Source organism: Barnesiella sp. ET7 (assembly GCF_024733785.1).
GTDB classification, from domain to species: Bacteria; Bacteroidota; Bacteroidia; order Bacteroidales; family Barnesiellaceae; genus Barnesiella; species Barnesiella merdigallinarum.
Genome location: NZ_JANRHM010000003.1, coordinates 1 through 55,857, shown reverse-complemented (window position 1 = coordinate 55,857; position 55,857 = coordinate 1). Strand labels below are relative to the sequence as shown.

General features: G+C 52.8%; 62 protein-coding genes. 50 read left to right on the top strand and 12 right to left on the bottom strand.

Features of this window, described 5'->3' with window-relative positions; genetic code table 11:
- The first annotated feature begins 149 nt into the window (after positions 1–149).
- From dut to NW211_RS02710, 7 genes are all read left to right on the top strand, one after another.
- Positions 150–590: a dUTP diphosphatase gene (dut, locus tag NW211_RS02740; protein ID WP_087407997.1), complete on the top strand. Its 441-nt coding sequence runs from the start codon at positions 150–152 to the stop codon at positions 588–590.
- A gap of 19 nt (positions 591–609) precedes the next feature.
- The gene (locus NW211_RS02735; RefSeq protein WP_258326830.1) at positions 610–2,364 is read left to right on the top strand and encodes a tetratricopeptide repeat protein; all 1,755 of its coding nucleotides are present in this window, start codon (positions 610–612) and stop codon (positions 2,362–2,364) included.
- Positions 2,361–3,191 (top strand): DUF4292 domain-containing protein, encoded by an 831-nt coding sequence (locus tag NW211_RS02730; protein ID WP_258326829.1) that lies wholly within the window; start codon positions 2,361–2,363, stop codon positions 3,189–3,191. The genes NW211_RS02735 and NW211_RS02730 overlap by 4 nt, the downstream gene beginning before the upstream one ends.
- Positions 3,188–4,429, top strand: a complete 1,242-nt coding sequence (locus NW211_RS02725; protein WP_087408000.1) for a murein hydrolase activator EnvC — start codon at positions 3,188–3,190, stop codon at positions 4,427–4,429. Before NW211_RS02730 ends, NW211_RS02725 begins: the two co-directional genes overlap by 4 nt.
- A 19-nt stretch (positions 4,430–4,448) precedes the next feature.
- Positions 4,449–5,381, top strand: a complete 933-nt coding sequence (locus tag NW211_RS02720) for a GNAT family N-acetyltransferase (protein WP_258326828.1) — start codon at positions 4,449–4,451, stop codon at positions 5,379–5,381.
- Between the two features lie 6 nt (positions 5,382–5,387).
- On the top strand, positions 5,388–6,827 hold the full coding sequence (locus tag NW211_RS02715; protein ID WP_258326827.1) for an oligosaccharide flippase family protein: 1,440 nt from the start codon (positions 5,388–5,390) through the stop codon (positions 6,825–6,827).
- Between the two features lie 74 nt (positions 6,828–6,901).
- Positions 6,902–8,011: a glycosyltransferase family 1 protein gene (locus tag NW211_RS02710; RefSeq protein WP_258326826.1), complete on the top strand. Its 1,110-nt coding sequence runs from the start codon at positions 6,902–6,904 to the stop codon at positions 8,009–8,011.
- A 34-nt stretch (positions 8,012–8,045) separates the two neighbouring features.
- On the opposite strand, the gene NW211_RS02705 is transcribed toward NW211_RS02710, so the two are convergent.
- Together NW211_RS02705 and NW211_RS02700 are read right to left on the bottom strand one after the other, a co-directional pair.
- Positions 8,046–9,071: a glycosyltransferase gene (locus NW211_RS02705; protein WP_258326825.1), complete on the bottom strand. Its 1,026-nt coding sequence runs from the start codon at positions 9,069–9,071 to the stop codon at positions 8,046–8,048.
- Positions 9,072–9,226: 155 nt separating this feature from the next.
- Entirely contained in the window at positions 9,227–10,111 is an 885-nt protein-coding gene (locus tag NW211_RS02700; protein ID WP_258326824.1) for an AraC family transcriptional regulator, read from the bottom strand.
- A 207-nt stretch (positions 10,112–10,318) separates the two neighbouring features.
- On the opposite strand from NW211_RS02700, the gene NW211_RS02695 reads away from it, so the two are divergent.
- Together NW211_RS02695 and NW211_RS02690 are read left to right on the top strand one after the other, a co-directional pair.
- Entirely contained in the window at positions 10,319–11,449 is a 1,131-nt protein-coding gene (locus NW211_RS02695; RefSeq protein WP_258326823.1) for an efflux RND transporter periplasmic adaptor subunit, read from the top strand.
- Between the two features lie 2 nt (positions 11,450–11,451).
- Positions 11,452–14,004 (top strand): efflux RND transporter permease subunit, encoded by a 2,553-nt coding sequence (locus NW211_RS02690; protein WP_375379566.1) that lies wholly within the window; start codon positions 11,452–11,454, stop codon positions 14,002–14,004.
- Between the two features lie 172 nt (positions 14,005–14,176).
- Here NW211_RS02690 and NW211_RS02685 read toward each other — a convergent pair whose 3' ends face one another.
- From NW211_RS02685 to NW211_RS02670, 4 genes are all read right to left on the bottom strand, one after another.
- Complete coding sequence (locus tag NW211_RS02685; RefSeq protein WP_258326924.1) at positions 14,177–14,944, bottom strand: TIGR03915 family putative DNA repair protein; 768 nt, start codon at positions 14,942–14,944, stop codon at positions 14,177–14,179.
- A gap of 18 nt (positions 14,945–14,962) precedes the next feature.
- On the bottom strand, positions 14,963–16,228 hold the full coding sequence (locus NW211_RS02680) for a putative DNA modification/repair radical SAM protein (protein ID WP_087408049.1): 1,266 nt from the start codon (positions 16,226–16,228) through the stop codon (positions 14,963–14,965).
- A gap of 337 nt (positions 16,229–16,565) precedes the next feature.
- Complete coding sequence (locus NW211_RS02675) at positions 16,566–16,976, bottom strand: type II toxin-antitoxin system HicB family antitoxin (RefSeq protein WP_258326822.1); 411 nt, start codon at positions 16,974–16,976, stop codon at positions 16,566–16,568.
- 85 nt (positions 16,977–17,061) lie between these two features.
- Complete coding sequence (locus NW211_RS02670; RefSeq protein ID WP_258326821.1) at positions 17,062–17,247, bottom strand: type II toxin-antitoxin system HicA family toxin; 186 nt, start codon at positions 17,245–17,247, stop codon at positions 17,062–17,064.
- Positions 17,248–17,527: 280 nt separating this feature from the next.
- Between NW211_RS02670 and NW211_RS02665 the strand changes: the two genes are divergently transcribed.
- On the top strand, positions 17,528–18,472 hold the full coding sequence (locus NW211_RS02665) for a glycosyltransferase family A protein (RefSeq protein WP_258326820.1): 945 nt from the start codon (positions 17,528–17,530) through the stop codon (positions 18,470–18,472).
- On the opposite strand, the gene NW211_RS02660 is transcribed toward NW211_RS02665, so the two are convergent.
- Complete coding sequence (locus tag NW211_RS02660; protein ID WP_258326819.1) at positions 18,415–19,545, bottom strand: M20 family metallo-hydrolase; 1,131 nt, start codon at positions 19,543–19,545, stop codon at positions 18,415–18,417. The two genes, NW211_RS02665 and NW211_RS02660, sit on opposite strands and share 58 nt — an antisense overlap.
- A 286-nt stretch (positions 19,546–19,831) precedes the next feature.
- Between NW211_RS02660 and NW211_RS02655 the strand changes: the two genes are divergently transcribed.
- The 3 genes from NW211_RS02655 (at position 19,832) to argB (ending at position 23,630) form a co-directional block, all read left to right on the top strand.
- Positions 19,832–21,640: a long-chain fatty acid--CoA ligase gene (locus NW211_RS02655; protein ID WP_087408008.1), complete on the top strand. Its 1,809-nt coding sequence runs from the start codon at positions 19,832–19,834 to the stop codon at positions 21,638–21,640.
- Positions 21,641–21,727: 87 nt separating this feature from the next.
- A protein-coding gene (prfB, locus tag NW211_RS02650) for a peptide chain release factor 2 (protein ID WP_143240896.1) occupies positions 21,728–22,850 on the top strand; the annotation gives its coding sequence in 2 pieces (ribosomal slippage) (positions 21,728–21,790 and positions 21,792–22,850; 1,122 coding nt in all).
- Positions 22,851–22,856: 6 nt separating this feature from the next.
- Positions 22,857–23,630 carry an acetylglutamate kinase gene (gene argB / locus NW211_RS02645; protein WP_258326817.1) on the top strand — a complete coding sequence of 258 codons (774 nt, stop codon included), beginning with the start codon at positions 22,857–22,859 and terminating at the stop codon, positions 23,628–23,630.
- 105 nt (positions 23,631–23,735) lie between these two features.
- Here the strand turns inward: argB and NW211_RS02640 are convergent, their stop codons facing one another.
- The 4 genes from NW211_RS02640 to NW211_RS02625 form a co-directional block, all read right to left on the bottom strand.
- Entirely contained in the window at positions 23,736–24,194 is a 459-nt protein-coding gene (locus NW211_RS02640; RefSeq protein WP_258326816.1) for a hypothetical protein, read from the bottom strand.
- Positions 24,195–24,732: 538 nt separating this feature from the next.
- Positions 24,733–27,051, bottom strand: coding sequence for a T9SS-dependent choice-of-anchor J family protein (locus tag NW211_RS02635; RefSeq protein ID WP_143240898.1), 2,319 nt, complete (start codon positions 27,049–27,051; stop codon positions 24,733–24,735).
- Positions 27,052–27,061: 10 nt separating this feature from the next.
- Complete coding sequence (locus tag NW211_RS02630; RefSeq protein ID WP_258326815.1) at positions 27,062–29,590, bottom strand: M6 family metalloprotease domain-containing protein; 2,529 nt, start codon at positions 29,588–29,590, stop codon at positions 27,062–27,064.
- A 97-nt stretch (positions 29,591–29,687) separates the two neighbouring features.
- Positions 29,688–30,881 (bottom strand): putative sugar nucleotidyl transferase, encoded by a 1,194-nt coding sequence (locus NW211_RS02625; RefSeq protein WP_258326814.1) that lies wholly within the window; start codon positions 30,879–30,881, stop codon positions 29,688–29,690.
- A 137-nt stretch (positions 30,882–31,018) separates the two neighbouring features.
- Here NW211_RS02625 and NW211_RS02620 point away from each other — a divergent pair, with 137 nt between their 5' ends.
- The 36 genes from NW211_RS02620 (at position 31,019) to rplQ (ending at position 51,891) form a co-directional block, all read left to right on the top strand.
- Positions 31,019–31,264 (top strand): hypothetical protein, encoded by a 246-nt coding sequence (locus tag NW211_RS02620; protein WP_087408014.1) that lies wholly within the window; start codon positions 31,019–31,021, stop codon positions 31,262–31,264.
- 25 nt (positions 31,265–31,289) lie between these two features.
- Complete coding sequence (locus NW211_RS02615; protein WP_258326813.1) at positions 31,290–32,978, top strand: asparagine synthetase B; 1,689 nt, start codon at positions 31,290–31,292, stop codon at positions 32,976–32,978.
- Between the two features lie 118 nt (positions 32,979–33,096).
- Positions 33,097–33,645 (top strand): dTDP-4-dehydrorhamnose 3,5-epimerase, encoded by a 549-nt coding sequence (rfbC, locus tag NW211_RS02610; protein ID WP_087408016.1) that lies wholly within the window; start codon positions 33,097–33,099, stop codon positions 33,643–33,645.
- A 250-nt stretch (positions 33,646–33,895) separates the two neighbouring features.
- A complete protein-coding gene (gene rpsL, locus NW211_RS02605) occupies positions 33,896–34,300 on the top strand; it encodes a 30S ribosomal protein S12 (RefSeq protein WP_008862863.1) in 405 nt (134 codons plus the stop codon).
- Between the two features lie 168 nt (positions 34,301–34,468).
- The gene (gene rpsG, locus NW211_RS02600; RefSeq protein ID WP_087408017.1) at positions 34,469–34,945 is read left to right on the top strand and encodes a 30S ribosomal protein S7; all 477 of its coding nucleotides are present in this window, start codon (positions 34,469–34,471) and stop codon (positions 34,943–34,945) included.
- A 25-nt stretch (positions 34,946–34,970) separates the two neighbouring features.
- A complete protein-coding gene (gene fusA, locus NW211_RS02595) occupies positions 34,971–37,091 on the top strand; it encodes an elongation factor G (RefSeq protein WP_087408018.1) in 2,121 nt (706 codons plus the stop codon).
- Between the two features lie 20 nt (positions 37,092–37,111).
- Entirely contained in the window at positions 37,112–37,417 is a 306-nt protein-coding gene (rpsJ, locus tag NW211_RS02590) for a 30S ribosomal protein S10 (RefSeq protein ID WP_008862860.1), read from the top strand.
- 21 nt (positions 37,418–37,438) lie between these two features.
- Positions 37,439–38,053 (top strand): 50S ribosomal protein L3, encoded by a 615-nt coding sequence (gene rplC / locus NW211_RS02585; protein WP_025278737.1) that lies wholly within the window; start codon positions 37,439–37,441, stop codon positions 38,051–38,053.
- A complete protein-coding gene (gene rplD / locus NW211_RS02580; RefSeq protein ID WP_258326812.1) occupies positions 38,053–38,673 on the top strand; it encodes a 50S ribosomal protein L4 in 621 nt (206 codons plus the stop codon). The genes rplC and rplD overlap by 1 nt, the downstream gene beginning before the upstream one ends.
- Before the next feature lie 17 nt (positions 38,674–38,690).
- A complete protein-coding gene (gene rplW, locus NW211_RS02575; RefSeq protein WP_087408020.1) occupies positions 38,691–38,981 on the top strand; it encodes a 50S ribosomal protein L23 in 291 nt (96 codons plus the stop codon).
- Positions 38,982–38,988: 7 nt separating this feature from the next.
- Positions 38,989–39,813: a 50S ribosomal protein L2 gene (gene rplB, locus NW211_RS02570; RefSeq protein WP_087408021.1), complete on the top strand. Its 825-nt coding sequence runs from the start codon at positions 38,989–38,991 to the stop codon at positions 39,811–39,813.
- 20 nt (positions 39,814–39,833) lie between these two features.
- Positions 39,834–40,103: a 30S ribosomal protein S19 gene (gene rpsS / locus NW211_RS02565; RefSeq protein WP_025278741.1), complete on the top strand. Its 270-nt coding sequence runs from the start codon at positions 39,834–39,836 to the stop codon at positions 40,101–40,103.
- Positions 40,104–40,147: 44 nt separating this feature from the next.
- Positions 40,148–40,558 carry a 50S ribosomal protein L22 gene (gene rplV / locus NW211_RS02560; RefSeq protein WP_087408022.1) on the top strand — a complete coding sequence of 137 codons (411 nt, stop codon included), beginning with the start codon at positions 40,148–40,150 and terminating at the stop codon, positions 40,556–40,558.
- Positions 40,559–40,565: 7 nt separating this feature from the next.
- Positions 40,566–41,291 (top strand): 30S ribosomal protein S3, encoded by a 726-nt coding sequence (rpsC, locus tag NW211_RS02555; RefSeq protein WP_087408023.1) that lies wholly within the window; start codon positions 40,566–40,568, stop codon positions 41,289–41,291.
- Between the two features lie 14 nt (positions 41,292–41,305).
- Positions 41,306–41,737 carry a 50S ribosomal protein L16 gene (gene rplP, locus NW211_RS02550; protein WP_087408024.1) on the top strand — a complete coding sequence of 144 codons (432 nt, stop codon included), beginning with the start codon at positions 41,306–41,308 and terminating at the stop codon, positions 41,735–41,737.
- Between the two features lie 3 nt (positions 41,738–41,740).
- Positions 41,741–41,938, top strand: a complete 198-nt coding sequence (rpmC, locus tag NW211_RS02545; RefSeq protein WP_087408025.1) for a 50S ribosomal protein L29 — start codon at positions 41,741–41,743, stop codon at positions 41,936–41,938.
- A 17-nt stretch (positions 41,939–41,955) separates the two neighbouring features.
- Positions 41,956–42,213, top strand: coding sequence for a 30S ribosomal protein S17 (gene rpsQ, locus NW211_RS02540; RefSeq protein WP_087408026.1), 258 nt, complete (start codon positions 41,956–41,958; stop codon positions 42,211–42,213).
- Between the two features lie 2 nt (positions 42,214–42,215).
- On the top strand, positions 42,216–42,581 hold the full coding sequence (gene rplN, locus NW211_RS02535) for a 50S ribosomal protein L14 (RefSeq protein ID WP_008862849.1): 366 nt from the start codon (positions 42,216–42,218) through the stop codon (positions 42,579–42,581).
- A 21-nt stretch (positions 42,582–42,602) separates the two neighbouring features.
- A complete protein-coding gene (rplX, locus tag NW211_RS02530; protein ID WP_025278746.1) occupies positions 42,603–42,923 on the top strand; it encodes a 50S ribosomal protein L24 in 321 nt (106 codons plus the stop codon).
- A complete protein-coding gene (gene rplE / locus NW211_RS02525) occupies positions 42,923–43,480 on the top strand; it encodes a 50S ribosomal protein L5 (protein WP_025278747.1) in 558 nt (185 codons plus the stop codon). Before rplX ends, rplE begins: the two co-directional genes overlap by 1 nt.
- Positions 43,481–43,483: 3 nt before the next feature.
- On the top strand, positions 43,484–43,753 hold the full coding sequence (gene rpsN, locus NW211_RS02520) for a 30S ribosomal protein S14 (RefSeq protein WP_008862846.1): 270 nt from the start codon (positions 43,484–43,486) through the stop codon (positions 43,751–43,753).
- Positions 43,754–43,811: 58 nt separating this feature from the next.
- On the top strand, positions 43,812–44,207 hold the full coding sequence (gene rpsH / locus NW211_RS02515) for a 30S ribosomal protein S8 (protein ID WP_087408027.1): 396 nt from the start codon (positions 43,812–43,814) through the stop codon (positions 44,205–44,207).
- A 19-nt stretch (positions 44,208–44,226) separates the two neighbouring features.
- Positions 44,227–44,781, top strand: a complete 555-nt coding sequence (rplF, locus tag NW211_RS02510) for a 50S ribosomal protein L6 (RefSeq protein ID WP_025278749.1) — start codon at positions 44,227–44,229, stop codon at positions 44,779–44,781.
- A 19-nt stretch (positions 44,782–44,800) separates the two neighbouring features.
- Positions 44,801–45,142: a 50S ribosomal protein L18 gene (rplR, locus tag NW211_RS02505; RefSeq protein WP_087408028.1), complete on the top strand. Its 342-nt coding sequence runs from the start codon at positions 44,801–44,803 to the stop codon at positions 45,140–45,142.
- A gap of 5 nt (positions 45,143–45,147) precedes the next feature.
- Entirely contained in the window at positions 45,148–45,666 is a 519-nt protein-coding gene (rpsE, locus tag NW211_RS02500; protein WP_025278751.1) for a 30S ribosomal protein S5, read from the top strand.
- Between the two features lie 15 nt (positions 45,667–45,681).
- Positions 45,682–45,858, top strand: coding sequence for a 50S ribosomal protein L30 (rpmD, locus tag NW211_RS02495; RefSeq protein WP_025278752.1), 177 nt, complete (start codon positions 45,682–45,684; stop codon positions 45,856–45,858).
- A gap of 31 nt (positions 45,859–45,889) precedes the next feature.
- On the top strand, positions 45,890–46,336 hold the full coding sequence (gene rplO, locus NW211_RS02490) for a 50S ribosomal protein L15 (protein ID WP_087408029.1): 447 nt from the start codon (positions 45,890–45,892) through the stop codon (positions 46,334–46,336).
- Positions 46,337–46,340: 4 nt separating this feature from the next.
- On the top strand, positions 46,341–47,663 hold the full coding sequence (gene secY, locus NW211_RS02485) for a preprotein translocase subunit SecY (RefSeq protein WP_087408030.1): 1,323 nt from the start codon (positions 46,341–46,343) through the stop codon (positions 47,661–47,663).
- A gap of 17 nt (positions 47,664–47,680) precedes the next feature.
- Positions 47,681–48,463 carry a type I methionyl aminopeptidase gene (gene map, locus NW211_RS02480; RefSeq protein ID WP_258326810.1) on the top strand — a complete coding sequence of 261 codons (783 nt, stop codon included), beginning with the start codon at positions 47,681–47,683 and terminating at the stop codon, positions 48,461–48,463.
- A gap of 9 nt (positions 48,464–48,472) precedes the next feature.
- Positions 48,473–48,691, top strand: coding sequence for a translation initiation factor IF-1 (gene infA / locus NW211_RS02475; protein WP_025278756.1), 219 nt, complete (start codon positions 48,473–48,475; stop codon positions 48,689–48,691).
- Between the two features lie 11 nt (positions 48,692–48,702).
- Positions 48,703–48,819, top strand: coding sequence for a type B 50S ribosomal protein L36 (ykgO, locus tag NW211_RS02470; protein ID WP_008862836.1), 117 nt, complete (start codon positions 48,703–48,705; stop codon positions 48,817–48,819).
- 38 nt (positions 48,820–48,857) lie between these two features.
- Positions 48,858–49,238 (top strand): 30S ribosomal protein S13, encoded by a 381-nt coding sequence (rpsM, locus tag NW211_RS02465; protein WP_087408032.1) that lies wholly within the window; start codon positions 48,858–48,860, stop codon positions 49,236–49,238.
- Positions 49,239–49,247: 9 nt separating this feature from the next.
- A complete protein-coding gene (rpsK, locus tag NW211_RS02460; RefSeq protein WP_087408033.1) occupies positions 49,248–49,637 on the top strand; it encodes a 30S ribosomal protein S11 in 390 nt (129 codons plus the stop codon).
- A 121-nt stretch (positions 49,638–49,758) separates the two neighbouring features.
- Positions 49,759–50,367, top strand: a complete 609-nt coding sequence (gene rpsD / locus NW211_RS02455; protein WP_087408034.1) for a 30S ribosomal protein S4 — start codon at positions 49,759–49,761, stop codon at positions 50,365–50,367.
- Between the two features lie 8 nt (positions 50,368–50,375).
- The gene (locus NW211_RS02450; protein ID WP_087408035.1) at positions 50,376–51,368 is read left to right on the top strand and encodes a DNA-directed RNA polymerase subunit alpha; all 993 of its coding nucleotides are present in this window, start codon (positions 50,376–50,378) and stop codon (positions 51,366–51,368) included.
- 4 nt (positions 51,369–51,372) lie between these two features.
- A complete protein-coding gene (gene rplQ, locus NW211_RS02445; protein ID WP_087408036.1) occupies positions 51,373–51,891 on the top strand; it encodes a 50S ribosomal protein L17 in 519 nt (172 codons plus the stop codon).
- Between the two features lie 336 nt (positions 51,892–52,227).
- On the opposite strand, the gene NW211_RS02440 is transcribed toward rplQ, so the two are convergent.
- Positions 52,228–54,093 carry a T9SS type A sorting domain-containing protein gene (locus NW211_RS02440; protein WP_258326809.1) on the bottom strand — a complete coding sequence of 622 codons (1,866 nt, stop codon included), beginning with the start codon at positions 54,091–54,093 and terminating at the stop codon, positions 52,228–52,230.
- Between the two features lie 211 nt (positions 54,094–54,304).
- Here NW211_RS02440 and eno point away from each other — a divergent pair, with 211 nt between their 5' ends.
- On the top strand, positions 54,305–55,588 hold the full coding sequence (gene eno / locus NW211_RS02435; protein WP_258326808.1) for a phosphopyruvate hydratase: 1,284 nt from the start codon (positions 54,305–54,307) through the stop codon (positions 55,586–55,588).
- Positions 55,589–55,857 lie beyond the last annotated feature (269 nt).

Here is a 55,857-nt window from a genome sequence, read left to right as displayed (position 1 = left end):
TAAAATATTGCGAAGCGGCAAAAAACTCGGCCCCCTTTGGACGGGTATCGCATTAAAATATAAAAAATAGGGTGCTTTATTGATAGGATTTCGTTATTTTCGCAGATTAAAAGAGTGAAAATAAGTATTCTTTATAAACGTATATTCCGATGAAGGTCTCTGTCAAGATAGTCAACAAGTCGCATCACGCGCTACCCTCGTACAGCACGCTGTTTTCGGCCGGTATGGATATTCGCGCCAACCTGTCCGAGCCGGTCACCCTGGCTCCCCTCGAGCGCAAGCTCATCCCCACCGGTCTCTATATCGCCCTGCCCGAGGGGTATGAGGCGCAGATACGGCCGCGCAGCGGGCTGGCGCTGAAGCATGGCATCACCATACCCAACACGCCGGGCACCATCGACGCCGACTATCGGGGCGAGGTGGGCATCATTGTGCTCAACGTATCGGACAAGCCCTTTACCATTGAGGATGGCGAGCGCATCTGCCAGATGGTGGTGAAGGAGTATTGCCGGGTCGAGTGGGACGAGGTCGAGTCGCTCGACGAGACCGAGCGCGGAGCCGGTGGATTCGGTCATACGGGTGTGAAATAAAAAGCCTCTGGACGAAGTTATGATGAGGATGATGAGCATGCGAAAATATGGAACGATAGCGCTGCTGTGCGTAGCGTGGTGTGTTGCCCTGACCGGTTGTGCCCTGCACAGAAGCGGAGCCGGCGAGGGTGAACTCTCGGCCGAAGAGCGCCAGAAGTTCGAATACTTTTACCTCGAGGCCGAGCGGCAGAAGGCTCTCGACCACGACGATGCGGCTTTCGACCTGATGAGCCGGGCCGCCGAAATCGATACCGCCAGTGCGGCTGCCCGTTTCTTTCTGGCTCCCTACTACCTGCGTCTGGGTCTCTACGACCAGGCTCGCGGCGACCTGCGCTATGCCGCCGAGCAACACCCCGAAAACTATTGGTACAACGTGGTTTATGCCAACTTTTCGCAACAGAGCGGACAGCACGACGAGGCGATTCGCATCTGGTCGCGGTTGCTCAAACAGAATCCCGACAAGGGTGAAATAAATTCGGCCCTGGCCGAAGCCTATACCGCCAAGGGCGACCTGAAATCGGCTGTAGCCTGCTACGACAGTCTGGAGTCGTCGATGGGGATAAAGGCCCCCATCACCATCGAGAAGCTGAAGCTCTACGAGCACATGGGCGATATGGATGCGATGGTCTCCGAGGCCGAGAAACTGCAACGCACCTTCCCCCAGAATACCGACTACATGCGGCTGTTGGGCGACATCTACCTCGAGGCGGGGCGCGACTCGTCGGCCCTGGCCATGTATGACCGGGCTCTGGAGGTGGAGCCCGAGAATGGCTACGTCTATCTGTCGAAGGCCGGCTATTACGAGAAGAAGGGCGACTCCATCGCCTACAACAACGAGATACGGAATGCCTTGATAAACCGTCATATCGACGTGGATACGAAGCTGAACATCTTCAGCACCTACATCGTGGACCTGATGAAGAAGAAGCAGGAGCTGAATCGGGTCGATTCGCTCTTTGCCGAGATGCTCGAGCAATATCCGCAGGAGGAGCCGGTGCACCGGCTCTTCGGCATGTACCTGTCGAGCCGCAAGGAGTTTACACGGGCCGAGGAGCAGTATGCCATCGCTACCGACCTGGCCCCCTCCAACCCCGAGAACTGGTTGCAGCTGATCGGGCTGTATCTCTATCAGGAGAAGTATGCCGACGTGATACGGGTGGGCAAGCGGGCCATACAGTATGTGCCCGACCAGAAGGATATTTACATGTATGTGGCGGTAGCCAGCACGCAGACGAAGAGCTATGCCGAGGCGCTCGAGATGCTCGAGACGGGACTCACCTATGTCGACGAGGGCGACAACGGCACGAAGTCGTTCTTCTACGGGCAGATGGGCGATGTCTATCACTCGTCGGGCGACCGCGAGAAGGCCTATGCCATGTACGACCTGGCGCTGTCGTACAACGCCTCGAACATACCGGTGCTCAACAATTACAGCTATTTCCTGGCCGTCGAAGGGCGCGACCTCGACAAGGCCGAACGGATGAGTGCCCAAACGGTGAAAGCCGAACCCGACAACGCCACCTACCTCGATACCTATGCGTGGATATTTTTCAAGAAGGGCGACTACTCGCTGGCCCGTCTCTACATGAAGAATGCCATCGACAAGAGCCCCGAACCCAGTGCCGAACTGTATGAACACTACGGCGACATACTGGCCATGCTGGGCGAGCTGGACGAGGCGGTGACCTATTGGCAAAAGGCCCTCGACCTGGGGAGCGAGTCGGCCGATGTATTGAAAGAGAAAATCGAGCAAAAGAAATATATTGAGAAATGAAACCTATATACGTAGCGGTCTGTATCGCGTTGCTGTCGATGCTGGCAGGCTGTAAAGGGGGAAAAGAGCTGGCCACCCACCAGCCGGTGTCGCGAGAGGTGCGTAACAATTTCGAGACCCTCATGGCATCGTATCCCGAGTGGACCACCTTCTCGGCGAAGGGGTCGGCCGATGTGGGGCTGGGCAAAGGGGGCTCGCTGAGCACGAACACGCAGGTGCGCATGGTGCGCGGTGAGTCGTTGCAGATTTCGGTGCGAGTCTTTTTGGGTATCGAGGTGGCGCGGCTCTACATGACGCGCGACAGCCTCTTTGTCATCGACAAGATGCAGCGCCGGTACGTAGGCGAGTCGCTGGCCTCGATAGGGGCGCGGCTCTCGCAGGAGCTCTCGCTGGCCACGGTGCAGGATGCCCTGCTGGGGCGCATCTTCCTGCTGGGCAGTAGCTCGTCGGCCTGTCGCATCGACGACTTCGAGGTCATCGAGTCGGGGTCGTCGCGGTGGTCGTTGCAACCCCGCAGTCAGGATACCCGTTTCGGCTATCGGTTCGACCTGAACGGCACGAAGCTGCTTTCGACGCAGTTGAGTTCGGCCGATGGCAGCAAGTCGATTGTGTGCCACTATGCCGACTTTGTCAAGCAGGGGACGAGCGACAACTTCCCCACCACCATGCAATTGTCTCTCACGGGGTTGAGTCTGCCGTTGTCGCTCAATTTGGGCTATGACGCCTCGTCGATTGCCTGGAACGGGAAGGTAAGCATCGAGAAGCTCGACTTGTCGAGGTATACGCGAGTTTCGGCTACGCAGTTGTTAAAGGAGTTGTCGATATGAAAAGGTGGTTAGTCTTATGTTGCATCATCGGGTTGGGGGCTTCGACTCTCTTCGCCCAGACCCTCGAGATGGAGAAGCTGCGCCGCAATCGGGAGCAGACGTTGAAGGAGCTGAACGAGACCAACAAAAAGCTCGACAAGACGCTGCGCAGCGCCAAGAGTTCGCTCAACGAGTTGAACAGCATCACGGCCGAAATCAAGCAGCAACGCAATCTGATTGCCAAAATCAACAAGGAGATTGCCGTCATCAACCGCAAGCAGCGGGCGGTCAAGGATACCATCTACCTGCTGCAGAAGGATTTGACGGCCAAGAAGCGCAGCTATGCCAATGCCGTGAAGCGCATGGGGCACCGGCGGTCGGAGTATGACGAACTGATGTTCATTTTCTCGGCCTCGTCGTTGAGCCAGTCGTATCGGCGGGCCCGCTATCTGAAGGAGTATTCGGCCTGGCGCAAGCGGCAGGCAGCCGAGATAGCCGAGCGCAAGCAGCAGCTCGAGGAGTTGCAGAAGGAGCTGGCCAAGAGCATGGCCGAGAAGAATGCCATACTCAAGGAGCGTAGCGCCGAAGCCAATGTGCTGGAGAAGCAGGAGAGCAGCAAGCGCAACCTGATTGCCGGTCTCAAGAAACAGGAGAAACAGCTGAAACGCGAGATAGACCGCAAGCGGAAACAGGCCGAGGCTCTCGACCGCAAGCTCGAACAGCTTATTGCCGAGGAGGAGCGCAAGTCGTCGGACCGCGCCAACAAGGCCGATGGGCAGACCTCGACCGCCAAGCGTTCGACCAAGGGCTACAAGATGACCAAGGAGGAGCTGGCCCTCTCGGGCAGCTTCGAGAAGAACAAGGGCAAACTGCCCTTCCCCCTCTCGGGCAGCTACAAGATTGTGGCCCACTTCGGTCGTCAGCAGCACCCCGAACTGCGCTACGTGCAGACCGAAAACAGCGGTATCGACATCGAGACTACACCGGGTACCAAGGCTCGGGCCGTTTTCAACGGGGTGGTATCGCGCATCTTCGTTACCCCGGGATACAACAGTACCATCATTGTGCGGCACGGTAACTACCTGACCATCTACGCCAACCTGAGCGAGGTCTATGTACGGGCCGGCGAGAAGGTGAAGACCGGGCAGAACCTGGGTAAAATCTATTCCGACTCGCAGGATGGCAACCGCACCATCCTCACCTTCCAGCTCTGGAAAGAGCGTACGAAGCTGAACCCCGAGTCGTGGCTTAATCTGTAAAAACGAAAAAGGTATGGGCATGGAGATACACCGGTATACGGCGGCTTATCACCGCGATTGGAACGATTTTGTCAACGAGTCGTCGAACGGGACTTTCCTGTTTCTGCGGGAGTACATGGAGTATCATGCCGACCGCTTCAGCGACTACTCGCTGCTGGTCTACGACGATAACAGACTGCTGGCCCTGTTGCCGGCCAACCGCCAGGGCGACGTGCTCTACTCGCACGCCGGCCTCACCTATGGCGGGCTCATCGTGACCACCCGCAACACTACGGTGCAGGTGCTCGAAATCATGCAGCTCATTGCCGACTTCCTGCGCAAGGAGCGTTTTGTCAAGTGGGTCTACAAATGCGTGCCCCATATCTATCACCGCTATCCGTCGGAGGCCGACCTCTACGCCCTCTTCCGGCTCAATGCCCGGTGGGTGGGATGCAACATCTCGTCGACCGTGCAGCAGGATCGTCCGCTGCGCTTCCGGGCCGACCGCCGCAGCCGCATCAAGAAGGCCGAGCAGGCCGGACTGCAGGTGGTCGAGACGACCGACTTCGCCCCCTTCTGGGCCATTCTGGAGGCCAATCTGCAGGAGCGGTTCCACGTGAAGCCGGTCCACTCGCTGGCCGAAATCGAATTGCTGCACAGCCGTTTCCCCGACCGCATCCGTCACTTGGTGACGATGCGCGGCAACGAGGTGCTGGCCGGCAGTGTCATCTACGACACAGGTATCGTGGCACATGCCCAGTACACCTCGGCTTCGCATGAGGGGAAGAGCTCGGGAGCCCTCGACCTGCTTTATGGGAAAATCATCGGCGAGGTGTTTGCCGACCGCAAGTGGTTCGACTTCGGGCAGTCGACCGAGGATATGGGCCACTACCTCAACGAGGGGCTCATCACCCAGAAGGAGGGGTTCGGATGTCGGGCCGTCGCCTATAACATTTACGAGATAATTTTATAACCAGCCATGAACAGCGGGGAGGACAAGAAGATATACCGCACCATCGTGAAGGCTACCGGCCTTTTCGGGGGGACGCAGGTGTTCACCATCCTCTGTTCGATTATCAAGACCAAACTGGTAGCCATCTGGCTGGGTGCCGAGGGGGTAGGCATTATCGGGTTGTATAGCAACACGGTTGACATGATTTCGGCCCTGACCCGGCTGGGCATCGGCACCAGTTCGGTGCGCGACCTGTCGCGGGCCTTCAAGTCGGGCGACCGTTCCCGGTTTGCCAGCCTGGTGAAGGTGGTGCGCCGCTGGGTGTGGTTCACCGGTCTGCTGGGGGCGGTGCTTATGCTCACCTTTGCCCCGGTGCTGAGTCGCTACACCTTTGGCGACTCGCAACACATCTGGGGTTTTGTCTTCCTGTCGTGCACGCTGTTGTTTACCGCACTTACCGAGGGTGAGCGGGCCATCATTCAGGCCTCGAACCGCCTGCGGGTGCTGGCCCGTTGCTCGGTGCTGGGGTCGGTGCTGGCACTGCTGCTGTCGTTGCCGTTGTTCTACTTCTACGGCATCTCGGGCATCGTGCCCGCTATTGTCGCCCACACCTTTGCCATCGTTCTGGTGACGGTGCTGTTGGGCCGTCGCATGAAAATCGAGCCGGTTTCGATTGACTGGCGCGAGACCTACCGTCAGGGGCGGGGCATCGCCGCACTGGGCATCTACATGACGGTGAGCGGCTTCATCACCACGCTCTACTCCTATCTGTTCGTGGCCTGGCTCAACAGCCACAGCGGCACCGGCGAGGTGGGGTACTACCAGGCCGGTTACACGCTGGTGATGCAATATGTGGGGCTGGTCTTCACGGCCATGTCGATGGAGTATTACCCCCGGCTTTCGGTCGTTTGCGAAGACCGGGCTCTGCTCTCGGAGCATGTGTCGCGGCAGGTCGAGACCTCGCTGCTGATACTGGTGCCTTTCATCTCGCTCTTTATCGTTCTGCAAACGCTGATTATACATATATTATATACGGCCGATTTCCTGGCAATCGGGGGATACATCTCGTGGGCGGCCCTGGGCATGCTGTTCCGTGCCTTCTCGTGGAGCGTCAGCTTTGTGCTGCTGGCCAAGGGGGCAGGTCGCCTCTACCTCATTACCGAAGTGCTGGCCGATTCGCTGATGTTTGTTCTCTACCTGTTGGGATATACCCGGTGGGGACTGGTCGGGGTGGGGGTAGCCTATCTGCTGGCCTATCTCTGTTCAGGAACGGGTATCTACCTGCTGTGCCGTGTCAAGTACGGGTTGCGTGTGCCCCTGCGGGTATTCGGGCTGTTGGGGCTGAGTGTGGCCGGGTGTGCCGTCGTGCTGCTTTTGTGGCAGGGCGGTCAGGCGATTGGGGCCTGGGTAGCCACGGCGATGTGGGTGCTTCTGGCCGGCTGGCAGTTGAAACGGAGGCTGTTGTAGGTGCCATGCAATAAAGCGGGGCGAACAGGCGTTTTTCAAGTAAGAAGATAGTATTTCGAGGAGGGTATGAAAGCATGAAGATATTGTTGGCAGGCGATTACAGCAATTACCACCGGGCCCTGTCGCTGGCGTTGCGGCGCATGGGGCATGAGGTGACGGTGGCCTCCGACGGGTCGCGTTGGATGAATACGGCCCGCGACATCGACACCTCGCGTCCGTTCAGGAACAAGGTGGGCGGGCTGTTGTTGTGGGCTAAATTGAATACCCTGCTGCGGTCGCGGTTGGAGGGGTATGACATCGTACAAATCAATTCCCCCGGATTCGCCTCCTTGCAGCCTTGCCGGCTACGCCAGCTCTTCGACCGCCTGCTTGCCAGGAACGGGGCGGTCTATCTCACCGCCATGGGCACCGATACCTACTACATCGACTTTTGTCTGTCGGGCGCGTTGCGGTATACCGAGTGGCAGATAGGCGACCGGCCCTCGCCGCTTGCCCTGGCCCAGCCCGACGAGCTTCGGCGCTGGCAAGCTCCGGTACTGACCGACTATACCCGCTATGTGTATGAGCATGTGCGGGGGGTGGTGAGTGCCCTGTATGAATACAACGAGTCGTGCCGCCGGGTGGTCGACCCCTCACGGTTGGCCTATGCCGGCATCCCCATCGATACCGATTCGTTCACGATGGCCCACGGCGACGAGATTCCCTCGCGGGTAAAGCTCTTTCTGGGGGTACACCGCGACCGCATGGTCGAGAAGGGTACCGACCGCATGTGGGCTGCCGCCCGAAGGGTGGCCGAGCGTCACCCCGACAAGTGCGAACTGGTCTTTGTCGAGAACCGTCCCTATCGCGAATATGTAGAGCTGATGCGGTCGTCGCATGTGGTGCTCGACCAGCTGTACAGCTACACGCCGGCTACCAACGCGCTGCTGGCGATGGCCCAGGGGCTGGTGGTGGTGAGCGGGGCCGAGCCCGAATATTACGATTTTATCGGGGAGAAGGAGAACCACCCGATTGTCAATGCCATCCCCGACGACGAAAAGCTGGAGGCACAGCTCGAGGAGCTGGTGCTTCACCCCGAACGTCTGCCCGAGCAGGCGCGTCGCAGCCGCGAGTTTGTGGTGAAACACAATCGCGACGAGGTGGTGGCCCGGCGTTTTCTCGACTTCTGGGCCCGATGCCGATAGGGATGTCCTCCAACGGATTTCTTAAAAATATTTCTTAAAAATGTTTCTTGATCCACTCTTTCCCTCGCGAGAGGAGCAGCAGCGTGCCGTCGGTCCACGGCCGCCTTTTCCAGCGTAAAGCGATTTTCATCAATCGGAATATCAGCGGCAGCCGGGTAGCTGTTGTCACCATGTCGTAGTCGCAGCGGTAGACCTCCTCGATGAAGGCCCACCGTTCGTCGGCGGGGTAGTGCCCCTCGGCCGAGTAGAGGGCGTAAATCGACTGGTAGATGAGGTGCGCCCGCTCCTCCAGCAGGTAGCGGTCGTACTCCCGGTTGTCGATACCGAGCCGGGCAATGAGCTCTTGCCGCAGAGCGTAGGCCTCGCGGGCGTAGGCCGACAGTGCCTTGTAGGGGAGCAGCCGGTGGGTGAGCGATGCCGCCGTGGGGCGGTGAATATAGAGGTAGTCGGTGTGGGCGATTTGGGCTATCGAGTGGCAGTGCTTCACAAATTCCAGTACAAACAGGTGGTCTTCGCCATAGGAGTAGCGAGGGTCGAAACGAAGGTGGTGCTGCTCGATAATCTCACGTCTGAACAGTTTGTTGCAGGGCCCTTTGGTGGTGTCGTGTATCTCGGCATCGGCAAAGAGGAGGCCCCGTTCGCAGTCGGTCCGGGCCGAGCGGGTGCGGTCGAACCCGTGCGACTCTGTTCGTCCCGACGGCTCATGGAGCAGCGTTATGCCTGCGATGACCAGGTCGGCTGGAGTCGAGAGCAGGTGGGAGAGATAGGTGGGGGTCACGCGGTCGTCGGCATCGACAAAGGCGATGTATTCGCCCCGGGCCTCGGTCAGTCCCCGGTTGCGGGCCGCCGATACCCCGGCGTTGCGCTGGTGAAGGGCCACGATGCGGGGCTCTCGGGCCGCATATCGGTCGATGAGGGCTGCCGAGCCGTCGGTCGAGCCGTCGTCGATGACGAGAATCTCGAATGACGGGTAGTCCTGGTGCAGCACGCTGTCGAGGCAGGCCGGCAGAAACTGCTCGGCATTGTAGACCGGTATGACGACGGAGATAAGCGGATTCATAAGCCTGTGGGTCCGTGGATATCACGCGGTACGGGCCCGAGACAAAAGTAACGATTTTTTTCAGAAAAACGAACTATCGACCGGAGGGCGTGTGCCGGGAACAGGCTTATTGGTCGTCACTCTTTTCCTTCGTCTTGGCGGCAAGTAGTCAGCCGTCACTCGATGCTCGTCTTGTTCTGCCGGCGGTAAGCCATGGGCGAAATCTGTTTCTGTTTCTTGAAAAACTTGCAGAAGGAGGCCTGGTCCGAGAAGTGAAGCCGCTCGGCAATCTGCCCGATGGAGATGCGGTCGTCTTCGAGCAAGGTCATGGCCTGGTGCGTAATTTCATCGCAGATGACGGCATGAGGCGTTTTCCCCACCATCTCGCGCACCACCCGGGTGAGGTGTTTGGTCGAGATGCAGAGGGCGTTGGCATAGAACTCGATGTGGTGCTCCTCGGCAAAATGTTTCGAGACAAGCGTCATGAAGTTGAGGGTGATAAAGTCGCGCTTGCTCACATAGGGCGGCATGTCGTTGGGGTTCTCCTGGTGCGAGAGCATGCAGTTGCCCAGCTCGAGGCTGAAGCTCTTGAAGTAGACACTGGCCAGTTCGCGGCGGTAGTAGTGCGAGGGGTTGGCGATAGTCTCTTTCAAAAGGTTGAGCTGAAGTTCGAGCCGGTCGATTTCGCTCGGCGAGAAGTGCCAGATGCGTATGTTGGGGTGCTCGAGCGAGTAGTGCAGGGGGCCGGGGCGCAGATTCTTGAGCGATTCGCTGGCAAACTCGAACGAGATGAAGAGGCACCATCCCCGCAGGTCGGACGAGGTCGAGTCGATGCGGGCCGTGGTGGTCTCCATGATGTCGAAATAGGAGTGGGCTCCAAGTTCGTAGGGGCGGTCGTTGAGGGTCAGGCTCATACTTCCCTGGCAGAGCATCATAAACATGCGGTTGCCCGTGATGGTGAGACCTTCCAATTTGTAAAACTGTTCGGGAGAAACAAGCAAAATCAGATTCCCTATCCGGCAACTCTCCGGGAAGAGGGAGGATAACTCTTTTTGTGTCATGGTGCGATTGATATATACGATATTAAATCGTTACAAAAATAGGGCAAAATGTCTCTAAATTACAATTCTATACGTCAAATAGACATACGATTTCCTAATAAATTCTAATGGGGTGCTATTTGGACAAGTCCTTGCGCCGATTGTCTAAGCAGTAGCCGGACAACACCATCTATTTTTACACCGGGAAATAACAAAATTAACTAAAAAATGAAGGTAAAAAGATTTTTAGTATGGGGTTTGTGCTGTGCCGGCATGTTGGCGGGATGTCAGCAAAAGGCCGGCATGCAGAGTAGCGGCGATACTTATCCGCTACTGACGGTAAAGCCGGAAGACCGACAGCTCTCGGTGAAATACTCGGCTGTGATAGAAGGTAAACAAGATGTGGAGGTGCGCCCGCAGGTATCGGGCACCATCACCCGGGTGCTGGTCGAGGAGGGTGCCCATGTGCGCAAGGGCGAGGTGCTCTTTGTTATCGACCAGGTGCCCTATAAAGCCGCTTTGCAGAAGGCGGTCGCCGCAGTGGCTACGGCCGAGGCCAACGAGGCTACGGCCAAACAGACTCTGGAAGGGAAGGAGCTGCTCTTTGCCGACCGGGTGATTTCGGACTTTGAACTGCATACGGCCCAGAACGAGTACAAGAGTGCACAGGCTGCCTTGCAGCAGGCACAGGCCGAACTGACCGATGCGCAGAACAACCTCTCGTATACCGAGGTGAAGAGCCCGGTCGACGGCTATGCCGGCATGACCTCGTTTCGTATCGGGGCACTGGTGAGCTCGTCGATGACCGAGCCGCTCATCCGGGTATCGGACAATTCGCAGATGTATGTCTATTTCTCCCTCACCGAGAAACAGGTGCTCGCGCTCACGGCGCAATACGGGTCGCTCGACAAGGCCCTCGCCTCTTTCCCCGAGGTGTCGCTCGAGCTGAACGACGGCTCCGTGTACGGGACCAAGGGTCGGGTCGATGTCATCAGCGGCATGATCGACAAGACCACCGGCACGGTGAGCCTGCGGGCCGTATTCGACAACAAGGACAAACGGCTGTTGAGCGGCGGGTCGGCCAATGTGATTGTACCCTACGACCGCAAGCAGTGTATCGTCATACCGCAGGGCGGAACCTACGAGATACAGAACCGTGTGTTTGCCTACAAGGTGGTCGACGGGAAAGCGGTGTCGACTCCTATCGAGGTATTTGAGATAAACGACGGCACCGAGTATATCGTGGAGAGCGGTTTGCAATCGGGCGACGTGATTGTATCGGAGGGTGCGGGCCTGTTGAAAGAGGGTACCGTAGTCGACCCTGCGGCCGCCGCACAAGAGGTTAAAGAGGAGGATTGACCATGAAGCTGCAATATTTCATAGACCGGCCCATCTTGTCGATGGTGATTTCGGTCGTCATCCTCGTAGCAGGATTGATCGGGCTCTTTGCCCTGTCGGTGGAGCAATACCCCGACATCGCCCCGCCTACCATACGGGTATCGACCACCTATAGCGGCGCCAATGCCGAGGCGGTGCAGAAGAGTGTGATTGTGCCGCTCGAAGAGGCTATCAACGGCGTGGAGAACATGACCTACATGACCTCGACCGCCAGCAATACGGGCAGTGCCGAGATTACGGTCTACTTCAAACAGGGCAGCGACCCCGACATGGCGGCCGTGAACGTGCAGAACAAGGTCTCTACCGCCACCTCGCTGCTGCCGGCCGAGGTGACCAAGGTGGGCGTAACCACCATGAAGCGGCAGAGCAGCATGCTGAAGATTTTCGGCCTCTACAGTCCCAACGGCACCTACGACGAAGCGTTTCTCACCAACTACCTGAGCATCAATATCAAGCCGCAGATACAACGTATCTCGGGCGTAGGCGAGGTGAATGTGATGGGTGGCGACTATGCCATGCGTATCTGGCTGAAGCCCGACGTGATGGCCCAGTATGAGCTGGAGCCGAGCGACGTGGAGGCGGCCCTCGCGAGCCAGAATATCGAGGCCTCGACGGGTGCTATCGGCGAAGATTCGAAGAATGTCTATCAGTATACCCTCAAATACCGCGGACGTCTCGAGAAGGAGCAGGAGTTCGAGGAGATTGTCATCAAGGCCTTCGACGACGGCCGGGTGCTGCGGTTGAAAGATATTGCCACGGTCGAGCTGGGCTCGCAGAGCTACTCCTACACCGGCCGGGTGAACGGTGCGCCGGGTACGACCTGTATGATTAACCAGACGGCCGGAACGAATGCCAACGAAATCATCACCAACATCGACCAGTTGCTCGACGAGTTGCAGGAGAACCTGCCCGAGGATATGGAGATTGTGAAGCTGATGAGTACCAAGAACTTCCTCGACGCCTCGATCAACGAGGTAATCAAGACGCTGCTCGAGGCCATCGTGCTGGTGGTACTGGTGGTTTACGTGTTCCTGCAGAACCCGCGGTCGACGCTTATCCCTACCGTCAGCATCTTCGTGTCGCTTATCGGTACCTTTGCCGTGCTCTATCTGGCCGGGTTCAGCATCAACCTGCTCACCCTCTTTGCCCTGGTGCTGGCCATCGGTACGATAGTCGACGATGCCATCATCGTGGTCGAGGCGGTGCAGGTGAAGTTCGACGAGGGGTATCGCTCGCCCTACAAGGCCTCGATCGATGCCATGAGCGGTATCTCGTCGGCCATCGTCACCTCTACGCTGGTGTTCATGGCGGTGTTTGTGCCGGTGTCGTTCATGGGGGGTACCTCGGGCGTGTTCTACACCCAGTTCGGTATCACCATGGCGGTAGCCGTGGGTATCTCGGCCATCAACGCCCTCACCCTGTCGCCGGCACTCTGTGCGCTGCTGTTGCGGCCCAACGAGATTCTGGTCGACGGGAAGAAGCCCGAGTTCTCAACCCGGTTCCGGCTGGCCTTCGATGCGATATTCAAACGCCTCGTGTTCAAGTATAAGGAGGGGGCCAAGTTCTTTATCAAGCACAAGTGGCTGGTGTGGACCTCGTTTGCCGCCTCGGTGGGGCTGCTGCTCTATCTGATGGCAACGACCAAGACCAGTCTGGTGCCCTCGGAAGATACCGGCTCCATCTTCGTGAGCCTCGATACCCCTGCCGGCAGCACGCTGGCCGAGACGGCGAGCATCATGGAGTCGCTGTTGAAGGTGGGCGAGGAGACCGAGAATGCCGTCACCCAGGCGCGGGCCAACCTGTATGAACTGGAGGCCACCCACAACGACCTGCTGCGGCAGCAGCACGAGGCCGAGAATGCCCTCTGTACCGTGCTGGGAATCACGCCCCGGGCCATCGAGCGGGGACAGTTGGCCGAACAGCAGTTCCCCGAGATTTTCAACGTGGGGGTACCGTTGCGGCTGCTCTCGAAACGGCCCGATGTGCGTGAAGCCGAGATGACCTTGGCCAGTGCCTACTATACGACCAACCAGGCCCGCTCGGCCTTCTATCCCAACCTCACCCTCTCGGGCAGTGCGGGGTGGACCAACGCGCTGGGGCAGGTGGTGACCAATCCCGGCGGGTGGATTCTCTCGGCCGTGGCCTCGCTGACCCAGCCGATTTTCAACCGGGGGAAACTGATTTCGAACCTGCGGGTATCGAAAGACGAGGAGCAGATTGCCTTGCTCAACTACAAGCAGACGTTGCTCGATGCCGGGCAGGAGGTGAGCGACGCGCTCTATGCCGTCGAGTCGGCCCAGCGCAATCTGGAGATTCACCAGAAGCAGTGCCGCGAACTGGAGCGCACGGTCGAAACTTCGGAAGCTCTCTACAAAACGGGCAATGCCACTTACCTCGAACTGCTCACGGCCCAACAGTCGTTGCTGAATGCCCGGCTGAACCTGGTGTCGGACAGTTTCACCCACTGTCAGTCCATCATCACCCTCTACAACGCCTTGGGGGGTGGCAGCAACTGACGGTGACAGACCCGCAGAGGGTTGAGGGGGAGCCTGTTTGAGTGCCCCCGCTTTCGATAGAGCTGTTTTAGTGATGATTGATAAAAAGGTGGTGCAGCGACAAACCGAGACTTGTGCTCTCGTTTGCCGCTGCACTTGTTTTATCGGGAGGCCGCACGCAGGAGCGGGGCCGTCACTTGTTTTTTTCGGTGAGGTATTTCCAGTATCGCACGGGCATGTCTTTCCGCTGTTTGCGGGGATTGAGCCGGTCGCGTATGCAGACGGCCTTGAAGTAGGTGCGCCACAGCTCCTGGAACAGTTTTTCGTCTTCGGCCATGAGCGACTCGTCCAGCTTGCCGGTGACGAAGTGGGGCAGGCTCTCGTCGAAGGTCACCTGGGTGACCTCGTGCTGGTCGTAGTAATAGCCGTAGTGGCGCCTCTTGTCGTAGAGGACAAAGGGTTGGTCGGCAAAGCGGTCCTTGAAGTGGGCTATGGCCAGCGGCAAGACGTTGTATTGCGGCTCCATGATGCCGAAGTAGGTGCCGTCGGCCGCCTTCTGGAAGCGGATGAACTGCATCATGCGCAGACGCTCGTACAGCACCTTGCGGAAGGTGTTGGTGACAAACAGAATGTCGTCGTCGGCCAGGTTGTTCTCGAGGCTTACGGGGCTGTCGATATTCTTGCAGATGTAGCGAAACAGGTGCAGGTCCAGTTCGGGCAGCTCCGAGAGGTAGCTTACGGTGAGGCACGAGAGGGCATCCTTCGACAGCTTCTTCTCGAGCGCCTTCCACACCCGGCCGGCCTTCGCTTCGTCGGTGATGACCGGGTGCACCTCGTCGTAGAAGAGTGGGAGCGGCTCGTCGGTGCCCTGAATCACCTGCGGGAACGAACGGCGGGCGTAGGCGTCGAACACGACGGTGAGCATGCCGTCGAACGTGCGGTCGTATTGAAAGATAATCAGGGACACGGCGGAGTATCGTTAATCGTGGAACAGGGGTAGTTGCAACTGGTGGTCGTCTCGCCGCTTCGAGGTCGACGGGGTGAGCAGTCGCCTTACGTTCTCGGGGCGGAGTTCGTTGACGGTAGGTGACATCAGCTCGCCGCAGGTGATGAAGTATTTGGCTTTCTTCATCACTACCCCCATCTTCTTCAGATGCGAGCTGTTGATGCGATTGAAGCGGCGGGAGTTGACGATGAGGGTGGCCGATTTCACCCCGATGCCGGGAACCCGGAGGATGAGTTCGTAGGGAGCCTTGTTGATGTCGACCGGGAAGACTTCGGGGTGACGTAGGGCCCACGCCAGCTTGGGGTCAATCTCGAGGTCGAGGTCGGGGTTGGCATCGTCGACAATCTCGTCGACCTTGAACTGGTAGAAGCGCAAGAGCCAGTCGGCCTGGTAGAGTCGGTTTTCGCGTACCAGAGGGGGCTGCTTCAGCATGGGGAGCCGGGTGTCGTAGGTGTTGACATGGATATAGCCCGAGTAGTAGACACGTCGCATGGTGGGACGGGCGTAGAGGGCCGACGACAGCCGCAGGATGTCGCGGTCGTGGTCGGGGGTAGCCCCCACAATCATCTGCGTGCTCTGCCCGGCCGGGACGAAACGAGGGGCGTGCCTGAAGAGTTTGCGCTCCTCTTTCGAGGCGAGGGTCTGTTGCTGGATGTAGGCCATGGGCTCGTAGACGCTTTTGAAATCTTTTTCGGGAGCCAGCAGTTTCAGTGAGCATTCGTTGGGAATCTCGATGTTCACGCTCATGCGGTCGGCATACTTGCCGGCCTCGTTCACCAGTTCGCGGCTGGCTCCGGGAATGCTTTTCAAGTGGATGTAGCCGTTGAACCGGTGGATGGTGCGCAAGTCTTTCACGACGGCTACCAGACGCTCCATGGTGTAATCGGGGTTACGCACCACGCCCGAGCTGAGGAACAGTCCCTCGATGTAGTTGCGCCGGTAAAATTCGATGGTGAGCTCCACCAGCTCCCGCACCGAAAAGGTGGCCCGTGGAATATCGTTGCTCCGCCGGTTGATGCAGTAGGCACAGTCGTACATGCACGAGTTGGTGAGCATCGTTTTCAGCAGCGAGATGCAACGACCGTCGTCGGCAAAACTGTGGCATATACCTATCCCGCCCACCGTATTGCCCAACCCTCCCCGGGTGTTGGACCGCACGGTGCCGCTCGACGAACACGATACATCGTATTTTGCCGATTCGGTAAGTATCTTCAGTTTCTTCAGCGTCTCTTCGGTCATGGCGGCAGATGAGTATAAGTTGGTTACATCGTTATGAATCAATGGGGTGACGGTGGTTTTTTAAAAAGAATAAGCCAAACGGCATCGCCCCGATTGCTGCAACTTTCCCGGAGGATAAAGTTACACCGTTTTTGCCGTATCGGCGACAATTTTAAGAAAAGAATTTATAATTGGGATGGGGAAAGATAAACGCATGGCTTCTGTCTTGATAGAAGCCTGATTGGCTATCGAAGATTTATGACAGAAGGAAGGTCAGGATGGTTGAGGGGAGTATCGAATAGAATAAAAAAATCCCACCAATCTGGCAGGATTTTCTGTCTATTTCCTTATTTCCAAATTATACGAATTTTATTCCCCCGATTTCGTGGGCAAATTCATGCAGGGATTTCTCAATCTTTTCGATGGTCGTTTTTGAGGGCTTCCTTCGGCCTGTTACATAATGACTCAACTGCCCTTGATTGACACCCGTGATACGAGCCAAACCTGCCAACGAAAAGGCGTAGGCATAGTAATTAAGGAAAGATGCTATGTCATAAGTAAAATTAAACTCTACGTCAGGAAACTTTTTCCCATTCATTTGATAAACTTCTTTCATCTCATCAACGGCTGCCAAAAAATCATTTTTGGTTTCTTCAACGCTTTTTCCTTCTCCAATGCAACCGAATTCGCAGTTGTTGTCAGGAATGAATGCTGAATAGGTGCCGTCAACTCCCCGTTCAATAACAACGCTGATTTCTTTCTTTGCCATATTCTTGTATTTTACCTTGATAACTGACTGATTTATCAAGTATAGTAATTAAAAATAGTAAAATATATATAGTGTAAGATATGGGTTACTCAATCCCCGCATCCCTTTTAATGCTTTTCAATGTACCCGGTTTCACCTCTTCTGATTTATGGTGGCTTGTTTGAAAATATTTTCCTGTTTTGGGGCTATACCATGTTGGGTGAGCTCCATTATTTTTTATCAGTTCACAACCGGCTTTTTTTAGAAGTCGTTCAAGTTCATTGTATTTCACTCCAACCTCCTTTCTTTTGTGATATTGAGCATATAATCGTCATACACAACATGCGATAGTCACAATGCAAAGATACGAATATCAATATCATTTGCAACCTTTTTGATATTATTTTTAATATCATTTTTGACTTTTTCCTTTGTCTCTATTCCGCATAGATTACATTATGTACAAGTAGCAGTGCATTATTCCCGTTTTTCTCATATATATGAGATATGCTTCAGTATAAAAATCAAGTGAGTTTGTTTTTCTATTTTCGACTTTCGTTATATTTGTAACGATGAAACCGACAAGCATAGCCATAGTAGTGCCCGTCTACAATCGGGAGAAGGAGTTGGTGCGGACGTTTGCCTCGATTGTGGCGCAGACCTACCGGCCCCTGCATGTCGTGCTGGTCGACAACGGGTCGACCGACGGGTCGCTGGCGCTGTGCCGGGAGCTGAAAGCCCGCTATGAGAGCGACAACTTCGAAGTGACGGTGACCCAGGAGGCGAAGCGGGGCCCTTCGGCTGCCCGCAACCGGGGGTTGTCGTGCGTGCGGGAGGAGTTTGTCTCGTTCTTCGATAGTGACGATACCTACGTGCCCGAGGCTATTGCCCGGTATATGCAGGCTTTCGACAGCCATCCGCAGGTCGACATCGTGGGGTGTACGGTCGAGATGGTGCCCGAGGCAGGTAGTCCCTATCGGGCCAAGGCGGTCTTTTCCAATCGGGTGGAGCCCCATCTGTTTCATTGCACGCTGGGTACACAGCGTTATGCGGTGCGCACGGCATTGGTGCGGGCCGTAGGCGGATGGCGCGAGGAGTATATGCGTTGGGAAGATTGGGAGCTGGGGCTGCGTCTGTTGCTCGCTACTGACCGGGTGGTGTGGATCGAGCGGCCGCCGCTGGTCCATGTCTATCTGCATGCCGACAGCATTACCGGCTATCGCTATGCCCCCAACAGTGACGATATTTTGCAGGCTATTGCCCATGCCCATGCCGATGTGGAGCAGAGCAACCATCCCGACAAGCGTCGTCTGCACCGGCTCTTGCTCTACAAGCAGATGGTGGTGGCCGGTCTGTGTCGTCGCGAGAAGAGCCCTCGAGGGCCCGAAATTTATCACTGGACCCTCGACCAGGTTCGCGACGACAGCACCTTGCGGTGGTTTCTGCCGCTGGTCTATCGTTATGTGTCGTGGGGAGGACGCGGTTCGGCTATTCTGGCCGAACGGCTGTTACACTGATTTTTTTCGAATTGCAGGTTGTCGAGCAGACAAGTGTAGAGCTCGATGGCTTCGCGTATCTCGTCGAGGAGGATATACTCGTCGGCCGTGTGGGAGCGCGACGATTCGCCCGGTCCTATCTTGACCGAAGGGAAGGGCATGAGCGCCTGGTCCGAGAGGGTAGGCGACCCGAAGGGTTCGCGTCCGGTGAGTATGCACCGTCGCACGAAGGGGTGTCGTGGCGATATGGACGACGAGTTGAGCCGCAGCGAGCGGGGGGTGAAGGTCACGTCGGGGAAGTTCTCGCGCAAGATTTCGACCGCCTGGGCGTTGGTGTAGCAATCGGTAGTGCGCAGGTCGATGACGAAGTTGCAGCGGTCGGGCACCACGTTGTGCTGCGTGCCGGCCTCTATCTGGGTGACGGTGAGTTTCGTCCGTCCCAGCCACTCCGAGACGAGGGGGAACTCGAATCGCCGCAGCCGTTCGATAGCCTCGGTAGCTTTGTAGAGGGCGTTGATTCCCTCTTCGCGGGCAGCGTGTCCCGACCGCCCGTGCGTGGTACAGTCGAGCACCAGCAGCCCCTTTTCGCAGATGGCCGGTTGCATGGCCGTAGGTTCGCCCACGATGGCCAGATCGACAGGGGGCAGCTCCTGCAAGGCCCGGGCGATGCCGTTTGCTCCCGAAACCTCCTCTTCGGCCGAAGCCAGGAAAATCAGGTTGTAGGGTTGCTCGCTGTCGGCCAGGAACAGGAAGGCGGCGAGCAGCGATACCAGACTGGCTCCGGCGTCGTTGCTGCCCAGACCGTAGAGGCGACCTTCCTCTTCGGCAGGTTCAAAAGGGTTGCGGCTCCAACTGGCCACCGGTTTCACGGTGTCGATGTGCGAGTTGAGCAGGAGGGTCGGTTTCGCCGGGTCGTACTTCCCGGCCAGGGTCCATACGTTGTTGCCGATGCGGTGCGGGGTGAATCGGTTTTTTTCGAGCGTTTCGCACAGGAGTTGGGCTGCCTGTCCCTCCTCCCGGCTGACCGAAGGGGTGGCAATGAGCCGGTGCAGCAGGTCGGTGGCTATGTAGTAGAGTTCGTCTTTCGAATACATGGTGGTTACGAGTTTATGCAAAAGTAGTTTATTTTTATCTCTTTCAGTAACTTCTTGTACAAATTGTAGGGAAAGGTCGAAAAAACGGGGATAAAATATTAACAGTAATTAACTATTTGAATTTGAGGGGATAAATCGCCCGAAATGTTGATAAATAGATAGGAAGTCTTGCGTTTTTGCTATGTCGAGTTGGCAAAATGAAAGTGCCCAATCTGCTTAAAACTTATTAAAATGGTCATAGAGTCAATATAATGCGTAACTTTGCAGCGGATTTATAACTGAATTTATGGTAAATCAACTTACCGCTTTGGTTCGCAAACAGGCTGCCAAATACGGAAACCGTGAGGCGTTCAGCCATAAGGACTATGAGCACAATCAATGGGTTCCTACCTCTTGGAACCGTTTCTCTGAACAGGTATCGTACATAGCGCAAGCTATGGTTCTCTTAGGTATTCGCGAGCAAGAAAACATTTCGACATATACACAAAACAAACCCGAAGGTCTCATCGTGGATTTTGCGGCATTCGACAACCGTGCGGTAGTCGTTCCGCTCTATCCCACCAGTTCGCTCGACCAGATTAAGTACATCATCGACGAAGCCGAGGTGCGCTTTCTGTTTGTGGGCGGGCAGGTGCAGTACGACAATGCCATTGTGGCCCTGCGTGAGTGTCCTACGCTCGAGAAACTCATTCTTTTCGACCCTGCCATCAAGCGGACTGCCGACGACCATACGTCGATCTATTTCGATGACCTCATGGAGCAGGGCCGTCTGGCCGGTGCCGATGTGGTAGCCGAGGTAGAACGCCGTCGCAATGCCGGTACGCCCGACGATTTGGCTACGCTCATCTACACCTCGGGTACGACCGGCGAGCCCAAAGGGGTGATGCTGGCTCACTCGAACTACGACGAGGCCATGCGCATTCACCTGCAACGGTTGGTGACTTGCTCCGACAGCGACGTATCGCTCTGCTTCCTGCCGTTGACCCACGTCTTCGAGCGGGCTTGGTCGTACTACTGCCTGACGGTAGGCATGCGCATTGCCATCAACGTAGACCCCAAGGATATACAGAATACCATTCGCGAGGTGCGTCCTACCATCATGTGCAGCGTGCCCCGTTTCTGGGAGAAGGTCTACTCGGCCATCCAGGACAAACTGTCGAAGACGAAGGGGATGACCCGTCGTCTCACCGAACGGGCTTTTGCCATCGGACGCCGTCGCAATGTGGAGTATCTGCGTGTAGGAAAACGGGTTCCGCTGTGGCTCGAGTGTCAGTACAAATTCTACGACAAGTTCGTATTCTCGAAAATCCGTCGAGCCGTAGGGGTGGAGAACGGCAATATCTTCCCCACCGCCGGGGCTCCGCTCTCCGATACCATCAACGAATTTCTGCACATCTGCGGCATCAATATCGTCTATGGCTATGGCTTGTCGGAGACGACGGCCACGGTGAGCTGCTTCGACCTGACCGGCTACGAGTTCGGTACCGTAGGCTCGCTCATGCCCGATATTCAGGTGAAGTTGGGCGAGAACAACGAGATACTGGTGAAGGGCAAGACCGTGATGAAGGGCTACTATCGCAAGCCCGAGGAGACGGCCCGCGTCTTTACCGAGGACGGCTGGTTCCGCACGGGCGATGCCGGCAAGATAAACGACGAAGGGGCTTTGGCCTTGACCGAGCGTTTGAAAGACCTCTTCAAGACTTCGAACGGGAAATACATTGCCCCGCAGGCTCTGGAGACCCGCCTGGGCGAAGACAAGTATATCGATCAGGTAGCCGTCATCGGCGACCAGCGCAAGTATGTGACGGCCATCATTATCCCGGCCTTCGAGGCCCTGAAGGAGTATGCCGCTCAGAAGCACATACAGTACCGCACCCTCGAGGATCTGGTGAAGAACCAGAAGATTCATGCTCTTATCTCGGAGCGTATCGACGCGCTGCAAAAGAACTTTGCCCGCTTCGAGCAAATCAAGCGTTTCACGCTGCTGCCGAGAGCCTTCAGCATGGAGAAAGGCGAGTTGACCAACACGCTCAAGATACGCCGGTCGGTCATCAACCTGCTCTACAAGGAGGAGATAGAGGCGATGTATGCCTAAAAACGAAAACCGAAATTTGGTAAATAGCACAAGGGTGTATAATTTTGTACACCCTTTTTTCGTATAACAGAAACAAGTGATAAAGATATGATTACACAAGAACAATTAAAAGAGACAGAAGAACGCAAGTTGGCGTTGAGGAGGTATCTTTGACATCGATTCGAAGAAAATCGAGGTAGAAGAAGAGGAGTTGCGCACCCATGTGCCCGACTTCTGGGAAGACCAGAAGAAGGCCGAAGCGCAGATGAAAAAGGTAAAATCGTTGCACTTCTGGATAGACAGCTATACCGAAATCGAGAAATCGGTCGAGGAGTTGAAGCTGGCCTTCGACTTTGTAAAAGAGGGTATCGTTTCGGAAGAGGAGGTCGACGAGATTTATCACCATACGATGACGCTGATTGAGAATCTCGAGTTGCGCAACATGCTGCGTCGCGAAGAGGACAAGTTGGGCGTGGTATTGAAAATCAACTCGGGTGCCGGTGGTACCGAGGCGCAAGACTGGGCTTCGATGCTCATGCGCATGTACTTGCGCTGGTGCGAACAGCACAACTACAAGACCTCCATCTCCAATATTCTCGAGGGCGATGAGGCCGGTATCAAGTCGGTGACGATACAGATCGAGGGCGACTATGTCTACGGTTACCTGAAGAGCGAAAACGGCGTGCACCGTCTGGTGCGGGTATCGCCCTACAACGCTCAGGGCAAGCGCATGACCTCGTTTGCATCGGTATTCGTGACACCGCTGGTCGACGATACCATCGAAATCAACATCAACCCCGCCAACATCTCGTGGGATACTTTCCGTTCGAGCGGTGCCGGTGGACAGAATGTGAACAAGGTGGAGTCGGGCGTGCGGTTGCGTTACCAGTTCAAAGATCCCTATACGGGCGAAGAGGAGGAGATTCTGATCGAGAATACCGAGACCCGCGACCAACCCAAGAACCGAGAGAACGCCATGCGCCAGTTGCGCTCTATCTTGTACGACAAGGAGTTGCAGCACCGTATGGCCGAGCAGGCCAAGATTGAGGCCGGCAAGAAGAAAATCGAGTGGGGGTCGCAGATACGCAGCTATGTGTTTGACGACCGCCGGGTGAAAGACCACCGCACCAACTACCAGACCTCCGACGTGCAAGGCGTGATGGACGGCAAGATCGACGGTTTTATCAAAGCCTATCTGATGGAGTTCGGCGGTGACGAAAGCAACGCATAAACCGGTATGGAGAAACTCACGCTGATAAAAGTGGGCGGTAAGATTGTGGAGGAGCAGGCTACGTTGAGTCGCCTGCTCGCCTCGTTTGCCGCCATACCCGGCCGCAAGGTGCTGGTGCACGGAGGCGGCCGATCGGCCACGGCCATGGCGTCGCGGCTGGGTATCGAGAGCCGTATGGTGGGCGGTCGTCGCATCACCGACAAGGCCATGCTCGAGGTGGTGACCATGGTCTACGCCGGCCTGGTGAACAAGAATATCGTGGCCGGCCTGCAGGCCCAGGGAGTAAATGCGCTGGGTATGACGGGGGCCGACATGAATATCCTGCTGTCGGACAAACGTCCGGTGGGCGAGGTCGACTACGGTTACGTGGGCGATGTGCGTCGCGTCGACGCTGCCGCCCTGTCGGCACTCATCGAGATGGGTGTCGTGCCCGTGATTGCACCGCTTACCCACGACGGGCAAGGATCGATGCTCAACACCAATGCCGATACCATGGCCGGCGAAACCGCGAAGGCTCTGGCTTCGCGTTACGAAGTATCGCTGGTCTATTGTTTTGAAAAGCGGGGGGTGTTGCGCGATGAGAACGACGACAACAGCGTAATTGCCGAGATGACCCGACAACAGTTCGAGACCTACCGGGCCGAAGGCGTGGTGCAGGGCGGTATGATACCCAAACTCGAAAATGCCTTCGATGCCATTCGCCACGGGGTGCGCGAGGTCATTATTACCCGGGCCGATGCCATCGGGCAGCCTCACGGGGGTACCCGCATCGTGGGGTAAAAGACGATTTTATTGATAGAGAATAAAATACGAGGGCTGCCCGAGAAAGGGCAGCCCTCGCTGTAGGATAGGTTCGTTTATTTAAATTTGCCCCCTCTGTGCTTGTTATTGACCTATCCAGTTCCATCCGGCTGGGGTATATTCCGACGATAAGATGACGACACCCTTCTGGTTCCCCAAAAATTCGATTACCCGGAAATAACCGCAGTGGTTCTGAATGCGGGTTTCGCTTTCCCAAGCCTGGTGCACGAAATAGAGGTGTCCCAGTTCCGGAACACAGAACGACTCGCCCTCTTCGGGTATGCCGAAGGCACTCAGGTCGATTGTCTCGGTGCGTTGTACACCCAGGTCGGTGAAGGTGGTCATGCGGCCTGCTACACCTTCGATTTTCCCCTCGTTCCAGGTGATGGCAATGTTTTTGTTGAGAAATTCAAAGCCCTCTTCGTAGTTAACTAGTCCCCTTGTCCATATGGTATCGACATTGGTGGGTTGATCTTCTTCGCAAGCGGCGAATGCGAATACCATGCACATGAGAAGCACGATACGAAATGTTGAATACTTCATAGTATAAAATGTTGATTAAAATCCGACCGGTCCCAAAATCGGAATGTTTATGTGTGTGTTACAGACGAATATAAAAGAGCGCGGACCCAAACTTTTTCATTCTTTAAAACCTTAGAAAATCGTATAAAAACCACGATATTAAGTCGGCACGGGCGCAATAAGTGCACAGAACTTTCTCTCTGCGGTATGCCCGAATTTTTCAGATCTGTAGAAACAAAAAGTTAACGCTGTTTTATAAATGTCTTATTGAATGTTGTCCCCTTGTTTATATGTCCCCTTATATAATCATTTTGGTTTTGTCATTAGTTATTTGCAAATATAAATAAATTCTTTTGACAAATCGAAACTTATGGCAAGATATTTTTTCCCTTTCGTGTCAAATAGGTATGTATGGGAGGATAGCGGTTGTCGATTGGGAAAAATTTCCGGGATTGTCGTGAGTCGTGCAAAGGTCCTCGAGTGCGGACCGTAAAGATATGAGAAAGCCTGGGAGGATGGCCCGTTGCCGAGCTCTCTTTCTCCCAGGCTTCCGATAGTGTTATTGCTTGATGAATTTGGCCTTTTCGCAGCCGCCATCGGCATATTGGGCTACGGCAACGTAGATGCCGCTCTCCAGGTCGATGTCGAGCGAGGTCGTTCCGCTTGTCGAGAGGTCGGCAGTAACCAGGTTTATCCCCTGCATGTTGTAGACAGCCAGTTTGCCGGTTCTATTTTGGGCGTGGATAAATTCCAGTTCGCCCGATGTGTTGGCTACATAAAGTCCGCTCAGTATCGAGGCCGAGGTGATACCCGAAACGTTTTTGTCCTGAATGATTTCGATGGTAATCGGGTCGGCATAGAGGGTCTCTACGGTCAGCGTTGTCGTGCGTTGCGAGGTTCCCTCGGGGAGAGCTTCGAATGTAATGGGTATCGAGATTTCGGTTGAGGCACCGTCGACCGGAGTTCCCGGTGTGAGCCACGAATCGGCTGCGGTGCAGTCGATACCGTCGGCCATGAACAAGGTCGAGTAGACCGTGACAGACGAGCTGCCTGCCGTTCCGGGAATCTCGACGGGGCTTTCGCATCCGAGGCTCGACATGGAGGCATTGCACAGCGACATGGCCAGAGAATAGCTGCCCATCGAGGAGATGTCGACCATATCCTCTTCACCCTCTTTGGAAAGGAGACGGTATACATAGGCACCGGCGTCGAAGGTTTGTTCGACGCTGTTCGAAACCACGCCGACAACTACGTCGTCGCGGTCAAATCCGTCGAAAATATAGGCCATAGGTTCGTCGATGAGGAGCCGTTGCGGCATGGGGGTTCCGTTCACCTCTTTGAGAAACTCGAAATGCATGCCATATCCATAGTATCCACCCAGTTCGGTAGCCTCTACGTCGGAGGCTTTGAGCGAAGCGATAGCCAGTGTGTCGCCCAGCTCCCCTGTTTCGGTAAGAGCTACGGCTCTCAGGAAGAACTCGGCATCGTCGGGTGCCTCGAAGGTGGCCAGAATGAGGTCGACACCCGAGATGAGCATCGGGGAGCAAGGTTTCTCAAAGATGTTCATCACGGCCTTGGTGGTGATGTGGTAACCTCGCATATCGAGTTCGCAACTGCCGAAAACGTAGTTTCGGGGAGCCGGCACGTCGTTATAGGAGAGCACGGTGAGCCGGTTGTTATTGACATCGAGATTGCCGATGGTCATGGCCCGGCCTGCCGTTAGAGTGCCGTTCCAGGTGTAGAAACTTTGGCGCGAACCGGACGTAGCGGTGAGAGAGGGCACCGAGTGTGTGCCTATGGAATAGTTGGCCGTGTAGGTCGGGGTGTCGTAGTTTTCGCCGTCGCAATCCCATTGATACGACAAGGCTTCGTTGGAGTAGTTGTTCCACACGAGATCTTTGAATGCGGGTGCAAAAATCGAGGTTGTCGAGAAGGCTTCCCACTTGTAGTTGACACCCGAGAGGAACGTTCCTTGCGGACGGTTGTAGATGGCGGTAGGCAGCATGGGGCGTACATACACTTCGTCGAGTTGCATCGAGTCGCCGTATACTCCTTCGTATTGGAAAGCGATTAATACCGTCTTCCCTGCATAATCGCTGATGTCGATTCTGAACCGGCGGAAATCGGAGATTTCCAGTTCTTCGTCGGTATATTCCAGGTCGGCCACATCGAGCAGCAAATCCCATGATTCACCGCCGTTGTCCGAGATTTTTATCTTCATGGTGGCGGCGATACCGTCGTCTTTGTTATAGAAATTATAGAATACGTAGCAGGGGAGGTAACTCAAATCGAAGAAGAGATAGTCTTCTTCTTTGACGGTGATGGGCTTGGTGATAAGCCACTCGTCCGACTCTTCGTATTCGTCGTATTGGATATAGGCAATGTATTGGCTTTCGGGGTTCAGCGGAAGCCCTTTTGCGATGCTGGGTTCGGTGATGTACCAACTGTACCAGAGTGCATCGGGGTCGTCGTAGTTGGGGTGTGTATTGATGCTGGTCCAGCCTTCGGGCAGCCATTCGAGCGCATCGGGGTCGTCGATATGGTTGGCAAATTCTTCAAAGCCTTCGGCCAAGGTATATTCTTCGTCGGCAGCCGGCATCGCCTCTTTTTGAGCGGTATATACAGGAGCCAGGTTCTCTTTCCGATTGGCAAAGGCCTTGAAGCGGCGTTTGCCGTCGAGAGTCTCTTTTACTGCGATTTTACGCCCGTTTTGCTCATAGGTTTTCAAAGTTCTGGCGGCCTCGGAGCGTATGCTCTTTCTAGCGGTCTGAATTATTTCGACTCTTCGTTGAGCCGGGTTTTCATCGAAAGATTGTGCGGCTGTCGAGGGTAACAGCGTGAGGGAGCACAAGGCTCCGACAAGTAGTAAATTTTTCATGCTTTTCCGATTAAAGGGTTAAAGGTGATATGATTGCTTTGAAAGTTTCGTCGCCGACACGTATGATGAACAGACCGCTCGGCAACGTGAGAGAGAGGGAATCGGCGGTTAATTGCCGTTTCAGGAGAACTTGTCCGGTCATCGATACGATGGTTACCGGGTCGCCGGGTTGACCGTATATATGCAGTATATTCCGATTTGTAGCGATATGGCGCATGCCCGACGTCTCGATCTTGTCGATTGCGGAGGTGTTGCCTACCTTGAATTTTATCGATTCGTCGGAGCGGGTGTAGGTGTTTTGGGCTTGTATCTTGAAGAGGTATTTGCTCTGTCGGTTCAGCCCGGTGAACGAATAGTGATTGTCGGTGACCCCGGTGATGATTGCAGGCTCTGCATGAGAGGCGACCGGTTTTTTGGGCGCTGTCGATTTTTCGCCCGAATAGAGCGAGAGGTTCGACAACGCGAGGTTCGAGAGACTCTCGATTTTGAGGTATCCCGAGTCGATTGACGTGTTGAAAGTTTGGGAGATGAGAGTCTTTGAGGTAGGGCTTTTCAGGGAGAAGATGATTTTTTCTCCTGTGAAATCGGCGTTTTCGCAAAGTGTGATAACGAGCCCGTCGTAGTAGCTGCGGGTGGTTTGGGCCTCAAATTCGAGAGTGAAAGTTCCGTCGCCGCTGAAATCGAGCCGGGGCGAGACCATGTATCCCTTGGCTTTGATACAGCAACGTCCGCCGCATTGGCCTATTCGCTCGCCGGTCCAACCCGGTTGTTGTGTGTAGGAGTCGAGGCTTTGTGAAATTTCGGTCGTGTCGGGCATCAAGTAAGTACCGCTTGCGAAACCCGAGAACGACTCGCCTAACAGCAAGGTATTCAGGGGGTATTGTTCGGACAAAGTTACGGTGTAGGAATCGGCTCCGTCGATTGCACCCCAAGTAGCCGTGAAACCGTCGTCGGTCACGTCGGTTACGCCCAGTTGGTCGGGGGTGGACAGTCGGTCGATCATGAAATGGAAATAGACGGTGTCGTTCGATTCGCGAATGTCGATAATCGGTTTGTTCAAAGCTCCTTCGCTATACAATTCGGGTGCGGGATTACTGTCTTCGGTAAAATAGGTATTGTAGGTTGTGCCGGGGAACAGGTCGCCTTCCGGGTTGGTGAAATTGCCGTCGGCCGGTACGATTTGCACCCGTTCGTGTCCTTCGGTGTTGTTGACGGTGTTGTTATCCCAGGCCACAGGGTCATAGTCGATGTGTACAATCATGAGTCCGTGCCCGGCGGCATATCGGTCCCAGCCTGTCTGTTGCCGGTTTTCGAGGGTGAAAAATTCGTTTTCGTTATGGGGCGACCGCATGAGACAGGCCCGATTCGAGCGGTTGAGCGGCGGGAGGGCGATGTGGGCTTGTGGCTCTTGCAGTTCTTGCAGGTCGAGCCAGCCGCAGCTGTATCGTTCGAAAGCCGAGTAGCCTACGGGAGTTTTGCTGTCGTTGTTGTAGCTGCCCATGTCCATGAGGCTCCAGGTTCCCATGCCGAAGGTGTCGCCATACTCGGTGTTGTAGATGTCGGGGAGTCCCAGACAGTGGCTAAATTCGTGGCAGAAGGTTCCTATTCCGCTCAGGATTTCGCCTGTTTCTCCACTTAGTTCCGAGGAACAGGCAAAGGTCGAAATCTTTTTCCCGTCGAGGGTGAGGGAGTGACCAAACTCGTCGAGGGTACCGGCAGCGGGCCAAATGGTGTTCTCGTCGGCTCCGTTCGATTCGGCATGTCCGGCATAGATGACATATACCAAGTCGACTGTACCGTCGTTGTCGAAATCATAATCGGCAAAGTTGACATCGCATTTTTCGTGAGCTTCGGTACAGGCCTCGGTAATCATGGCCGCCAGGTTGAGGTCGTTCCCGTAAAAATCGTTCTCTCCGTAGTATTTCATGTCGTGAGAGAGGGTGACCGGCCCTACCACATCGAACGAGGGCATGAATACACCGTTCGACTGGTCTATAAAGTAGTCGCGGGCGCTGCCGGTGGCTCCGTTTTCGGCATAGCCCTTTTGGTTCATTTGGGCCTCGAAAGCCTCGCGTGTACCCACCGGCGAGAATTTTATGTCGGCATATTGGGCCAAAATGATGAGGCCCCGCACTTCGCCCCGGTTGGGAAAGTCGAATGCCCGGGCTAAACGTTGGCGTCTGTTGATGCGTTTTTGCTGTATAGCCTGGCGATATGAGCTTTTTGTGCGAAGACTGTCGACGAACGCCTTTTCGCGAGGCGTGCGATTCTGTGGATTGCGAGCAATGAAAGTTTGCCGGAGGGTATTCCCCCTCAGGTCGAGGTATCGGTAGAAGCCGTCGTCGCCTTTCCCGACAGGGATACGGTCGAGGGTCTGGTAGTAGTGTCCGTGCTCGTCGCCTGTGAGCGAAATGGTGAGCACTGTACCGTCGGGTTGGGTGTACTCGACTACGTGGGGGTAAGCCGGTATGGCTTTGCTGCTAAGTGAAGATGCAAAAAACAGCACCCCTAAAGCAATCTTTGAAGTAACTCTTTGCATAAGTATGATGATTCTGTTGCAAATATATTACTTTTCGTGACATTTTGTTCAGTAGAGGTGCTGTTTTTTGTAATTTAGTTTAATTCTATTTTATGCACTACTTCAATTGTTCGGCCTGATTGTAGATAGCTTCGAAAATAGTCTTGTCGGCTTCGGTGAGCGAGCGTCCCCGACGGGCCATCATTTTCTCGGCAATGGCGTAGAATTTAGGTAGTTGCACGTCGGTGAAGCCGGCCGTGCCGCCCTCGCTGAACGAGGCGACGAAGTTGCGGGGGAACCCGGCACCGTGAATGTTGACTCCCACGCCTATCACCGTAGCGGTGTTGAACATGGTGTTGATGCCGGCCTTGGAGTGGTCGCCCATGATGAGGCCGCAGAATTGCAGGTGGGTGCGCAGGAAGCGGCGGGTGGGGTAGTTCCACAGTTTTATTTCGCTGTAATCGTTCTTGAGGTTCGAGGCTACGGCGCCGGCGCCCAGGTTGCACCATTCGCCGATGACGGCGTTGCCCAGGAATCCGTCGTGTGCCTTGTTGGAGAAGCCGAACATCACCACGTTGTTCAGTTCGCCGCCCACCTTGCAGTAGGGTCCCAGGGTGGTGGCTCCGTAGATTTTGGTACCCATGTTGACAAACACATGTTCGCAGGCGGCGAAGGGGGCCCGTATGCAACTGCCCTCCATCACCTCGCTGTCGGCACCCAGGTAGATGGGGCCGTTGGTCACGTTGAAGATGGCGCACTCGGCCTTGGCTCCGGGCTCGATGAATATCTTGGGGGTTCCGTCGGCAAAGCAGGGGTCGCCGATGACGCGGTTCGACGGGCTGAGCGGCTGGCTGGTGCGGCCGCGGGTGATGAGTTTGAAATCGGCCTCGAGACACTCGCCGTTGAGCAGGAAGATGTCGTAGAGGTGGTGAATGTAGCGGGGCTCTTGCTCGCAAGCGAGCGTGGCGGTGTGACGCCCTTCGCGGAAGTCGGTTTCGCTGCCCCGGAAGGCGATGACCGTATCCTGGTCGACCAGCGCCTCGCCCGGCTGCAACCGGTCTATCTGGGCAACCAGTGTATCGTCGGGGATGAGGTGACCGGCGATGAAGAGGTTGTCGGGGGCGATGACGGCCGGATATTTCCCGGCCATATATTCGGGGGTGATATAGGAGTAGCTGCCGGGCAGCAGGCGTTCCCACTTTTCTCTCAGGGTGAGGATACCCACGCGTATGTCGGCGACGGGGCGGGTGAAGGCCAGGGGCAGCAGCTCGAGATGCTGCTGGGGTGTGTCGAAGAGAATGATATTTTTCATAATCGTGTATAATGGATTGATAGACCAAAGGTAATGTAAATCTTATGGAAAATCAAAATCTGGGGCGAGGTATTGCCTCGAGGATGATGGATTGAACAAATGGACCGGTGTGGTCGTTTATGGAAAAAAAGAAGGATATGGAGAAAAATCGCTTTGTGCAACTGGTCGCCGGTATGCTGTACCGGACGAATCGGGACACGCTGACGTTGGATACCCGTTATAAAGGGTTGAAGGAGTGGAATTTTTTGTTTGAAGTCTCGTTGGCCATGATGCTCGAGGAGGAGTATCATGTGGAGGTGACCCCCGAGGATTTCTCGAGTACGGGAACCCTCGACGAACTGTTTCAACGGGTGTGTGCCCCCGGTCTGGCCGGCAAGGAATAAAACGAGAGCAGGGAGGCGAACGGATATGAGTGGCTTGTCGGGAATTGTAGGAGAGGTAGATCAGTTGGAACAGGTATTGCGACACATGTCGGAGGCCCAGAATCATCGGGGACGCGAGACGCCGGTGGGGTGGGTCTCCACCTTTGTCGATGCCCGGGTGGGATTGATGCACAATCGCATGAACACCATCGACCCGGCCCGGGCTCCGAGTCAGCCTTACGAAGATGCCGATACGGGGCTGGTGGTGATGCTCGACGGCGAGATGTTCAACTACGCCGAGGTGCGTGACCAACTGGCCAACTATTACACTTTTGCCACCGGGTGCATGTGCGAGGTGGTGGCCAAGGCTTACGACCGTTGGGGCGATAGCAGCTTCGATCGCTTCGAGGGCTATTTTGCCCTGGTCGTTTACAATCGGTTTTCCGAAGAGTTGTTGCTGTGTCGCGACCGTTTCGGCATCAAGCCGCTCTACTATGCCACCCGGTGGGGAAATCTTTATTTTGCATCGGAGGTGCGGGCCCTGTTTGCCGGGGGTGTCAGGCCCCTGCTGTCGGCCGAGCGGTGGGCCGGTTATCTGGCCTACTCGACTTATGGTTCGCCCTATGAGACCTTTTGGGAGGGGGTGCACCAGTTGCCGGCCGGTTTTTTGCTGCGCTACAACGGTTATTCGCTGGTCGAAAAGCGTTGGTACGAATTGGAAAATCGGGTCGAAGCCTGGCGCAACGAATCGCCCGAACGTAGAGCCGAAGCCTTTCGGGAGCAGATGCGCCGCAGTGTAGGGTATAGCCTCATGGGCGAGATGCCCAAGGGCCTTTCGCTCGATGGAGGCATGGAGTCGGCCCTCTTTATAGCCTTGATGAAAGGGACGGGGACCCCTCGCTATCTGAAGAGTTACATGCCCTATCGCGGGAAGTTGCACCAGAGCGGAGTGCTGTGGGGGGCCGAGCAACTGTCGGCTACAGCTGTGCCGCTCGAACAGGTTTCCATTACCCCTGCGATGTTGTTGAAGGAGCTCGATTTTCTGTCCCGTTGGCAAGAGGAACCTGTCGACGGAATGGAGATGGTGGCTCGGTCGGCCTTTCTCCGGGTGATGCGCAAGCGGGGGCTGGCGGTGGTCAGTGGCGGTTGGGGGTTGGCCCACTTTCTGGGCGATGCCGTTCTGCCGGGCGACCGATATACGTCGCTGGTACCCTCGGAGGTATTGTCGGCCGACTTTCGGCAACTGGCCCGCAAGCCTCGGTACCGGAGGCTGTTCGAGTCGGAAAACAGCCATTTGAAGTTTTGCGACTTGTGCTATGAGCGCATTCCCCACCTGTTGCGGTGTGTCGACAAGATGAGCATGTATTATGGCGTGCAGATACGCAATGCCTTTTTGAACCACAATCTCATAGAGATAGCCTTTGCCTTGGCCGGCGACAGCCCTTCGGGACGGGCGCGCAGGCAGTGGTTCGACCACGAGGTGGTAACCCCTTTGCTTTCGGGAAAGGTGAGGCTGGCGCCAGAGAGCGAGGCGGAGGAGCCGATGCTGCCTGCCGAGATGAAGCGGTGGGCCGACGAGGTAGTGCTCGACCTGCGTTACGGGCGGGTATCGGAGTGGTTCGACCACACTCGTCTGGAACGGGCCTGGCGACACGAAGAGGATGAACTCTTTGCCGACCCGGCGAAGGTGTGGAAACTGCTTTCGCTCTGCCTGCAGCTGAAGAGTCTGGGCTGACCGATGGCCGGGCGGGCAGGAGAGGTGATTGGCACCGCCGCAGGCGCGCAAAAATAAATGGCTCCGTCGTAACTCTTTTTCTTGACTTTCACTACCTTTGCATCCAAAATCAATCGTGATGAAATTTATAGAGCAAAAGTTAAAGGGAGCCTTCGTCATCGAGCCGCAAGTGTTCGGCGACAGTCGGGGCTATTTTATGGAGAGTTACAAAAAGGAACTTTTCGACCAATATGTAGGACCGGTCGATTTCATACAGGATAACGAGTCGCGGTCGAGTTACGGTGTGTTGCGCGGTCTCCATTTCCAAAAGGGTGAATATTCGCAAGCCAAACTGGTGCGGGTAACTCAAGGTCGTGTGTATGACGTGATTGTAGACCTGCGCCGCTCGTCGCCCACCTTCGGCCAGTACATCGGGGTAGAACTCTCCGACGACAACAAGCGCCAGCTCTTCGTGCCGCGTGGATTTGCCCACGGCTTTACCGTATTGAGCGAGACAGCCCAGTTCTGCTACAAGGTCGACAACGTGTATGCCCCTGAGCATGAGGCTACATTGCTCTACAACGACCCTCATGTGGGTGTGGTGTGGCCGGTGAAGCCCGAAGATATGCTACTCTCGCCGAAAGATATGAAGGGGCTCGGGTTCGATGAAATCGAGACATTCGAGTAACAGGCGGGAATATAAATCACTGTTGTCGGTCGTTTGTGACTTGACGATAAAATGGTGAAAAATAATCCGAATATATTTGGTTTTTAGTGATTTAGTGCTTATCTTTGCACCACTTTTGATGCTGTAAAAGGTCGAAGCGTTTATATAATCGATTGATTATGTGAAAGCTATGGCCAATTTTAGCGTCTTGGACAGAGAGAATAAGAAGGAAAATTATAAGTAAAAAGATTTTTAAAAAAAGTTCTAAGAAATGCCTACGATTCAACAATTAGTAAGAAAAGGACGGGTTGTATTGGAAGACAAGAGTAAATCTCCTGCATTGGATTCATGTCCGCAAAGACGTGGTGTATGCGTGAGAGTTTACACGACGACTCCTAAGAAACCTAACTCTGCCATGCGTAAAGTTGCTCGTGTACGTTTAACCAACGGTAAAGAGGTGAACTCTTACATCCCGGGTGAAGGTCACAACCTGCAAGAGCACTCTATCGTACTCGTTCGTGGCGGTCGTGTGAAAGACCTCCCTGGTGTACGTTATCACATCGTACGCGGTACGTTGGATACTGCCGGTGTAGGTGGCCGCACGCAACGTCGCTCGAAATATGGCGCCAAGAGACCTAAAGCAGGAGCTGCACCTGCCGCAAAAGGTAAGAAATAATCGATACCTTTGAGAAAAAGCCAGCAAAGAGATTAAAAAGAATTAGTGTCAAACACTGGTTCGCGTTTATTGGATAGGCTGATTGGGTTGAGTAAATGAAATCGGCGGATTTCGTTGAAGATGTAAAGAACAGCAACCAAAAACAAGAACGACAATTTATTGTAAAAAATGAGAAAAGCAAAACCAAAGAAACGGGTTGTATTACCAGATCCCGTATTCAATGATGTAAGGGTTTCGAAATTTGTGAACCACTTGATGTATGATGGCAAGAAAAATACTGCCTACTCTATTTTCTACAGCGCACTGGAGATTGCGAAATCGAAGTTGCCCAACGAGGAGAAATCGGCCCTCGAAATCTGGAAGAAAGCCCTGGAAAATATTACACCTCAAGTAGAGGTTAAGTCTCGCCGTGTGGGTGGTGCTACTTTCCAAGTACCTACGGAAATCCGCCCCGATCGTAAGGAATCTATTTCAATGAAAAATCTTATTATCTATTCTCGTAAGAGAGGTGGCAAAACGATGGCCGACAAACTGGCTGCCGAAATTGTCGACGCTTTCAACGAGCAGGGTGGTGCATTCAAACGTAAAGAAGACATGCACAAGATGGCCGAGGCCAACCGTGCATTCGCTCATTTTAGATTTTAATTGAATAAAATAAGGAATAAAGAAAATGGCAAAATCTGACGCTCATTTGAAATATACCAGAAATATTGGTATTATGGCACACATCGATGCCGGTAAGACAACGACTTCGGAACGTATTCTGTACTACACGGGGTTGACGCACAAAATCGGCGAGGTGCACGACGGTGCCGCTACCATGGACTGGATGGAGCAGGAGCAGGAGCGCGGTATCACGATTACGTCGGCCGCCACTACCGCTTTCTGGAACTATAAAGGCGAGAAATACAAAATCAACCTGATTGATACTCCGGGGCACGTCGACTTTACCGTAGAGGTAGAGCGTTCGTTGCGTGTGCTCGACGGTGCTGTGGCTACATTCTGTGCAGTAGGTGGTGTTGAGCCCCAATCTGAAACCGTATGGCGCCAGGCCGATAAATACAATGTACCGCGTATCGGTTATGTAAACAAGATGGACCGTTCGGGTGCCAACTTCTTTGAGGTGGTTCGCCAGCTGAAAGATGTACTGGGTGCAAACCCCTGTCCCATCCAAGTACCTATCGGTGCTGAGGAGACTTTCAAAGGCGTAGTCGACCTGATTCGCATGAAAGCCATCTACTGGCACGACGAAACGATGGGTGCCGACTACAGTCTGGAGGAAATTCCCGACAGCTTGAAAGCCGAGTGCGACGAGTGGAGAGACAAGATGCTCGAGAAAATCGCCGAGTGCGACGACGAGCTGATGGAGAAATACTTCGCCGATCCTTCGACGATTACCGAAGACGAAATCGTCCGCGCTATCCGCAAAGGTACGCTGGCCATGCAAATCGTTCCTATGATTTGCGGTTCGTCGTTCAAGAACAAAGGTGTACAACCGCTGCTCGATGCCGTTTGCGCATTCTTGCCCAGCCCGGTAGATACGCCGGCCGTGGTAGGTCACGACATGAACGACCCCGAGAAAGAAGTGGTACGTCACCCCTCCTTCTCTGAGCCTATGTGTGCATTGGCCTTCAAGATCGCAACCGACCCCTATGTAGGCCGTCTCTGCTTCTTCCGTGTATATTCGGGCGAAATCGTTGCCGGTTCTTACGTACTCAACTCCCGTTCGGGTAAGAAAGAGCGTGTATCGCGTCTGTTCCAAATGCACTCGAACAAACAGAACCCCAAAGAGTCGATCGACTGCGGCGATATAGGTGCCGGTGTAGGTTTCAAGGATATCCGCACGGGCGATACGCTCTGCGCCGAAGACGCTCCTATCGTACTCGAGGCTATGGACTTCCCCGCACCTGTGATCGGTATCGCTGTTGAGCCCAAGACTCAGAAAGACCTCGACAAGCTGGGTATCGGTCTGCAGAAACTGGCCGAAGAGGATCCTACCTTTACCGTAGCTACCAACGAGGAGACGGGACAAACGGTTATCAGCGGTATGGGTGAGCTCCACCTGGAGATCATTATCGACCGTCTGAAACGTGAGTTCAAGGTAGAATGTAACCAGGGTCGTCCCCAAGTTACCTACAAAGAGGCTATCACCAAACCGGTTGAGCTCCGCGAGGTATTCAAGAAACAGACGGGTGGTCGTGGTAAATTTGCCGACATCATCGTACGCGTAGAGCCCTCGACTCGCGAAGAGGCCGGTCTCGAATTCGTAGATGAAGTAAAAGGTGGTAACATCCCCAAAGAGTTCATCCCCTCGATTCAGAAAGGTTTCACTACGGCTATGAAGAACGGTGTATTGGCCGGCTTCCCGGTAGACAGCCTGAAGGTAACCGTACTCGATGGTTCGTTCCACCCCGTAGACTCTGACCAGTTGTCGTTCGAACTCTGTGCCATCCAGGCCTTCAAGAAAGCCTGCGAAAAAGCCGGACCCGTATTGCTCGAGCCTATCATGAAGATCGAGGTAGTAACCCCCGAAGAGAGCATGGGTGATGTAATCTCCGACTTGAACAAACGTCGTGGCCAAATCGAAGGTATGGAGTCGAGCCGTTCGGGCGCCCGTATCGTGAAAGCAACGGCACCTCTGGCCGAGATGTTCGGTTATGTAACCGCCCTGCGTACCATCACTTCGGGTCGTGCCACCTCGACGATGTCGTTCTCGCACTATGCCGAGGTAAGCTCGTCGATTGCCAAGAATGTGTTGACCGAAGTAAACGGTAGAGTAGATTTATTGTAATTAAACCATCAAATATCAATATGAGCCAAAAAATCAGAATTAAATTGAAGTCTTACGACCACAACTTGGTTGACAAGTCGGCCGAGAAAATCGTAAAGACGGTGAAAGCTACGGGCGCAGTAGTGAGCGGGCCTATTCCTCTTCCTACTCACAAACGTATCTTCACGGTAAACCGCTCGACTTTCGTAAACAAGAAATCGAGAGAGCAATTCGAGTTGTCTTCGTTCAAGCGTCTTATCGACATCTACAGCTCGACGGCCAAGACCGTAGACGCCTTGATGAAATTGGAGTTGCCCAGCGGCGTGGATGTAGAAATTAAAGTGTGATTCAACAAAAATTAAGTAGAAATGCCAGGATTATTAGGAAAAAAAATCGGAATGACATCCGTTTTCAGTGCCGAGGGTAAAAATGTACCATGCACTGTTATCGAAGTTGGTCCTTGCGTGGTTACGCAAATCAAAACCGTTGAAAAGGATGGTTACGAGGCAGTACAAGTAGGTTTTATCGACAAGAAAGATAAACACACTACGAAGCCCGAAGCCGGCCATTTCAAGAAAGCAGGCGTAACGCCCAAGAGACACTTGGCCGAGTTCAAATTCGATACCGAATACAAATTGGGCGACACGATTGCCGTCGATTTGTTTGAAGGTGCGGATTACGTAGATGTAATCGGCGTATCAAAAGGTAAAGGTTTCCAAGGTGTAGTTAAGCGTCATGGTTTCGGCGGTGTAGGCCAGACTACTCACGGTCAGCACAACCGCTTGCGTGCTCCCGGTTCTATCGGTGCATGTTCGTATCCTGCCCGTGTGTTCAAGGGTACTCGTATGGCCGGCCAGATGGGTAACAGCCGTGTAACCGTGCAAAACCTTCAAGTGTTAAAAGTAATACCCGAGCACAATCTTTTGCTCATCAAAGGATCGGTACCGGGCAGTAAAGGTTCAATCGTAATAATTGAGAAATAATGGAACTGAGCGTATATAACATTAAAGGTGAGGACACCGGTAAGAAGGTTGTTCTGGACGACTCCGTATTCGGAATCAAGCCCAACGATCACGCCGTATATCTCGATGTGAAACAATACTTGGCCAACCTGCGTCAAGGAACTCACAAATCCAAAGAAAGAAGCGAAGTATCGGGTAGTACCCGCAAACTGAAAAGACAAAAAGGAACGGGCGGCGCTCGTAGCGGTGATATCAACTCGCCGGTTATGATCGGTGGTGGTCGTGTATTCGGTCCCAAACCCCGTGACTACCGTTTCAAACTGAACAAGAAAGTGAAAGAACTCGCCCGCAAGTCGGCATTGACTTACAAGGCTCAGGAGAATGCCATCGTAGTGGTAGAGGACTTCTCTTTCGATGCCCCCAAGACCAAGGAATTCGTAAACTTGCTGAAAAAATTGCAAGTTGCTGATAAAAAGTCACTTTTGGTTTTATCGGAACAAAATAAAAACGTATATTTGTCGGCCCGTAATCTTACGGGAACAAATGTGGTAACGGTTTCGGAGCTCAACACCTACAAAGTATTGGACAACAAGGCTTTGATTTTGACGGAGAGCACGGTAGCCGCTATCAATAACTTTTGATGTAAGGAGGCTTAAATATGGGAATTATTATTAAACCTATCGTAACAGAGAAAATGACGGCCATGGGCGAGAAATACAATCGCTATGGTTTCCGTGTGGACCCGAAGGCCGACAAGTTGCAAATCAAGAAAGCCGTAGAAGCGATGTACAACGTGACGGTCGTATCGGTAAACACGATGAACTATCGTGGCAAAAACAAAAGCCGCTACACCAAGACCGGTCTCATCTCGGGTAAGACGGCCGCTTATAAGAAAGCCTTGGTTACATTGAAAGAAGGAGAAACTATTGATTTTTATAGCAATATCTAATTAAACAATGGCAGTAAGAAAATTAAAGCCCACAACACCGGGGCAAAGACACAAAGTTATTGGTGCATTTGATAATATCACTGCTAGCGCGCCAGAAAAATCTCTTGTAAGAGGTGTCAGAAAATCGGGTGGTCGTAACAATGAAGGGCATCTGACGATGCGCTACATTGGCGGCGGTCACAAGAGAAAATACAGATTGATCGACTTCAAGAGAAACAAAGACGGTGTACCCGCTACTGTAAAGACGATCGAATACGACCCGAACCGTTCGGCCCGTATCGCTCTCTTGTTCTATGCAGACGGTGAAAAACGTTACATTATTGCACCCAACGGCTTGGAAGTTGGAGCAACCTTGATGTCTGGCGAAAATGCAGCTCCTGAGGTAGGAAATGCGTTGCCCTTGAAAAACATACCTATCGGTACTGTTATTCACAACATCGAGTTGCGTCCGGGTCAAGGAGCCTTCTTGGTTCGCTCGGCCGGCACGTTTGCTCAGTTGACTTCGAGAGAAGGCGATTATGCAATTATCAAATTACCTTCTGGAGAAACCAGAAAAATCCTCGCAACCTGTAAAGCCACGATCGGCAGCGTAGGAAACTCGGATCACGCCCTCGAACGCTCGGGTAAAGCCGGACGCTCGCGCTGGTTGGGCCGTCGTCCTCGCAACCGTGGTGTCGTGATGAACCCTGTAGATCACCCGATGGGTGGTGGTGAAGGTCGTGCATCAGGTGGACACCCCAGATCGAGAAAAGGCTTGTATGCAAAAGGTTTGAAGACCAGAGCTCCGAAGAAACACTCTTCGAAGTATATAATTGAAAGAAGGAAAAAGTAATCTGATAAATTGACAACAACATGAGTCGTTCATTAAAAAAAGGCCCATATATCAGTGTGAAGCTGGATAAAAAAGTTGCCGCCATGGAGGCATCAGGCAAAAAGTCTGTGATCAAAACATGGTCGCGTGCATCTATGATTTCACCCGAATTCGTAGGGCATACTTTTGCAGTACACAATGGTAATAAATTTATTCCCGTATACGTTACCGAAAACATGGTAGGCCACAAGCTCGGCGAGTTTGCTCCTACGCGTACATTCCGCGGACATGCAGGTAACAAGAAAAAATAAGGCCTGAGGGAATGCGAGTTTTAATACAATTAAAGAATTGAAAAATGGGTGCAAGAAAAAGAGAATCAGCCAATAGAAGGAAGGAAGCTCTGAAAACTCAATATTTCGCCAAGTTGAACAATGTTCCTACCTCTCCCCGTAAAATGCGCTTGGTAGCCGATATGGTAAGAGGTATGGAGGTATTCAAAGCCTTGGGCGTATTGAAGTTCTCGAACAAGGAAGCTTCGCAAAGACTGGAAAAACTGTTGCGTTCGGCCATTGCCAACTGGGAGCAAAAGAACGAGCGCAAGGCCGAAAGCGGAGAACTGTACATCTCGACAATCTATGTAGATTGCGCAGCAATGTTGAAGCGTCTTCGTCCGGCTCCGCAAGGACGAGGTTACCGGATTCGCAAACGTTCGAATCACGTAACATTGTTTGTCGATACAATAAATAAAAACAATAACAAAAACTAATTGCTGGATGGGACAGAAAGTAAATCCGATAAGTAACCGTTTGGGAATCATCAGAGGTTGGGATTCCAATTGGTATGGCGGTAAAAACTATGGTGACAGGTTGTTGGAAGACAGCAAGATCCGGAAGTATTTGAATGCCCGTCTTGCAAAAGCCAGCGTTTCACGCATAGTTATAGAACGTACGTTGAAGTTGATCACTATTACCGTGTGCACGGCTCGTCCGGGTCTGATCATCGGTAAAGGCGGTCAAGAGGTAGACAAGCTCAAGGAAGAGTTGAAGAAGATTACCGACAAGGACGTACAGATCAATATCTACGAGGTAAAACGCCCCGAACTCGACGCCGAAATCGTGGCCAGCAACATCGCTCGCCAGATCGAAGGCAAAATCGCTTACCGTCGTGCCGTGAAGATGGCCATCGCTTCGACGATGCGCATGGGCGCCGAGGGTATCAAAGTACAAGTGTCGGGTCGTTTGAACGGTGCCGAAATGGCTCGTTCCGAAATGTACAAAGAGGGAAGAACCCCCCTGCACACATTGCGTGCCGATATTGACTATGCCTTGGTAGAAGCTCTTACGAAAGTAGGCATCATCGGTATCAAGGTTTGGATCTGCCGTGGCGAAATCTACGGAAAGAAAGACCTGGCTCCCGCGTTCACCAACAACGCCAAAGAGGCACGTGGTGGAAACGGAGGACCGAAAAAGGGCTTCAGAAAACCCAAAACTAACCGCTAAACGAAAATTGAACTATGTTACAACCGAAAAAAACTAAATTCAGAAGACAGCAAAAAGGTCGCCAAAAGGGCAATGCCCAAAGAGGCAACCAGCTGGCTTTCGGCTCTTTCGGCATCAAGTCGTTAGATACGAAATGGATTACAGGTCGTCAAATCGAGGCCGCTCGTGTTGCTGTAACACGTTACATGCAACGTCAAGGTCAGATTTGGATCCGTATATTTCCCGATAAACCTATTACTAAGAAGCCGGCCGATGTACGTATGGGTAAAGGTAAAGGTAATCCCGAGGGATTCGTATTCCCCATCACGCCGGGTCGTGTTATTATCGAGGTAGAGGGTGTACCTTATGAGATCGCCAAGGAGGCTCTGCGCCTGGGTGCCCAGAAACTCCCGATTACTACTAAGTTCGTTGTTCGTCGTGACTACGACGCCAGTCAAAATGTGTAAGTTATGAAAAAAGCAGAAGTAAAAGAATTAGGCTCCAAGGAATTGCAAGAGAGATTGGATGCAGCCGTAGCCGCACTCAACCAGATGGAGATCAACCACAGCATCTCGCCGTTGGACAGTCCTGCTAAAATAACTCACGAACGCAGGATGATTGCGCGCATGAAAACCGAGTTGCGCAAACGTGAACTTAATAAAAAATAATCAGCCACATATCTAAGATGGAAAGTAGAAATTTAAGAAAAGAGAGAGTCGGTGTGGTTTCCAGCAACAAGATGGAAAAGACGGTTACCGTGACCGTGAAATGGAAAGAGAAACACCCGATCTATGGTAAATTCGTGAACAAGACGAAGAAATACCATGCTCATGACGAGAAGAACGAATGCAACATCGGTGATACCGTGCGGCTGATGGAGACTCGTCCTTTGAGCAAAACAAAGAGATGGAGAGTAGTAGAAATCATCGAAAGAGCTAAGTAATTATGATACAACAAGAATCAAGACTTACAGTAGCTGATAACAGCGGAGCTAAGGAAGCTCTTTGTATTCGCGTGTTGGGTGGTACCGGCCGTCGCTATGCGTCGGTAGGCGACGTGATTGTCGTAGCGATCAAAAGCGCTATCCCCTCGAGCGATGTGAAAAAAGGCGCCGTATCGAAAGCCATTATCGTGCGCACGAAAAAGGAAATCCGTCGTCAAGACGGCTCGTATATCCGCTTCGACGACAATGCCTGTGTATTGTTGAACAATGCGGGTGAGTTGCGCGGTAGCCGTATCTTTGGCCCGGTAGCCCGTGAGCTGCGTGCCGTAAATATGAAAATCGTGTCGTTGGCACCCGAAGTACTTTAATCGAATAAAGCGAAAGATTAAATGAGCAAGTTACATATCAAAAAGGGAGATACAGTCTATGTAAACGCCGGTGAAGACAAAGGCAAGACCGGTCGTGTACTGAGCGTGTTGGTAAAAGAGCAACGTGCCATCGTAGAAGGTATCAACATGGTATCGAAGAGTACCAAACCCAATGCCAAAAACCCCCAGGGAGGTATAGTGAAGAAAGAAGCTCCTATTCATATTTCGAACTTGAATCCTCTGGATCCGAAGAGCGGAAAAGCTACCCGTATCGGCCGGAAGAAAAATGAAGCAGGCGTTTCAGTACGTTATTCCAAAAAATCAGGAGAGGAGATTAAGTAATGAACAACACCGCAAATCTGAAGAAAGAATATCTTGAAAGAATCGTGCCCGCCTTGCAGAAGGAGTTCAACTACTCGTCGATCATGCAGGTGCCTGTTTTGAAAAAGATCGTGATCAATCAAGGTCTTGGCGAAGCAACGGCCGACAAGAAAATCATCGAAACCGCCATCAACGAGTTGACGGCCATCACCGGTCAGAAAGCAGTGGCAACCCTCTCGCGCAAGGATATCTCGAATTTCAAGCTGCGTAAGAAGATGCCCATCGGTGTGATGGTAACCCTCCGTCACGAGCGCATGTACGAGTTCCTGGAGCGTCTGGTACGCGTGTCTCTTCCCCGTATCCGCGACTTCAAAGGTATCGAAAGCAAACTCGATGGACGAGGCAACTACACCCTCGGAATTCAGGAGCAAATCATTTTCCCTGAAATAAATATCGATAGTATTACCAAAATTATGGGAATGAATATTACCTTTGTAACCTCAGCCAAAACCGACGAGGAAGGGTATGCTCTTCTCAAAGCATTTGGCTTACCTTTTAAAAACGCAAAAAAAGACTAAGATATGGCAAAAGAATCGATGAAAGCTCGTGAAGTGAAGAGAGCCAAGCTGGTTGCCAAATATGCCGAAAAGAAAAAACAACTCAAGGCAGAAGGCAATTACGAGGCCCTTCAACTGCTGCCGAAAAACGCATCGCGTGTACGTCTGCACAACCGTTGCAAGATCACCGGTCGTCCCAAAGGATACATCCGTCAGTTTGGGATTTCCCGTATACAATTCCGCGAAATGGCTTCGGCAGGTCTTATCCCGGGTGTAAAGAAAGCAAGCTGGTAATTATTTTTAGTGTTAAATATTGTCCGGAGACTCCGGATCAATTTAAACAAATTTTTATATGACAGATCCAATAGCAGATTATCTGACAAGATTGAGAAACGCCATCAAAGCTCATCACAGAGTAGTTGAAGTGCCTTCCTCGAGATTGAAAAAAGAAATCACGAAAATCCTTTTTGAAAAAGGCTACATTCTCAATTACAAGTTTGTAGAAGACGGTCCCCGAGGCACCATCAAGATTGCCTTGAAGTACGACCCCGTAAACAAAGTGAGCGCAATCCAAAAGCTGATTCGTGTATCGAGTCCGGGTTTGCGCCGTTATACCGGCTACAAAGACATGCCGCGTGTATTGAACGGTTTGGGTATTGCAATTCTCTCCACCTCGAAAGGCGTGATGACCAACAAAGAGGCCAGCGACCTGAAGATCGGCGGTGAGGTATTATGTTACATTTACTAATTAAAAGGAGGTATATATTATGTCAAGAATAGGAAAATTGCCCATAGTAGTACCCGCCGGAGTTACCGTTACTATCTCCGGAAATGAGGTAAAGGTAAAAGGACCCAAAGGGGAGCTGTCGCAGACCGTATCGCCCGAAATTAAAGTTGAAATGGTAGACGGGGCTATCCACGTGACCCGGCCTAATGATGAGAAACAAACCCGTGCCCTCCACGGTCTCTACCGTGCTCTTATCCACAACATGGTGGTAGGTGTTTCCGAAGGGTATAAGAAAGAGATGGAACTGGTGGGCGTAGGCTACCGTGCCCAAAGCCAAGGCCAGGTGCTCGAGCTCTCGCTGGGCTACTCGCACGCCATCTTCTTGAGACTTCCTGCCGAAATCAAGGTAGAAGCCAAATCGGAGAGAAACAAAAACCCGTTGATTATTCTCGAATCGTGCGACAAGCAACTGATCGGCCAGGTATGTGCCAAGATTCGTTCGCTGCGCAAGCCCGAACCTTACAAGGGTAAAGGTATCAAGTTCGTTGGCGAGGTAATCCGTAGAAAATCGGGTAAATCGGCAGGTGCCAAATAATCATTAAACAGGTATTATCATGACAACGAAGATAGAAAGAAGACTCAAAATCAAAACCCGCATACGCGGTAAAGTTTCCGGCACGGCCGAGCGTCCCCGTATGACGGTGTTTAGAAGCAATAAGCAAATATATGTGCAATTGGTCGATGACCTCACCGGCAGAACTCTTGCCGCCGCCTCGTCCAGAGGCATGGAAGCCGCTCCCAAAAAAGAGATGGCAGCCAAGGTAGGTGAAGCTATCGCCAAGAAAGCACAGGAAGCCGGTATTACCACGGTTGTATTTGACCGCAACGGTTACCTGTATCATGGGAGAGTAAAAGAATTAGCTGATGCTGCCCGCAACGGTGGCCTTAAATTTTAATCGTCATGACAGGAAAAATAAATAGAGTAAAATCGACAAACGACATCGAGTTGAAAGACCGTCTGGTTGCCATCAACCGTGTAACGAAAGTAACCAAAGGTGGCCGTACGTTCAGCTTCTCGGCTATTGTCGTAGTGGGCAACGAAGCCGGTATCGTAGGCTGGGGCCTGGGTAAAGCGAGCGAGGTAACTACCGCAATCGCCAAAGGTGTGGAAGCTGCCAAGAAGAACCTGGTGAAAGTACCGGTTCTCAAAGGTACCATCCCCCACGATCAGCTGGCCAAATTCGGCGGTGCCCTCGTATATATCAAACCTGCTTCTCCGGGTACCGGAGTAAAGGCCGGTGGTGCCATGCGTGCCGTGCTTGAGAGCGTAGGTATTACCGACGTGCTGGCCAAATCGAAAGGTTCGTCCAACCCCCACAACCTGGTGAAAGCCACGATTGCTGCCTTGTGCGAACTGAGAGATGCGGCTACCGTAGCTCAAAACAGAGGTATCTCTGTAGAAAAAGTCTTTAAAGGTTAATACGGAGGAGAAGCAATGGAAAAGATAAAGATCAAACAAGTAAAGAGCCGCATCAACTGCCCCGCTGTACAGAAGAAGACACTTGATGCACTGGGCTTGAGAAAACTCAACCATGTCGTAGAACACGACGCTACCCCCCAAATCCTGGGTATGGTAGAGAAGGTAAAACACCTGGTGAAAGTAGTTGAGTAATTTTATCCATCGATTAAAAAAAAGTAACAATATGGACTTGAGTAATTTAAAACCCGCCGAAGGGTCAACCAAAACAAGAAAGAGAATCGGTCGCGGACCGGGTTCGGGTTTGGGTGGAACTTCTACCAGAGGTCATAAAGGAGCAAAGTCGCGTTCGGGTTACAAACGCAAAATCGGTTTCGAGGGTGGTCAGATGCCTCTCCAACGCCGTGTTCCGAAATTTGGCTTCAAGAATATAAATCGTGTAGAATACAAAGGCATCAACCTCGAGGCTCTGCAATCGCTGGCCGATAGCCAGAAATTGGAGAAGATCGACATCGAAACACTTGTGGCTGCCGGATTTATTTCTTCGAATCAGTTAGTGAAAATTCTTGGTAAAGGTGCTCTTACGGCCAAATTGGAAGTTTGCGCTCACGCATTCTCCAAAACTGCCGAAGCTGCTATCGTTGCCGCAGGTGGAACAGTAGTCAAACTCTAATACAATGAGAGCAATAGAAACTATAAAAAACATTTGGAAAATCGAAGACCTCCGCAAACGTATCATCACCACTATCCTGCTGGTGCTGGTATACCGCGTGGGGTCATACGTCGTGCTTCCGGGTATCGATCCTGCCAATCTGGATGCCTTGCGCAACCAGACGAGCAAGGGTCTGATGCAGTTGCTCGATATGTTTTCGGGAGGTGCATTCTCCAATGCTTCGATTTTTGCCTTGGGAATTATGCCTTATATCACCGCCTCGATTGTGATTCAATTGCTGGGTATGGTGATGCCCTCGTTCCAGAAGCTGCAACGCGAAGGCGAGAGCGGTCGTACGAAACTTAACCAATACACCCGCTATTTGACCGTTATCATTCTGCTCCTGCAAGGTCCCGCCTACTTGGTGAACCTGAAAGTACAGATGGGTTCGGCCTTATTCCCCTCCGGTTGGTTGTTTATAGTTTCTTCTACAATCGTGCTTGCTGCCGGTAGTATGTTTATCATGTGGCTGGGCGAACGTATCACCGACAAAGGTATCGGTAACGGTATTTCGTTTATCATCCTGGTCGGTATCATCGCCCGTCTGCCGCTGGCTTTCGCCGCCGAGTTTACCAGCCGTCTGGCTTCGAAACAAGGTGGTTTGGTGATGTTCCTGGTCGAGATCGTCTTCCTGCTGGCCGTTATCGCCGCAGCAATTCTGCTCGTACAAGGCACCCGGAAAGTCCCCGTACAATACGCCAAACGTATTGTGGGTAACAAACAGTACGGCGGCGCTCGCCAGTATATCCCCTTGAAGGTCAACACGGCCGGTGTGATGCCTATCATCTTTGCCCAGGCCATCATGTTTATCCCCATCACCATTGCCGGGTTCAGCGTGACCAACGCAAGTTCGTTCTGGCAATCGTTCATGTCGATGACGGGATTCTGGTATAACTTCGTGTTTGCATTCCTTATCATCGTCTTCACCTACTTCTATACGGCAATCACCGTGCAACCCACGCAGATGGCCGAGGATATGAAACGCAACAACGGCTTTATTCCCGGTGTGAAACCCGGTAAGAAGACTGCCGACTACCTCGACTCGATCATGTCGAGAATCACGTTGCCCGGTTCTATCTTCCTGGCTATCGTGGCTATCATGCCGGCCTTTGCCCAGATTTGCGGTGTAAGCGCCGAGTTCTCTCAGTTCTTCGGCGGAACGTCGCTGCTCATTCTGGTAGGTGTAGTGTTGGATACTTTGCAACAAATCGAAAGCCATTTGATGATGCGCCATTACGACGGTCTGATGAAATCGGGCCGCATTAAAGGTCGTAGCGGAGCTTATTAAAACAAGGAGTATAGATAATGATTTATCTTAAAACAGACGAAGAGATAGAGTTGATGCGGGAGAGTAATCTCTTGGTGGGCATGACCCTGGGCGAAATGGCCAAGTGGGTAGCCCCCGGGATTACCACCCTCCGGCTCGACAAGATAGCCGAGGAGTTCATTCGGGATCACGGGGCCGAACCCGGGTTCCTGGGTTACGCCGGCTATCCCAACTCTCTTTGCATCTCGGTCAACGAGGTAATTGTACACGGCATTCCCAACAGCTACGCCCTGCGCGAGGGCGACATCGTGTCGATCGACTGCGGCGTAGTGAAAAACGGCTTCAACGGCGATTCGGCCTATACCTTCTGTGTAGGTGAGGTTGCCCCCGAAGTGAAACAGCTGCTCAAGACCACCAAAGAGTCGCTCTATCTGGGCATCGAGCACGCTGTCGAGGGAAAACGCATAGGCGATATTGGCCATGCCATCCAAACCTATTGCGAAGCTCGTGGTTATTCTGTAGTGAGGGAGTTGTGCGGACACGGTGTAGGCAAGCACCTGCACGAAGAGCCCAATGTCCCCAATTACGGACGTCCCGGTACCGGCCCGCTGCTCAAGAACGGCATGTGTATTGCCATCGAGCCCATGATCAACCTGGGTTCACGCAATATCGTCATCGAGCGCGATGGTTGGACTACCCGCACACGCGATCGCAAACCCGCTGCTCACTTCGAGCACACGATAGCAATCAAAGGAGGGAAGGCCGATATACTCTCTTCGTTTGAATATGTAGAGCAAGTTTTAGGAGACAAATCAATTTAACTATAATTTATGGCGAAGCAAGCTGCAATAGAACAAGATGGTGTAATCGTGGAGGCATTGTCGAATGCCATGTTCCGCGTAGAGTTGGAAAACGGGCATGAGATAACCGCCCATATCTCGGGAAAGATGCGTATGCACTTCATCAAGATACTCCCGGGTGATAAGGTGCGGATCGAAATGTCGCCCTATGATTTGACCAAAGGAAGAATTGCTTTTAGATATAAATAAAAAACAACAATATGAAAGTAAGAGCATCATTGAAAAAACGTACGCCCGATAGCAAGATCGTGAGAAGACACGGCCGTTTGTACGTAATTAACAAGAAAAATCCTAAGTATAAACAACGTCAAGGATAAATTTATTATTATTTTTGCAAATTAAAAGATTCTAATATATGGCAATAAGAATTGTTGGTGTAGACCTGCCGCAAAATAAGAGAGGAGAGATCGCCTTGACCTATATCTATGGTATCGGTCGTAGCGCGGCTAATTCCATTTTGAGTAAAGCCGGCATTGACAAAGACATCAAAGTGAAAGATTGGACCGACGACCAGTCGGCAAAAGTACGTGAAATCATCAGTACCGAGTATAAGGTGGAGGGTGACCTTCGTACCGAAATACAGCTGAACATCAAACGTCTGATGGACATCGGTTGCTACCGGGGTATCCGTCACCGTATCGGTTTGCCTGTGAGAGGCCAGAGCACCAAGAACAACGCTCGTACGCGTAAAGGTAAAAAGAAAACCGTTGCAAATAAGAAAAAAGCTACTAAATAATAAGTAAGTATGGCAAAAAAAACAGTCGCAGCAAAGAAGAGGGTTGTAAAGGTTGATGCCGTTGGCCAGGCCCATATCCATTCTTCGTTCAACAACATTATTGTAACACTTGCCAACAGCGAAGGTCAGGTGATTTCGTGGTCGTCGGCAGGTAAAATGGGCTTCAGAGGCTCTAAGAAAAATACTCCTTACGCCGCTCAAATGGCCGCACAAGATTGTGCAAAAGTGGCTTATGACCTGGGCTTGAGGAAAGTGAAAGCCTATGTAAAAGGCCCCGGAAACGGTCGTGAATCGGCTGTAAGAACTATTCATGGCGCTGGTATCGAAGTAACTGAGATTATCGATGTAACTCCGCTGCCGCACAATGGTTGTCGTCCTCCTAAGAGAAGAAGAGTTTAATTTTTCTTTATTTGTAAACAGAGAATCCCGAACAGTGAATAAGATTGCATAATAATCCTCTCTGCAATCGCGGCTGCACTCTTCTCGGTTCGCAATATTTAATAATTAAAAAATTTTAGAAATGGCAAGATATACCGGACCTAGAACAAAAATCGCTCGTAAATTTGGCGAAGCTATTTTTGGCCCCGATAAAGTTCTTACGAAAAAGAACTATCCCCCGGGACAACACGGCATCAACAAGAGAAGAAAAACTTCCGAGTATGGCGTTCAGCTTCGTGAAAAGCAAAAAGCCAAATACACTTACGGTGTATTGGAAAAACAATTTAGAAACCTCTTCGAGAAGGCTTCTCGTACCAAAGGTGTGAAGGGTGAAGTGCTCCTTCAACTGCTCGAAGCTCGTCTCGACAACGTGGTATTCCGTTTGGGCATCGCCCCCACGCGTGCCGCTGCCCGTCAGCTCGTGCTGCACCGTCACATTGTTGTCGACGGCAAAGTGGTGAATATCCCGTCGTATTCGGTAAAACCGGGTCAAGTAGTTGGCGTTCGTGAGAAAGCCAAATCGCTCGAGGTTATAGCCGATGCACTTGCTGGATTCAATCACAGCAAATATCCTTGGTTAGAGTGGGACGAGAGCTTGAAGAGCGGTAAATTGTTGCATTTGCCCGAAAGAGCCGATATCCCTGAAAACATTAAAGAACAGTTGATCGTTGAGTTGTATTCTAAACAATAATTGATTCCATGGCGATATTAGCATTTCAAAAACCCGATAAAGTATTAATGCTGGAAGCGGACAATTTTTTCGGTAAATTCGAATTTCGTCCGTTGGAGCCCGGCTACGGTGTTACCGTGGGTAACGCCTTGCGCCGTATCCTCCTTTCCTCGCTTGAAGGTTTTGCGATTACGTCGATTCGTATCGATGGCGTAAAGCATGAGTTTTCTACGATTCCCGGTGTGATCGAGGACGTGACAAACGTGATTCTGAATCTCAAAAAGGTTCGTTTCAAACAGGTCGTTGAAGAAATCGAGAATGAAAAAGTAACCATTACTGTTTCGGGTACGGACGTGTTCAAGGCAGGTGACATCGGTAAATCGCTTACCGGTTTCGAAGTTTTGAACCCCGATTTGGTTATTTGCCATTTGGATTCAAGCGCAAGTTTTCAAATAGATATCACCATCAACAAAGGCCGTGGCTATGTTCCCGCCGATGAGAACCGCAACCCCGCCGACGATGTGAATGTAATTCCTATCGATTCGATCTATACCCCGATTCGGAATGTGAAATATTCTGTTGAAAATTTCCGCGTAGAACAGAAAACGGACTACGAAAAACTGATTCTTGAGATTACAACCGATGGTTCCATTCACCCCAAAGAGGCGTTGAAAGAGGCTGCCAAAATCTTGATTTACCACTTCATGTTGTTCTCTGACGAGAAAATCACGCTCGAGACCAACGATGCCGATGGTAATGAAGAGTTCGACGAGGAAGTATTGCACATGCGCCAGTTGCTCAAAACCAAACTGGTCGACATGGACTTGTCGGTACGCGCCCTCAACTGCTTGAAGTCGGCCGATGTCGAGACCCTTGGCGATCTGGTGGTATTCAACAAAACCGATTTGTTGAAGTTCCGCAACTTCGGTAAGAAATCGCTCACCGAGCTCGATGAGCTCTTGGCCAACTTGAACCTTTCGTTCGGAATGGATATCTCGAAATATAAATTAGATAAAGAGTAAAACGATGAGACATAATAAGAAATTCAACCACTTGGGTCGTACCAAAGCTCACCGCGACGCTATGTTGTCCAATATGGCTACTTCTTTGATTCTCCACAAAAGAATCTTCACCACGTTGGCCAAAGCCAAAGCGCTGAGAATGTATGTCGAGCCCCTGATCAATCGTGCCAAAGAAGATACTACCGCTTCGCGTCGTGTAGTATTCCGCTACTTGCAGAGCAAACAGGCTGTTACCGAACTGTTCAAAGAGATTTCGGTTAAGATTGCCGACCGTCCCGGAGGATATACCCGTATCTTGAAAACGGGCAACCGTTTGGGCGACAACGCCGTTACTTGTATGATCGAGCTCGTTGACTACAACGAAAACATGCTCAAAGAGAAAGCCGCTAAGAAAGCAACTCGTACCCGTCGTTCGAAAAAGAGCGCCGCTCCTGCTGCTGCCGAGGCTGCTGCTCCCGCTGCTGAAGCTCCTGCAACTCCGGCCGCCGAGGCCCCTGCTGCCGAGGAAAAAGCTGCAGAATAAGAGGATCGATTTATTGCTATATAGTAAAAAGCTCTCCGAGTGTTCGGGGGGCTTTTTATTTTTCTGTCGGGGTGGTAGTGCTTGTCCGGGAAACGGCTGTAGAGATAGGGGCAGACAGTCTTGTCGGGTTTGGGGAGAGGCTGTTGTATAGGATTATTTGGCGGTCATTCGACGGTTGTATGGGGCATTTGCCGACGTTTGGGTGGCGGCTTTGGGATGATTGGTCTTACGGATATAGGACTAAAACAAGGGCTGTACCACCCCGACGTAACGGTTCGGCAGGTACAGCCCTTTGTGGCGGAATCGGTCTCCGTGAGGGAGACCGATTGCAATCGATTATTTCACGATTACCTTTTGCGTAGTTTGTCCCACACGGGCTATGTAGATGCCCGGTGTCAACGGCAGGCGATATTCGGGAGCCGCTATCGTCTGCTGGGTCACGAGGTGGCCGTCGATGGTAAATACCTCCACGCGCTCGTGGGTGGCTCCGGCGATGATTATCTCGCCTTGGCCGCCGGCGATGGATGCTGAGTTCGATGCTGCTGTCTCGATAGCACTGACGCCATAGTTGTCGATGCGCAGGTTGTCGATAAAGATATAGGGATAGAGTGCGTGGAGCGAGGTGAACTCCAGTTGTATGGTCTGGCTTTTGTAAGCCTCGAGCGAAGCCTCTACCTTCAGCCATCCCTCTTGGTCGCCGAGGTCGCAAATCTGGAACGATTTTACCTCCTGTACAGTTCCGTTGGCGATTGCAGAAACCCTCAACGTATTGATGTCGCGATCTTCACCATCTACGATATTGTAGGTATAGAAGGTAAGTGACGGAGTTTCGAGACCGCTCAAGTCTATTTTGCCGGTTACGAAGGTAGCCGAGTCTTGCAGGTAGGAGCCCTCCGAGCCGAAAAAGCCGTTGTCGCCATCTTGCGATTCGATGCCCGTTTCGTTGGTAAATCCTTTCCAGGTGGCCAGATTGTCGCTGTAAAGTCCTATGATAGTAGCCGGTGTTCCGTTGGCAAATGATTCGACGAACGGGGTTGCATAGGCCGGACCGAGAGGCAGCAACGGGGAGTTCATGAAGTCTGAGATACCGCCTCGGGTCTCGGCTACGAGGGCATATTGCACAAACGATTGTGTCGACACGTCGTCGGTCGCCTGGAAGGTATAGGAGTCGCCGGTAATACCGTCGAACAGGAGTGTGGCCAGGCCGTCGCCGCCGTAGATACGGTAGGTCACGAAGGCCGGGTCGAGTGTGTTGTTGCGGATGTCGGTGGTAACGGGTGTCCATTTCAGAATCACCTCACCCGGTTTGCTCCCTTCGGTCAGGCTGATTCCGGTGGGATTGGAGGGTTCCAGCACTCCTACGAAGGCGCTTGTTTCGATGGCGGGACTTTCGCCCGAACCGTTCACGGCAATGGCCGAGTAGGTGTAGCGCGAGCATTCGGGCACTTCGTCGACATAGGTAAGTTCTGCTCCGGGAGCCGGGGAGTCAAAGGTGTGTATGAGGCTGTCGTTGCGCATGAGGCGAACACTCTCGAGGCTCTCGAGGGCATCGCCGTTCAGGTCGAGGGTGGGGGCGGTGAGGGCGATGTCGGCCTTTAACTCACCATTGGTGCGGGTAGTTGCTGTCAAGTCCGACGGAGCAGCCGGAGCCGAGGCCCCTTTGGCTTCGCCCACACTCAGGTTTTTCAGACTGATCGAGAGCATATCGGCATCGCTGCACCCGTGTATGCCGATATAGTAGGTACCGCTTTCGCTCGGTGAGAGGGTGCCGCTGTAACTCTTGTAGACGGTGTGTGCGACCTGCATTTTTTCGATGATGGTCTCGGTCATGGATTCGGGAGTATTCTCTTTGCCATACATCACCTCAAAGCTCTCGTTGTAAGAGCCGCTTCCGGTCATTACTTCAATCGAGAAGTTGTAGATTTTTCCCCCTTCGAGGGCCAGAGCCGGGGTTATCAGCCAGTCATTCATGGCCTCATTCGAGTTGTACGAGATTTGAACCGATCCCAGATAGGGGCCCCAGGTTACTCCGTCGTTGTTTACATCGACAATGGTGTAGTCGTTTACGAAAGCATCGTTAGCGAAACTCTCCGCGTAGGGCGGTGTTATTGGTTCGGTTGCGGCTTGCGGTTGAGCAACTGTTGCCAGCGAGAAGGTAGCACATAGCAAAAGTGTAGAAATTTTCATGCGATGAATTTTCATACAGTTTACGGTTTAAGGGTTAGTATTAAGATATTTTGGTTTAGTGTATAATGGATTTGAAGCCTATCTGCACATCTTTCTTACAAATGTATATACATGCAGCGCCAAACGGTTTTGTCGTATAGTTAATAATTGTCAAACAATCCTCCTCCGATAGGGAAAAGTAGAGTAAGGAATGTTCTGTATAAATCACCAATTAAATCAAATGGATATGGAAAAGATTGCAAACATTCAAGCTCGGGAGATTCTCGATTCACGAGGTAACCCCACGGTCGAGGTCGATGTAGTGCTCGATTCGGGTGTTAGAGGCCGTGCCGCTGTTCCTTCGGGCGCATCGACCGGGGCACATGAGGCCCTCGAATTGCGCGACGGCGATAAATCGCGCTATGGTGGAAAAGGTGTGCAGAAGGCTGTGCATCATGTCAACGATGTGATTGCAAAAGCTCTCAAAGGGGCCGACCCTTTCGAGCAGAGTCGTATCGACCGGCAGCTGATCGACCTCGACGGTACCCCCTCGAAGTCGAAGCTGGGAGCCAATGCCATCCTGGGAGTCTCCCTGACTGTGGCCAAAGCGGCTGCCGCTCAATTGGGTATCCCTCTGTATCGTTATATCGGTGGGGCCGATACCTATGTGATGCCCGTCCCCATGATGAATATCATCAACGGCGGCTCGCATTCCGATGCTCCTATTGCTTTTCAAGAGTTTATGATTCGTCCCGTAGGGGCATCCTCTTTTAAGGAGGGGTTGCGCATGGGGGCCGAGGTGTTCCAGGCCTTGAAGAAGGTGCTGCATGGCAAAGGGTTGAGTACCGCCGTGGGCGACGAAGGAGGCTTTGCCCCTGCCTTGCCGGGTACCGAGGCTGCCATCGAGACCATACTCGATGCCGTGAACCAGGCCGGCTATATGCCGGGGCGCGATGTGCGCATTGCTCTCGACTGTGCGTCGTCCGAGTTTTATGTCGATGGACTCTACGACTATACGCGTTTCGAGGGACCCGGTGGTGTCAAGCGCACGACTCAACAGCAGGCCGAATACCTGCAAGACCTTATCATGCGCTATCCTATCGACTCGATCGAGGACGGCATGAGCGAAGACGATTGGGAAGGTTGGCGTCTCCTCACCGATTTGATTGGCGACAAGTGTCAGCTCGTAGGCGACGACCTCTTTGTGACCAATGTCGACTACCTGGCCGAGGGTATTCGCAAGCATTGCGCCAACTCCATATTGGTAAAACTTAATCAGATAGGCACCCTTACCGAGACGCTTCGGGCCGTACAGTTGGCGCAGCGCAACGGGTACACGGCTGTCATCTCGCACCGTTCGGGCGAGACCGAAGATGCCACTATTGCCGATATTGCCGTAGCGACCAATGCCGGGCAGATAAAAACCGGGTCGCTCAGCCGTTCCGACCGCATGGCCAAATACAATCAACTGCTCCGTATCGAGGAGGAGCTGGGTAGCGTAGCCCAATATGGTTATAAAACGATTGTCTAATTCCGCTCTGTTTTCGTTCCGGGGAGGCAGGCTTTTGGCATAGTCGCAAAAAATCGCGAAAAAAAGTTTGTTTGTAACGGAGTGAAAATGGGGAAGTTGAGAGAAAAGTATGTTTTATAGCATAAAAAAGTCGTCAAAAAATTTGGAGGGAATATATAAAAACGCCTACCTTTGCATCGCTTTTCGAAAGAACACCGGGTCGACCGGAGCGAAAACGGAGGGCACAGTTCATTGACAAGACTGAAAAGAAGCAAGTGTAGTACAAGAGA

Bases quoted from the DNA above. Each gene is read 5' to 3' on its own strand.
- dut (WP_087407997.1), top strand. From the start codon at position 150: ATGAAGGTCTCTGTCAAGATAGTCAACAAGTCGCATCACGCGCTACCC.
- NW211_RS02735 (WP_258326830.1), top strand. From the start codon at position 610: ATGATGAGGATGATGAGCATGCGAAAATATGGAACGATAGCGCTGCTG.
- NW211_RS02730 (WP_258326829.1), top strand. From the start codon at position 2,361: ATGAAACCTATATACGTAGCGGTCTGTATCGCGTTGCTGTCGATGCTG.
- NW211_RS02725 (WP_087408000.1), top strand. From the start codon at position 3,188: ATGAAAAGGTGGTTAGTCTTATGTTGCATCATCGGGTTGGGGGCTTCG.
- NW211_RS02720 (WP_258326828.1), top strand. From the start codon at position 4,449: ATGGAGATACACCGGTATACGGCGGCTTATCACCGCGATTGGAACGAT.
- NW211_RS02715 (WP_258326827.1), top strand. From the start codon at position 5,388: ATGAACAGCGGGGAGGACAAGAAGATATACCGCACCATCGTGAAGGCT.
- NW211_RS02710 (WP_258326826.1), top strand. From the start codon at position 6,902: ATGAAGATATTGTTGGCAGGCGATTACAGCAATTACCACCGGGCCCTG.
- NW211_RS02705 (WP_258326825.1), bottom strand. From the start codon at position 9,071: ATGAATCCGCTTATCTCCGTCGTCATACCGGTCTACAATGCCGAGCAG.
- NW211_RS02700 (WP_258326824.1), bottom strand. From the start codon at position 10,111: ATGACACAAAAAGAGTTATCCTCCCTCTTCCCGGAGAGTTGCCGGATA.
- NW211_RS02695 (WP_258326823.1), top strand. From the start codon at position 10,319: ATGAAGGTAAAAAGATTTTTAGTATGGGGTTTGTGCTGTGCCGGCATG.
- NW211_RS02690 (WP_375379566.1), top strand. From the start codon at position 11,452: ATGAAGCTGCAATATTTCATAGACCGGCCCATCTTGTCGATGGTGATT.
- NW211_RS02680 (WP_087408049.1), bottom strand. From the start codon at position 16,228: ATGACCGAAGAGACGCTGAAGAAACTGAAGATACTTACCGAATCGGCA.
- NW211_RS02675 (WP_258326822.1), bottom strand. From the start codon at position 16,976: ATGGCAAAGAAAGAAATCAGCGTTGTTATTGAACGGGGAGTTGACGGC.
- NW211_RS02665 (WP_258326820.1), top strand. From the start codon at position 17,528: ATGAAACCGACAAGCATAGCCATAGTAGTGCCCGTCTACAATCGGGAG.
- NW211_RS02660 (WP_258326819.1), bottom strand. From the start codon at position 19,545: ATGTATTCGAAAGACGAACTCTACTACATAGCCACCGACCTGCTGCAC.
- NW211_RS02655 (WP_087408008.1), top strand. From the start codon at position 19,832: ATGGTAAATCAACTTACCGCTTTGGTTCGCAAACAGGCTGCCAAATAC.
- argB (WP_258326817.1), top strand. From the start codon at position 22,857: ATGGAGAAACTCACGCTGATAAAAGTGGGCGGTAAGATTGTGGAGGAG.
- NW211_RS02640 (WP_258326816.1), bottom strand. From the start codon at position 24,194: ATGAAGTATTCAACATTTCGTATCGTGCTTCTCATGTGCATGGTATTC.
- NW211_RS02635 (WP_143240898.1), bottom strand. From the start codon at position 27,051: ATGAAAAATTTACTACTTGTCGGAGCCTTGTGCTCCCTCACGCTGTTA.
- NW211_RS02630 (WP_258326815.1), bottom strand. From the start codon at position 29,590: ATGCAAAGAGTTACTTCAAAGATTGCTTTAGGGGTGCTGTTTTTTGCA.
- NW211_RS02625 (WP_258326814.1), bottom strand. From the start codon at position 30,881: ATGAAAAATATCATTCTCTTCGACACACCCCAGCAGCATCTCGAGCTG.
- NW211_RS02620 (WP_087408014.1), top strand. From the start codon at position 31,019: ATGGAGAAAAATCGCTTTGTGCAACTGGTCGCCGGTATGCTGTACCGG.
- NW211_RS02615 (WP_258326813.1), top strand. From the start codon at position 31,290: ATGAGTGGCTTGTCGGGAATTGTAGGAGAGGTAGATCAGTTGGAACAG.
- rfbC (WP_087408016.1), top strand. From the start codon at position 33,097: ATGAAATTTATAGAGCAAAAGTTAAAGGGAGCCTTCGTCATCGAGCCG.
- rpsL (WP_008862863.1), top strand. From the start codon at position 33,896: ATGCCTACGATTCAACAATTAGTAAGAAAAGGACGGGTTGTATTGGAA.
- rpsG (WP_087408017.1), top strand. From the start codon at position 34,469: ATGAGAAAAGCAAAACCAAAGAAACGGGTTGTATTACCAGATCCCGTA.
- fusA (WP_087408018.1), top strand. From the start codon at position 34,971: ATGGCAAAATCTGACGCTCATTTGAAATATACCAGAAATATTGGTATT.
- rpsJ (WP_008862860.1), top strand. From the start codon at position 37,112: ATGAGCCAAAAAATCAGAATTAAATTGAAGTCTTACGACCACAACTTG.
- rplC (WP_025278737.1), top strand. From the start codon at position 37,439: ATGCCAGGATTATTAGGAAAAAAAATCGGAATGACATCCGTTTTCAGT.
- rplD (WP_258326812.1), top strand. From the start codon at position 38,053: ATGGAACTGAGCGTATATAACATTAAAGGTGAGGACACCGGTAAGAAG.
- rplW (WP_087408020.1), top strand. From the start codon at position 38,691: ATGGGAATTATTATTAAACCTATCGTAACAGAGAAAATGACGGCCATG.
- rplB (WP_087408021.1), top strand. From the start codon at position 38,989: ATGGCAGTAAGAAAATTAAAGCCCACAACACCGGGGCAAAGACACAAA.
- rpsS (WP_025278741.1), top strand. From the start codon at position 39,834: ATGAGTCGTTCATTAAAAAAAGGCCCATATATCAGTGTGAAGCTGGAT.
- rplV (WP_087408022.1), top strand. From the start codon at position 40,148: ATGGGTGCAAGAAAAAGAGAATCAGCCAATAGAAGGAAGGAAGCTCTG.
- rpsC (WP_087408023.1), top strand. From the start codon at position 40,566: ATGGGACAGAAAGTAAATCCGATAAGTAACCGTTTGGGAATCATCAGA.
- rplP (WP_087408024.1), top strand. From the start codon at position 41,306: ATGTTACAACCGAAAAAAACTAAATTCAGAAGACAGCAAAAAGGTCGC.
- rpmC (WP_087408025.1), top strand. From the start codon at position 41,741: ATGAAAAAAGCAGAAGTAAAAGAATTAGGCTCCAAGGAATTGCAAGAG.
- rpsQ (WP_087408026.1), top strand. From the start codon at position 41,956: ATGGAAAGTAGAAATTTAAGAAAAGAGAGAGTCGGTGTGGTTTCCAGC.
- rplN (WP_008862849.1), top strand. From the start codon at position 42,216: ATGATACAACAAGAATCAAGACTTACAGTAGCTGATAACAGCGGAGCT.
- rplX (WP_025278746.1), top strand. From the start codon at position 42,603: ATGAGCAAGTTACATATCAAAAAGGGAGATACAGTCTATGTAAACGCC.
- rplE (WP_025278747.1), top strand. From the start codon at position 42,923: ATGAACAACACCGCAAATCTGAAGAAAGAATATCTTGAAAGAATCGTG.
- rpsN (WP_008862846.1), top strand. From the start codon at position 43,484: ATGGCAAAAGAATCGATGAAAGCTCGTGAAGTGAAGAGAGCCAAGCTG.
- rpsH (WP_087408027.1), top strand. From the start codon at position 43,812: ATGACAGATCCAATAGCAGATTATCTGACAAGATTGAGAAACGCCATC.
- rplF (WP_025278749.1), top strand. From the start codon at position 44,227: ATGTCAAGAATAGGAAAATTGCCCATAGTAGTACCCGCCGGAGTTACC.
- rplR (WP_087408028.1), top strand. From the start codon at position 44,801: ATGACAACGAAGATAGAAAGAAGACTCAAAATCAAAACCCGCATACGC.
- rpsE (WP_025278751.1), top strand. From the start codon at position 45,148: ATGACAGGAAAAATAAATAGAGTAAAATCGACAAACGACATCGAGTTG.
- rpmD (WP_025278752.1), top strand. From the start codon at position 45,682: ATGGAAAAGATAAAGATCAAACAAGTAAAGAGCCGCATCAACTGCCCC.
- rplO (WP_087408029.1), top strand. From the start codon at position 45,890: ATGGACTTGAGTAATTTAAAACCCGCCGAAGGGTCAACCAAAACAAGA.
- secY (WP_087408030.1), top strand. From the start codon at position 46,341: ATGAGAGCAATAGAAACTATAAAAAACATTTGGAAAATCGAAGACCTC.
- map (WP_258326810.1), top strand. From the start codon at position 47,681: ATGATTTATCTTAAAACAGACGAAGAGATAGAGTTGATGCGGGAGAGT.
- infA (WP_025278756.1), top strand. From the start codon at position 48,473: ATGGCGAAGCAAGCTGCAATAGAACAAGATGGTGTAATCGTGGAGGCA.
- ykgO (WP_008862836.1), top strand. From the start codon at position 48,703: ATGAAAGTAAGAGCATCATTGAAAAAACGTACGCCCGATAGCAAGATC.
- rpsM (WP_087408032.1), top strand. From the start codon at position 48,858: ATGGCAATAAGAATTGTTGGTGTAGACCTGCCGCAAAATAAGAGAGGA.
- rpsK (WP_087408033.1), top strand. From the start codon at position 49,248: ATGGCAAAAAAAACAGTCGCAGCAAAGAAGAGGGTTGTAAAGGTTGAT.
- rpsD (WP_087408034.1), top strand. From the start codon at position 49,759: ATGGCAAGATATACCGGACCTAGAACAAAAATCGCTCGTAAATTTGGC.
- NW211_RS02450 (WP_087408035.1), top strand. From the start codon at position 50,376: ATGGCGATATTAGCATTTCAAAAACCCGATAAAGTATTAATGCTGGAA.
- rplQ (WP_087408036.1), top strand. From the start codon at position 51,373: ATGAGACATAATAAGAAATTCAACCACTTGGGTCGTACCAAAGCTCAC.
- NW211_RS02440 (WP_258326809.1), bottom strand. From the start codon at position 54,093: ATGAAAATTCATCGCATGAAAATTTCTACACTTTTGCTATGTGCTACC.
- eno (WP_258326808.1), top strand. From the start codon at position 54,305: ATGGAAAAGATTGCAAACATTCAAGCTCGGGAGATTCTCGATTCACGA.